Genomic DNA, 54,392 nt, shown 5'->3' on the forward strand with positions numbered 1-54,392 from the left:
TCGTGATTGATCAGATCGAACCGTTTGCCCGGCATCGGGGACGTCGCCAATGCCGCTGTCGACTACGGCCATTTCCTCGGGCAGTCGCGGACGTTCTGCACCGCATCAGGTTCCGGGCTCCCGACTCCAGCGCGACCGGCTCCAACCCGCATACCGGTCCTTCGGACAAGCCACATCCCGGACCCACCCATCAGGCTAGCCCCGCCGCGGCAACGATGTCTCGACCTCCGGGGGAGCCAGGAGCGGATGGTTACACCTCTGACTGTCTGTCATCTGCTGATCGCTCCAGTGTCGCCGATATACGTCAAATGACGGATGCCTCAGCTGTCGCGCGCTTTATATTCGGTTGTGCCGTATGGCAATTCACTCGCAAAGGGAGAGTTCGAATGACTGCGCAGACAAGACCGTCGTGCTGGCTCACGGTGGCTTCGTCGATGGTGCCGGATGGCGGGGTGTCTATGACGAGCTGACCCGGGATGGGTTCGAGGTGCGGGTGGTGCAGAACCCGACCAAGTCGCTGGAGGACGACGCCGCGACCACCCGTCAGGTGCTCGACGAAATCGACGGCCCGGTCGTGCTGGTCGGGCATTCCTATGGTGGGGCGGTCATCACCGAGGCCGGGACGCACGAGAAGGTGGCCGCGCTGGTGTACATCACCGCGTTCGCACCGGACAAGGGCGAATCGGTGAACACGCTGCTCGCCACCTTCCCGCAGGACGGCCCGCAGCCGCCGATCCTGCCGCCGGTGCAGGGGTATCTGTTCCTGGACCGGGCCAAGTTCCCGGATTCCTTCGCCGGTGACCTTGCCGCGCAGGATGCCAAGTTCCTGGCCGACTCCCAGGTGCCGTGGGGTGTGGAAGCGCTCGGCGGGGCCATCAGCGAGGCCGCTTGGCGGTCCAAGCCCAGCTGGTACCTGCACGTCACCGAGGACAAGATGATTCCGCCCGCGGCACAGGCATCCATGGCCGAACGTATCGGCGCGACCGTGGCCGAAACGCCTGGCAGCCATGCCATTTACGTGTCCCGCCCCGAAGTGGTCGCCGCCATCATCCGAAACGCGGCCGAAGCCGTCTGACCCAGCGGTCAGCGATGACAGGCTGTCGGCTGCACGGTCGAGTGGGGCCGACAGCGCACGCGTGATCCTAGCGCCGGCAATCCCGACCGAATCCGGTCCCAGTGGGCGGTATCAGCGGCACGACGACGACCGTTTCACCGCAACGTATCTGAAGAAGCTCCCTCACCACCCACCCCAGGTTCAGCGCTGCGCCGTGGTCGCCACGCCCGACCCGTTCTACACGCAGGTCCCCGTAGCCTTCATCGTCCGAACCTGGACGTTTCAGGCCAACTGCGGTGACGGGAGATGGACGCGGATGCGGTCGAGCAGTTCACGGGTTCTGAGCGGTTTGGGCAGGTAGTCACACGCACCGGCCGTGTAGGCGTCATCGATGGCATCGGGATTGCCATCGAGTGAGATCGCGATGACCGGAATCGGTGAACGATTCCGCAGCTGTCGGCACAGGTGCGCGCCCGGCAGGTCCGGCAGGACCAGCTCGAGCAGCACCAGGTCTGGATGCCATCGTCGAGCGACGGTCAGCGCGCGCTGCGCGTTGCCGGCAGAAATCACCTCATGGCCGGCGTTGGCCAGCACAAGTGTCGCAATCTCTGCAGTCGCAGAGTTGCTCTCGACGACAAGGACCTTGCTGGACTGCGCCGCAGGGATCGGCGGCAGCGTGAGTTCTGTTGCAGAGTGCGGGAATTGGCTAATGATGCCTCCTTCGCAGGCGGGTCCCCGACTGTCGAATCCGCAGCGCGACGGAGCTGAATGGAGGCGATCCTGGGCTCACAGTGTCGGTGCCGCGATCGAACGACTACGACACTATGTCAATCCGCAATCTTTCAGCAACGAATCTGCGAACAGTTTTCATGACGTTCACATGACCGCGGGCATCGGCTATAGCGCCTCCACCGAGCAGGTGAAGCGTCATCACCGGATTCCGGTGATGACTCACCGGCCTGGCTGCGAGTCCTGATTCCGACCACGTCGGCCAGCAGTGAGACAGCGCAGGAGGGATCCATGCCGGACCTTGTAGCCGGGATCGAAGAGGCGGGGACGTTCACACTCGGCCGCCGGGAAGTCCACCGAATCGGATACGGCGCCATGCAATTGGCGGGCGACGGGGTCTTCGGGCCGCCGCGCGACCGGGATGAGGCGCTGGCAGTGCTGCGCACGGCGATCACGAGCGGTGTCGACCACATCGACACCGCGTACTGCTACGGACCCGGCACCGTCAACGAGCTCATTCGGGAAGCACTGCACCCGTACCCCGCGAATCTGGTGATCGTCAGCAAAGTCGCGGCGCGACGCGGCGACGACGGGGCCGTCTTGCCATACGACGACCCCGATCAGCTGCTCATGGGCATCGAGGAGAATCTCGAGACCCTGAACGCCGAGCGTCTGAGCGCGGTGAATCTCCGCGTCATGGACCGGGCAGCGCCCGATTCCCGATTCGATGCGCAACTCACCGCATTGATACGGGCCCGAGAGGCCGGGCTGATCGACGGGATCGGACTGAGCAACATCTCACGCGAGCACCTCCTGCGTGCGCTGGCCCGCACACCGATCGTCTGCGTACAGAATCTGTTCAATATCGTCGAGCGGGGCTCGGCCGACGTGCTGGCCGAAACCGCAAGCCGCGGTATCGCTTTCGTCCCCTTCCGTCCGCTGGGCATGTCCCGCACCGCCCGCCGCCAGATCCTGACGAGCCCACGCCTCACCGAGATCGGGCAACGTCTCGGGGGAACGCCGATCCAGATCGCGCTCGCCTGGTTGCTCGACCTCTCCCCCCAATATCCTGCTCATTCCCGGAACCCGGACCCGCACGCACTTGGCCGAGAACATCCGATCCGGTCGCATCACGCTCGATGAGCAAACGCGCCTCGAACTCACCAGTCACGGCGTATGACGCGCCACGAACTCGCGGCCATCGCGGGACGGGTACACACGCCGCCTCACCCGGACGGACCCGACGGGCCCGAATGAAGTCAACTGTGCCCGGCGGGATCTCGCTCAGCGACCAGGTTGCTTCTCCCAGCGAGCTGAGCCATTCGACGATCAGGGCCGACGACAAGTTCGGTGGTGACTCGAGTCCGGCAGCGGCCAGGCCGCGGGCCCCGGCCGGCTGCAGCCAGGGAATCCGCGCCAACGCAGCGATGCCATTGGGTGGAGTTCCCAGGGCATCGCGAAAGCGGTTGTCGCTGTTGCTATTTCCTGCAGGGACCGCCGCTGATTGGTGCCGGCTGCGGACCGAAAGCCTGCTGGCACGGGGCAGACCGTTGTGTAGGATCAGGGAGATTGCGGTTCGGTTGCCAAATGTTTTCCGATTAACGGGCATATGGGATCCGAGAGGAGCTTTCGCAATGGCAAAGGTCTCTTTATCGTCAGTGGTGCCAGTTACTGGGTGATGAAGGACGGCTCACGATATGCGACCGCGCCGACGGCATCGTCACGGCCGACCGCGTGCAGACGGTCAGCAGCCAGGAGCCGGGCCCGCAGCCCCAATCGCTGCAGGTCTGCAGTCGAGACCCAGCACACCGCGAGGTCCAGACTGCCGGCCGCGACGCGAGCCGCCTGAGCGTGCGAGGGCGCGACCCACGCGTCGACGTGGACCTGAGCGGCGCCCGAAGTCCGCGCCGTCAGGTCGGCGGGTAGCCAATTGACGTATCCGAGGCGGACCGTTTCCGACCCGGCCAAGCGGCGGGCATGGCCTCCCAGTTCGTCGGCTTGGGACAGCAGGGTACGGGTAGCGGGGAGCAGTGCCGCACCTGCTGTGGTGAGGGACACCGATCGCCGGTCGCGCTCGAACAGCACGACACCGAGGTCGCGCTCCAATGCCTTGATCTGCTGGGACAGCGAGGGCCCGGCGATCAGCAGCCGGGCGGCTGCCCGCGCGAAGTTCAGCTCTTCGGCTACCGCTACGAAGTATCTGAGTTGACGCAGTTCCACGCCGATCATGCTAGGTCGGGTAAGAGGCTACGCCTATCACAGAGGAGGAGCTCGGTCGTGGCGTCACCACGATCATCCCGGCAACGATGAGATCCGAAAGAACTTATCGGCGTTGCGGTTTCGGCCGCGCACCCTGTCGAGGATGGAGCGAGACCATGCGAGAGTTCCTGGTCGAGATCACCACCACTATCCCCGGAGGCACCGGTCAGGACGAGGCGGACCGCCGGCGGGCGGCCGAGGCCCGACGAGCGCGAGAACGGCGGCGAGCGGCAACTTGGCGCGACTGTGGCGACCGGTCGGCGAGTTGCGCAGCATCAACCGTCCTGCGAATGGCGCTGTTCGGGCTTGTGGTGAACGATTCACCAGCCCGCCACCGGCGCCCCAGCTCATCCTGACGAGCAGCAGACATCCCATAATCCCGCACCCAAACCTCCACGCCGACAGGATCATCCACGCGGTGACGCAGTGACCCATGGAGCCCAAGCATGCTGGAATAGACGATCACCGCCGTCGAGGATCCGCGGTCCGGCGAGGCGCCCGTGAAGCGATGCGCCTACGGCGGCCTGATCAGGTGATTGGCGAGACCTGCTGACTGAACGTCGCGCGGCTCCCGAGTGTCGAGCCGCCCGCTGAAATGTCTATTGGACCGCCGTCCCGGTGGCGACCGCCTCGAGTTCGGCCAGCGTTTCACGAATGAACTCGGCCAAGCCGCGGTCCGGCGGGGATTCGGCCCAGCTGGTGTAGGCGATCTTGAAGACCGCGATGCCGGCCTCGGCGGTGAGGCCGGCGGTGGGCTCGGGGACGCCGCGCAGGCGTAGCGCCTGGGCGCTGCTTGCCGCGAGCGCGGCGAGCTTGGTCAGTTCCCGTTCCTGGAGTGCGGGGTTCGCCGCGATCACGGATTGGCGCTGTTGGGCGAAGTCCCGGCGTTGCCCGATCAGTTCGGCCACCGCCTCCAGGCCCGCCCCCATCGCCGCGATCGGCGGCGCTGAATCATCCGCCTCGGCAATGGCGTTGGTGATGATGTCGTGCAGGATCTGCTGGTTGCCGAACAGCACCTCACGCTTGTCGGCGAAGTGCCGGAAGAATGTGCGCTCGGTGAGCCCGGCTCGCTCGGCGATGTCGGCGACGGTGGTCTGATCGAAGCCGCGCTCCAGATACAACTCCATCGCCGCCCGGCCGAGACGGCCCGGCGCGTTCGGTTCCCAACGACCCATTCCGCGATTGTAAGACAGTGACGTCAGCAACTGACGTAGAAGTGATGACAGATGCTGACATGAGGACTATTCTGATGACAGATGCTGACATCACAAGTCGAGAGGTCTTCTCATGCGTCTATTCGTCACCGGAGCTTCCGGTTTCATCGGTTCCCGCGTCGTTCCCGAACTCATCGACGCAGGTCACGAGGTTGTCGGCCTGGCCAGGTCGGACGCCTCGGCCGCGGCCCTGACCGCAGCGGGCGCGCAGGTGCGCCGCGGCGATCTCCTCGATCCGGACACCCTGCGTGCGGCCGCCGATGAGGCCGATGGGGTGGTTCACCTGGCTTTCCTCCACGACTTCTCCCAGTTCGAGGAGAATCAGCGCATCGATCGCCGGGTAGTCGACCTGTTCGGCGACGTTCTCGCGGGTTCCGATCGGCCGCTGGTGATCGCCTCCGGGCTGGTCTCGTTCGACACCGGTCAGCCCGGTGTGGCCGATGAACCGATGATCCGCCGCGCCACTGCCGCCGCGACGGTCCGGCACGCCGAACGCGGCATTCGGTCGGTGGTGCTGGGTCTGCCACCGACGGTGCACGGTGCAGGCGACCGCGGATTCATCCGCCGAATCGTCGAGATCGCGAGGGAGAAGGGCGTGTCCGGCTATGTCGGGGACGGCGCGCACGCCTGGTCGGCCGTGCACCGGGATGACGCCGCGCGGCTGTTTCGACTGGCGGTGGACAAGGCGGAAGCCGGAACGGTGTTGCACGCGGTCGCCGATCCTGGCGTGGCGACCCGCGATATCGCCGAGGCCGTCGGCCGCCAGCTCGGTGTGCCGACCACCTCGATCGACCCCGCCGACGCGGTCAGCCACTTCGGTTGGCTGGGCATGATGTGGAGCATGCCGATGACCGGCGACGGCGGACCCGCCGCAGACACGCTGGGCTGGATTCCAAACGGCCCTACGCTGCTCGCGGACCTGGCCGAGCGCCACTACTTCCAGGACTGAGCCGGGCCGCACTGGCGCGGTGCGGTCACCCGCTATTCCGGTGATCGGATAGCGGGTGGCGGTACCGGCTTGCGAGTCGGGCGTGGTTGCCCTGTCATCGAGGAACTCCGTCGAAACAGATTGGGGCGCGCTGGATGTGCACGCGGGCGAACAATCCAGCCGTCCTTCGAGATTCATTCAGAATTTGTGAAGGATTCGGCGGCACGGCAGCCGAATTCACGACCGCGAATCGTCCTCGCCGCGAGCGGTCGACGAACCGGTGGCAACGGGAAGCGCCGGATTGGCACTCCATTGGGACCACGAGCCCGGAAACAGGGCGGCGCCGATCCCGAGAACGGCCAGTGCCGCGATATCGACCGCCGCGGTCACCCCGGACCCGCAGTACACCCCGACCACCGATGCGTCAGCCGCTCCGACCGCACCAAAGCGTTGCTCGAGTTCCGCTGCGGGACGGAAGAATCCGGCGTCATCGAGCAATGATCCGCTGGGCAGGGTGCGTGCGCCGGGGATGTGTCCGGCTACGGGATCGACCGGTTCGGCGGCACCGGGCCGATCATGCGCTCGGGCAAATCCGTCGGGACGATCGAGCTGCCAGCGCACGTCGAGAATGGTGATCGACTCGCCGGCCTCGACCCGTTCCGCCAGCTGTTCGGCGGTGATCAGGATGTCGGCACGAAGCACATCGGTGCGAATGGTCATGGCATGACTCCTCTCGCGTTCCAGCGAAGCAGACACGGCCACAGCGGTGAATCCTTGCGCTCAGCGGAATCGGAATCGCATCGTCCCGTGCCGCGCGGTTGAGCAGTGCGCCACCGTCAGGTCAGGACCGCGGAGGTCTCGCCGGACGCCGCGCCCGCCATCGAGAATTGATGTAGCGCTTCGACTCGTGCGAGTCCGGGGTACCGGTAGCAGGGGCCGGTGGAATCAGGCTCGCGACGCCGCTGGCGTCGTCGGTCTGGATCATTCCGGCCCGCAAGGCCAGTTCGAGCATCAGCCTGTCGTCGGTCTCGAGCCGAAGGCCCCATCGCAGCGCCGTAGCGAGGATCAGCAAGTCGTTGAAGGAGTTTCGGCGATGCTGCTTGAGGTTGATCCTGGCGCGCAGGACCTGCTGCAGCAGATCGACCGCAATGGTGATCTCACCCATCGTCAACGGCAGTGGCGCCACCTCGACGTCGCTGAGGAACCGAGCCCGAACCCCTACGATCCGCCCGACGTTGCGGTCGATCGCGACCGAAGCCATGCCTTCGATCAGTCCGAACGCCCGCGCATTCTGCACATTCGCCACCGCCTGATGCGACTTTCCCAGGTAGGCGGCGAAACCATGACCTGCGAGACTGGCCGGAAAGTTGATCAGCAACTTGTCGGTGCGGGCCATCCCCGCCTGACCCTTGAGTATTCGGCCCCGGTACAGCTCGACGAGGTGATTGATATCGGGCAGACCCCACAGATGGTCCCTCGCGAGGCTCGGCAGCAGATATCGATACCCCCAGCCCTGCGGCGCCTGCATGCTGTAGAGCTCCTGAAGGGTCGTGGTGCTCGCATAGTAAGCACCCGGCTCGGGCGCCTCACACGATCCGTTGTGCCACAGGGACAAGAAGTTCGTATCCAGCAGCACTCCGTCAACCACGTGAGGTCTTCTCTCGCCGAAACCAGGCTCGAACACGGTGGTACCGCGACCCGCCTCGATAGAACCTGGACTACTTGATACGTCCGAACCATTCGTACCGCAAGGCTATTCGGTCTGACCGATCCTAAATCTGGACGTGGACGCGGGTACCTGGTATCGCACGCTTCGAGGCGAGTCCGCTGTCAACTGCCGCCACCGGCAACGCTTCTCGCTCGGTCACGACGCTCACCACCGTCCGCGTGCCATCGGGGTGGTCTTGCCCGCTGACGGCAAGCCTGTCAGCTCCAGTACGTAGGAAATGCTTTGGGCACAACCACACTCGGACCCGCGGCAGCGAGCACACGAGGCTGCCAGCGCTCCACTATGGCAACGGAAAACTGTTGGGGTGCTCTCGATATGACTACCTCACGAACCCCATAAGCGAGCAATTACCTCGGGCTGCAGCACTTCAGGTCAGCGCGCGGCCGCGCCTCCGAACCGAGCCCGGAGGCTCGTCCAAGTCGATCCGGATGACGAGCAGGTCGGCGCCCAGCGCGCGGACCATGATCGCGTTGAGAATCCGCAGTGGCCGCCAACGAGCCAGTCGCCGTTGCCTTTCCAGCGGATCTTCGTCCGGAAGGACGCTCGCCTGGCCGGTGCGCCAGACGAAGCGCCAGCCCTGCCGGAGTTTCACCCGGACGGTGGGTTCGGCCATGAGATTGCGGACGTATCCGGCCCGGTACCCGTGTTCGGCGATGATCCAGAAGACGTCGCCGGCCGATCCGTTGCCCACCGGTGTTCGGTATCGCCGTCCGGCTCGCCGCCCCACCGTCTCCACGAGCGCATAGCCGAAGGGCACGAAGCCGATCCGGAACAACAGGCGCACAACGGGATTGAGCAGATAGCGCTGGAAGGCCGCCGCCACGGCACGCTTCCCGCTCGGCCACGCGATGGTGAGCGGAATGTTGGCGAACAGAAGCGCCGACTCCACGGAGGGAACCAGCGGGGACGAGGAGGCCGTGGGGTCGACCTTCCACGTGATCCATACCAGGGCGGTCAGGGCCGCCGAACCGGTGATCACGGTGCGCGAGCGGGCTTTTCGAAGTATTTCCATACACTCGTATTGTTCCATACGAGTGTATGGTTGTCGATGTGCGCAAATACGGATCGACCAGCTCCGAGCAGCTCGCCGACGCGGTGTTCGCCATCGCGGGATCGAGGGGACTCGACGCCGCGAGCATCCGTGAGATCGCCGCCGCGGCCGAGGTTTCCATCGGCGCCGTTCAGCACCACTTCACCACCAAGGACGAGCTCTACGCCTTCGCCTTCGAACAGCTCACCGCCCGGGTGCGCGCCCGCATGAGCGCCATCGACCCACAGGCCCCCCTCACCGACCGATTGATCACCGCACTGTCCCAACTGCTTCCACTCGACGACGAACGCGAGCACGAGGCCCGGGTGATGGTCTCCTTCGCGGCGCGCGCGGCCACCAACGAAACCCTCGCCGACATCCAACACCGCACACTGGCCGAGATTCGCCGGGAACTCGAGACCCAACTGGCCGCCTCTGACATCCCCGCCCCCTCGACGCGATCCGCGATACTGCTCGCCACGGTCGACGGACTCGCACTCGATGCGGTCAGCAGCCGCGGGCTCTACCCGCGCAGCGAACTAGCCGCCGCGCTGTCGCTACACGTACGGTCGCTCATCTCATAGACGGACGCCCAGATCGAACGCCACTCGTAGCGACATTGCAAAAGGCTGGGGACATTGGACGATTCGGTGCGCTGATTGAACCGCCGATGTGAGGGTATGCGCGTCATGACCGATATCAGCACCGGAGGGCTTCTCGGGCCCTTCGAGCACAGCAGCGAAACCAGGTGGTGGCCATGATCATTCTCGGAATCATCCTTCTCCTCGTTGGGTTCATATTCGGCATCCCGATCCTCTGGACCATTGGGATCGTGGTGCTCGTCATCGGGCTCGTGTTACTGCTGTTCGGGTCGATGGGCCGCGCTGCCGGCGGCCGTCGCCATTACTATTGACCCCTGTATCGCTCGCTTTTGCCCTGTTTGACGTGTGGTTTGCAGGGAATGCGCTATCGCATGAAGGACGTACTCGAACGTGAGAGCAAATGGGCGGTCGACCGGGACTTCACTCTTCCAAGGCTCGACGACCTTGTCGCGAATAGCCGCATCGAGGAGATCCTGGTCCAGCTGACCAGTACCTATTTCGACACCGCCGAGCGAGACCTGCTCGCCCACGACCTGACGTTGCGTCGCCGTGAAGGAGACGACGAATCCGGCTGGCAGCTGAAGATCCCCCAATCTTCCGGTCGCGTCGAAGTAACCACCCAACTGTCGGACGAGCTGCCGCACGAACTCGCCGAGGTCGTCAACGGCGCAGCACTGGGTAGGCCTTTGAACGAGGTCGCCAGGGTTCATACCTTGCGCCGCCGTCACCGCATCCTCGGTTCGGACGGCGAACTGATCGTCGAAATCGATGACGACACTGTGGACTCGACCGCAGCCGACCGGCCTGCCGAACTGGTTGCCTGGCGTGAGATCGAGGTCGAACTCGGCCCTCACACCGACCAAGTCCCGGCGGTATTGCGCGACCGGCTCGCCGAGGCAGGCGCCCGCGAGTCGAGCTACCGCTCCAAGCTGTCTCATGTACTCCCGGAGCGATCCGGACCCACCGTCACCGGTTCGCGGGCGGAAAAAGCCATACACGAATATATGACCACACAGATCGACCTGATCTTCGTCGGTGACGTCGGGCTACGCCGAGGCGAGGACCCAATTCACGACACCCGTGTCGCGACGCGGCGACTGCGCAGCACGCTACGCGTGTTCGGCAAGCTGCTGGACCGCCGTGCCATCGGCGAGATCGACAACGAGTTGAAATGGTACGCAGCGCTGCTCGGCGACATACGCGATTGCCACGTCCGACGCCGACGCCTCGCCGATGAACTCAACGCCCTACCGCCCGAACTCATCTCGGGTCCTGTCGCTGCGCGGATCGACGCGACGCTGCAGGCTCGGCAGTTGCCGAGCCGCAATGCTCTCGCCGAGGCAATGAACTCGCCCCGCTACCTGCGACTGCTCGCGACCCTGCAGACATGGAAATCACAGCCGCCGTTCGGGCGACGGATCCGGCGGCGCCAACTCGTGAAGCGGGCCCGCCGGGCCGCGGGCAAAGCCGACCGCCGGTTAGTGACCGCATTGCACAACCATCGACACGAATCGCTGCACCGCGCGCATAAAGCCGCCAAACGCGCACGCTATGCCGCCGAATTGCACAAACCCGTTCGAAAGCCCACGCGGGCAAAGTCGAATATCAAGCACTACAAGAAGATTCAGCGCCTACTCGGCGACTACAACGACAGCGTCGTCTCGACCGAATTCCTGTGGCGAACCGCCACAGCAGCGGGCACGGCAGGCGGCGAGAACGGCTTCACCTACGGCCTGCTCTACGCGAACGAGATGCAAGCCGCTGAGCACGCGGTCCAGAGTGTCGCGGCAGTTACCACAGGCGAATAGATACAGGTCCCGGGGAAAGCGAGCTCTGATCGCTTATTTTCCCAGCTCGGGGGTAGTCGAGTGGCATAAGGATTACCGGGGGAGAGTGCGAGGAGTCGAAAGATGAGCACCACCATTGTGATCGTGATCATCGTCGTCGCGGTTGTGGTCATTGTGCTTGTGGCCTGGGTGTTGATGCGCCAACGGCGCGAACACCAGCGGGTCGAAGCCAAGGGCATCCGAGACCGCGCGGCGAAACAGGAACTCGAGGTCGGTCAGCGGGAGGCGCGGGCGGAGGAGATCGCTGCCCGCAGTCGCGCGGCGCAGGCCGAAGCTGAGGCCAAGGCGGCACAGGCCGAGCAGCTTGCCCAGCAGGCCGACGTGCATCGCAGCGAGGCAGCGGATTCGCGAACCGAACTGGACAAGGAGTGGGAGCGCGCGGATAAGGTCGATCCGGACTCGAAGTCGGGTGATAAGCAGCGGAACGCTGATCCAGAACAGCCGTCCCACAGCCCCTGACATTGATTCTGCGTTTTCCGGTCGCGCGCCGCTGCCCCAGATCGCTGCTCAGTCACGCGCGCAAACTCGGCAGTCCGGTGGCCAGCTCGATCACCCGGTCGACCTTCGTCGTGGGCGGAATCGCCAGCGCCAGAATATGATCCACTGTGTGGTGACCGGTCACCGGCTTGTTCGCGGACATGGTTCAGGACAAGCCGCGACCGCGTCGTCGGCGCGAGACGCCGGGACCGCAGATATTGCTGCGCCGCAACGCCCGCGCAGTCCACGGAGGACGAGGAGTTCGGGAGGGAGCGCGGCCCATGGTGTTTCGGCCGCGACGTTTCTACGTTCTGTTACCCACGACCGGGCCGAGTTCGGCCACTGCGAAGGTTGAACTCTCGAAGACGCGACAGTCGACCTCTTCGAAGATTCGAACTCCGGTGGGCGGGTAGTGCTGAAACGTGAGTTGCACTGCAAATCGCAGCGGCAGTGCGAACGAGGAGGTACGTCATGGCGGCCCAGCCGGAATCATCGACGTTCATCGGGCCGACACAATTGCCTCGATCCGGGCACAGGAAAGCGCCCCACCCCAGAGGTGGCGTCATCAGCACCGGCACCGTCGACAGACTCGGCGAACAGGCTGCGGCGGTGAATGAGCAATCTGGCGAAAAGGCCGCCAGCAGATGGGAATTCAGCGAACCGGCTGCAGTGTGGCCGGACCCGAGTCCGCTCGACGAGTGGTGGAAGACCGTGATGTTGGGCTGCGATCGTGCGAGGGCTGCGGTGCCACAATCTGCCAGCGGAACCAGTGCGGCGAAATCACCGCATCGAGGAGGCCGTGGTCGGTGATCTTGCACAACCCATGAGCACCATGAACTCTCGCCTCCGCGCTTGCGGCTGACGTTTCACCACCGGCTGGTGCGGATCGCGGAGGCGGGATGCGTTCGTGGACGGTGAGCAGGATCCGGTCGAACGCGGCGACGGTCGCCGGCGGCGCGGGCGGAATCTGGTTCAGCTCGGTGAGCAGGCGCGCGGCGATGCCGCGGAGTCTGCGGTTGGTCTCCTGGGAACGCCAGACCAGCACTTGGAACTGGCATCGACGCGCTCGTCGGTGAGGTGGATGGTGCCGGCCGAGGGAGGCGATCCCGTTTCGCGTAGCCCTGTGTGTGGCTGTGCCCGAGCCCGGAGCGGGGGTCGAGCCCGGAGCGGGGGTCGAGCCCGGAGCGGGGGTCGGGCACAGCCACTTACCGTCTTGGGCGATCCGATCAGGGCAGCGTGCGCGCACGTGTCAAGGCTCGTGGCCCCGGTGTGCAGGCGGCGGCGATCGTGTGGGTGATTGCCAGGTCGGTGGCCTGGCCGCAGACCTCGAACAGCCGGTCCACGCAGCGCGGTCCGGTGACCACTCGCAGGCGTATGTGGTGGCGGTGAGCAGCGTCGTCGGCATCGAGGACGGCCAGCAGCCCGGAGATGCTGAGGAAGGTGATCCGTGACAGGTCCACCACCACGAGGCGGCCGCTGGTATCGATGGCCTCGGTGAGATGTTCGCGGAATGTTCCGACGGTGCAGTAGTCGATCTCGCCGGTGGCGGTCAGGACCGTCGTCGACAGCGACGGCCTGCTGTGGGTGATGCCCAGCTGTGTGGGCGGGCCGCAACGCTGGGCTGGTGTGGATCCGGCTGCGACCATGAAGGAACTCGACATCAGGATCAGATCCCTTGTCCAGATATGTGTGACAACCCGGGAGAATGGGGTTCTGCCACACTGTTTGTCGCCTATACCGCGACCGTGGCACAGACTGGGCTGGTGGGTGTCAACCGTGTACACAGAATACCCGCTACGCCAGCGAGACAAACCCGTTACCTTCCACACGGGCACGTATCTCATTGCGATCCGCGGTGATCTTCCGTCTGGCTCAGGGGCGGGATCGGCGGGTCCGTCGGGTAGGCAGCCCGGGCGCCGGTGGACGACACCGTCGCAAGCACTCACTGCCGGATTGTTGTTCAGGTAGTCACCGCCGGCCGTGACTGTGGTGTCCGCCTTTCGCTTTCGCTTCGGGCGGCTGAGCCCGGGCGCCCTTGCGGCCGGCTGTGTGCGGGTCGGCCGCGTTGGGCTCACCGAAGCTGCCGCTGCTGGCCTTGCCGCCCTTGCGCGCCTGCTCCCGGGTGTCGGGCCGGTTGCCGAATTGACCCGGATTGTTCGAATCGGGCATGAGGAAACTCCCCTTCGGGGTCGGCGTGCAGGATGCAGGCGATCCTGCGCCGCCCACAAGGTCGGCGTACCCCCGCCGTCGGTCGGTAATCACCGGCGCGTTGCCACACGGATGGATATCCGTGGCGTGCTGAGCATGTTCACGCGGCGCGCTGATGCAGGCCGGCGTGGACGTGCTCGGCGATCAGGGCGGCGATGCGGTCGGGCGCCTCCAGCATGGGTACGTGTCCGGCACCGTGCACCAGGATGCGGTCGGCCGAGTCGGGCAGCTCGCGCAGGAAACGCTGAGTGTAGGCGAGGTTGGGTGTCACCCGGTCGTGTTCGCAGATCAGCAGGCGTACCGGGGTTTTCAGCGTCGACAGGTGGTCGGGTCCGGGCATGCGCAGGCCGCCGATCAGCAGCGGCAGCATGGCCGGGCAGTGCAGTGCCGCCGTGATCGCCGTGGTCACCGCGCGGGCCGGCACTGCCGAGGGGTCGCCGCTGAGCGCCGCCAGTGCGAACCGGCGGGCGGGATAGCTGAATCGCAGCGCCGGACCGAGTCGTTTGCCCAGCTGCACGATCGGCACCAGCGCCAGGAACTTCAGCCCGATCCGCAGTTGCAGCAGCGAGGGGCAGCCCCAACCGCCGGCCGGCGCGATCGCGGTGAGGGTGCGAGCACGGCCCCGGCGGGCCAGTTCGAAACCGACCCAGGCGCCGAGTGAATTGCCGGCGATATGGCAGGTGCGCCAACCTAATTCGTCGAGCTGGTTTTCGACCTCGTCGGCCAGCGCTGCGACATTCAGGTATCGGCCCCGCAGCTCGGGTCCACCCCAATGGCCGATCAAAGCCGGGGCGAACACCTCACACGTGTGCGACAGTCGCGCCGCGACCGGCTCCCAGCAGCGCGGGGACATCATGAACCCGTGCAGCAGTAGAAGGGGCTCACCGGACCCGGTGTGCAGGGCTTTCAGCGACGGTAGGGTCGCGAGCCGACTGGTGGCCGACATCATTGTCATCGCCTCTTTCTGGACTTCGTTGTCCGCGAAGAGACCCCACCGCCCTGCCCGCGACGCATCGATCAGAGCGATGCCGGTGACCGCCCAGTTTCAACCGGCCGGTATCCAGATTGGCCTCGCCGCAGGGGACGACTGCCTCATCCGCGTGAGTGTGAGGTGCGAGCCGAACCTGGTGACAGTCCGGCTCGCACTATGGAAAGCGGTTCGCGCTCAACGGGTCTGGCGCATGCCGAGCGCCATCGAGCCGAGCCCGAGCACCAGGGCGACCACACCGGCCACCACGTTGCTCCAGATCGTCGAAGTACGGGCGACATCGCCGCTGACGACCCAGGGCGTGATGATCATCCATAGGCCGATCAGCGGAGCGGTCCAGCCGATGCCGTGGATCCGCCCGTACATCGAGGCGAACCCAAGCGCCAGCACCGCCAAGCCGATCCCGACAACCAGGTTGTTCACGGTCAAGGTCGGGAACCGGGTAAATCCGACAACCCACGCGGAGATCGCGATGTAGAGCCCGGTCAGGAACATCAGGCCGGTGACCGCTTGGGCGGCCGGTTCCATCGCGGCGAGTTCGTACTTCTCATGCTTGGCCCGCAACTCCACGATGTCGGGATGCAGGCTCATGCTGCCCATGGCCTCAGTAGCCATGTCTTCCACCACCCTTCGGACACCTAATGAAGACACTTCGAACCGGACAGCTGAGATCGGCCACGACGGGACGCGAAACCGATCCGCATCACCGCCGGTCTATATGTCACTCTGTGATATTATCACGTCATGACATATGAGTCGATGTCGCCGCCCGAACCTCTCACCGACCAGGAGTACTCGAGACTGCTGGCTTTCCGTGCCGGACTGCGCCGGTTCCTGCACTGGAGTGAGCGGCGGGCCGCCGACGTCGGACTCACCGGCGCTCAACACCAACTGCTGCTGGCGATCCGGGGTCATCTCGACCCGAGCGGGCCCAGCGTCGGCGAAATCGCAGAATATTTGAGCGCCCGCCACCACAGCGTGGTGCAACTGATCGATCGCACCGAGCAACTCGGGCTCGTCGCCCGCAACCGGGAGGAAGGCAAGGACCGCCGAGTCGTCCGCCTCACCCTGACCGAGGCCGGCCGGCAAACCCTCGCCCTGCTCAGCGCCACACACCTGGAAGAACTTCGGCGACTGACCCCCCTCGTCGACACACTGACCGACCTGGCTCACGGGATCCCTTCGGCCGAAGGGTCACAGTAGGCGAAGGCCTCGAGCGTGCTGGTCCGACACCGGCGCCACCGAATACCAGATCGCGGACTGGATGCGCGAGAACCGACGCCCGGACCTGGGCCACATCGACCACCGCCGCATCATTGCCGCCCTGTCCATACCCGACGACCAGACCATCGCCGACGCCCTGGTGGACGCGCTCAGAGCCCGGCGGACAAAGGTGAACAACCCTGTCCCCCACCATATTCGGCTGCCCTCGCCAGGCGGCCTTCAACTCGAGTCGCCCGGTCTAAATCGACGATGCCGCAGGAGCGGGCGTCGGTCTGCGATATCCCGAGCCACACCACGAGCGCGACCTGCTGGAGCACGGGCGCTGGCCGGTGCAGGTGCGGGTAGGTGTGGATTCCGAAATTCCTTGGCCCACAGGGCTTTCCGCTCACCTGGCGCCGGTGGGACGAACCCCCGGAGTCGACCCGGTCGAGAGGGTCGAAGCAGTCACCCACGCCGGTGGGCGCGGCTGGACCGAGATACCATCGAACCGGTCGTCCCGTTTTGTGCTCCACACTCCACGATTGCAGTTCCCAGAACGAATCGAACGGTGGTTCACCTCATGCGTATCGGGAAACTCGCCGCGCTGGTCGGACGCTCGCAGCCACTGTTCGGCACCGTTGGCCGCTCGTTCATAGGGCCGCGAGAAGCCACCGCCGAGCAGATCAGCTCTGTCCACCCGATACCGGCCAACCTCGGATTCCAGCCGCGCCCGGCCACGGTGCGGGGACTCGACGACTTCGTAGGGGACGCAGCGCCACCAACGTCATCGATCCTCGATGGATCGACGCGGCATGGACGAAATTTCTCGCCGGAATCAGGAATATGCGATGTGGCCGCAGCGGGTCGGCCTGATGAGGTCGACTTCGAGGCACGACCGTGACCCTCGGCGATCTGGTGCGAGGCAATCTCACCGCGGGCGTCCGCGGCACGGTCGATTTCGCGCGTCGCCGCCTCACCGGGGACTACCGGCTCGACGAGTTCGGCCTCGACGAGCACCTGCTGGAGTCGCTGATCCTGCCGGCCCTGCGGCCGCTGTCGCAGCTGTGGTTCCGGGTGCAGGTCAGCGGCATCGAGAATCTCCCCGAGTTCGACGGCGCGCTGATCGTGGCCAACCACGCCGGGGTGCTGCCGCTGGACGCGCTGATGCTGCAGGTGGCCGTGCACGATCGCCATCCCAAGCAGCGGGCGCTTCGCCTGCTGGCCGCCGACCTCGTCTTCGAGCTGCCGATCCTGGGCGAGCTGGCCCGCAAGGCCGGGCACACGCTGGCCTGCCCCACCGACGCCGAGCGGTTGTTGCGCACCGGCGAGCTGGCGGGCGTGTTCCCCGAGGGCTTCAAGGGCGTCGGCAAGCCCTACAGCGAGCGGTACAAGCTGCAGCGGTTCGGGCGCGGCGGCTTCGCCTCGGTGGCCCTCAAGACCGGTGTGCCGCTCATCCCGTGCTCGATCGTCGGCTCGGAGGAGATCTATCCGAAACTGGCCGACCTCACGCCGCTGGCCCGGCTGTTCGGGCTGCCGTACTTCCCGGTCACGCCACTGTTCCCACACCTGGGTGTGCTGGGCGCTATCCCGCTGCCGTCGAAGTGGCACATCGAGTTCGGTGAGCCCATCTCCACCGGCGCGTACGGCCCCGAGGCCGCTGACGATCCGATGACCATGTTCGAGGTCACCGATCAGGTCCGCGAAACGATCCAGCAGACGCTGTACAAGCGGCTGATCGAGCGTCGCAACCCGTTCACGGGCTAGCGGTAGTCCCCGGTGACGTGGTCAGTGGCGGCGTCTGCGATGGCTCGTGTCGCACAGCGGGTAGATCGCCGAGCGGCGGCACAGGCACAGTGCCACCACGCATCGGTGGCAGACGATCGTTCGGCCCTGCTCGGTCACCAGTTGCACCGGTCCCTCGATCAGCATGGGCCCGTCGGCGGTGTAAGTGATTGTGCGTCGGCTATTTTCGGGTTCGATCGGCACGGATGACCACCAGTTCCTCGTGACTCTGGCCGGGGCCCAACAGTCCGCGATCGACCAGCCATCGGGCGCGCCGGCGAAGCACGGGGCCGAACGGGACACTCGCCCTGGCCACTGTCGCGGCCTTCAACCCCACCTCACGCAGGCCGATGAGGGTGTCGTCGACGCCGCACAATGCAGAATGAACCATCAGCAATGTTCCAGTCGTGGAAAGCAATTCGGGTGCGAGCCGGCACAGGGAGTCGACGGCCGCCCGGCCGTCTGCCCCGGCGTCCCAGCATCGCGCCGCACCCCGCGGCGGACCGCTGTCCGCGCATGGCACATACGGCGGATTGGATATCACCACCTCAAAGCGCCGGCCGCGCAACACCGAACGGAAGTCGCCGTGGATCAACTCGACCTCGAGCCCCCGCAGCCGGCTGTTCATCCACGCACAGGCCAACGCGGCCCGCGAGATGTCCACGGCAGTGACCGACCCGGCCTGGAGCCGCGCCGCTTCGATCGCCAGTACCCCGGTTCCGGTACCGACATCGAGAACACGACCGTGCGGTGGAATGCCCGCATCGGTCATCGCGGCGATGAGCAGGTGTGTGTCGGCCTGTGGCCGATACACACCAGCGGTGCGAATCACCAGCACCTACCGCGAATAGCCACGAATTCGCTTCTTACTCGCAAGGCGAGCCATCGAATCGTCCTCCTTCGCGCCGAGAGTTTCCGGGCCGAGCAATGACCCACGGTCGTCACGCCAGCAGCTCAGCACGTGATCGGCGAAACGGTCCTCGAGCAGATTCGTGGCGCGGATTCCGAACACTATCGACGCCCGCGTGCCCGGTTCGCGTGCGAGCAGATCTCCGATCACCTCGCGCCGCATGAGCTGTTCGTGGACCGCATCCGCCTCGACATGTTCGCGATAGAACGCGATACACGCCGGATCTGCCCCGAGCCTGTCCAAGGCTTCGACCATGCGGCGCGACGCCGGCGAGGACGTGATCTCCACGGCCGCGAAATGACCGACACCCGCACCCCGCAGGCCGCGATGCAGACAGAACAGCGACATCATGTTCACGATCGTGAGCATCGGCGCCGGCACGACATCCAGGTAGTACAGATACGACGGATCCAGGCCCGCCCCCTTCAGCAGATTCGCATACAGCTGCTGATGAATCCTGTCAGCGCGGCCACCGCCGAATTCGTCGAACTCCACCGCCACGAGCGCCGCCTTGGCCCGACCGCGCAACCGCGGAATCAACCACGCGTACGGATCGGCCTCCTGATGGTGCAGGATCGAGCGGTGCACGAAAAACTCGCGCACCTGCCAGGGCTCGCCCTGGTCCCGCAGAAAGGCTGCGACGCCGGACTCCTCATCGGGAACGATCAACAGTTCCTCGAGTTCGGTCTCCACATCATCGCCGGCAACGGTCTCCGCGCGCAGCGCCTCGAGAAAACGGCGTTCCAGCTCCGCCCGTGCACTCAACAGGCCCGGATCCCATTCCCAACCCGCATCCACACCGTCGAAACCCTGATAGTGCAGGCCATAGCACGTATGCAGCGCCACCTGCAGGTCGCGGCCGAAAGGATCAGCGGGCGCCGATGCTGCCGGAATCAGCGAGCCGGCGGGCTTTCCGAGCGCGTCGATCACCGCAGCCGACAGCTCGCCGCACGGTGGCGGGAGCATTCTTCTTGTAGTGGTCTCGGTCGGCATGATCAACTCCTCCGAACGAAAACGGGGTCGCCACGAACATCGGCGGAGATACCCCGCGAGGTGTGGACCTGCGTATTCGGGAGATCGTTCGGCCTGCCGGGATGTTGCTCGCCAATGCGCGAGAATCGACGGCACCGGGCAGAGATGGGTCGCCTGATGCCCGACAAACCGTGAGCAGCTACCAGCGGTACCAGCGGCCACGGCCGCCTGAGGAATCAGCGGTGCGGAAAACGAACCCCAATCCCCAGCCCACCAGCACGGCGATGGCTATCCACCACAGGACCTTCACCAGGAATCCCAGTCCAGCGAACACGAGGGCGAGCAGCAGAACGAGAAATAATAATAACCACGTTCATCCACCTCCTGCCTGCCGTTTACCCGCATGCATGATTCCCTAACGGGCACGCGCTCGACATCCGGGCCAACCCTGCCGACAGCGGGCGTGTCGCGACTCGACCGCTGCCCTCACCATCGAGGTGCCATCGTCGTTGACGGTGCCCTCACCCGTTTCACCCCTACTGCCCCCCGGCCAGGCACTGGTCGCGGATCCACACGTATCGGTAGTCGTAATTGGCTCCCTGCTCCGCCCGTTCGGGCAACCCTGTCGTGGCCGCGGCGACCATGCCACCGCCGGCACACCCCGACCCGGAACACCGCGCACCTGATCCGTCTGCTCGCCGAACGGAACTACCCCGCACCGTAACCCGGCTCCGGAGGGTTCGGCGTCCACGTGCTCGCAGACACTAATTCCTCGCCAGCACAGGCGGACTGCTGCGTCACGACGTCCGGACGCTGAACTCCGCAGCGATGGCATCGACGAAATCGGGTAGATCGTCGGGATTGCGTGAGGTGATGAGCGTCCAGCCGTCGCCATCGCTGCGGACGACCGGCTCGTCGACCCAGGCCGCGCCGGCATTGATCAGATCGGTGCGCAACGACGGATACGAGGTCACCGTCCTCTCCGCCACCACCGCCGCCTCGACGAGCAGCCACGGACCATGGCATATCGCGGCTATCGGACGGCCGGCCGCGACTACGGATCGGACCAGTTCCCTTGCCCCGAAGTCGGTTCGGAGTTTGTCGGCATTGACCGTGCCACCCGGAATGACCAATACGTCGAACCCGCCGGGATCCACATCGGCGAGGGCGGCGTCCGGCCGCAGCGTTTCGGACGGAATGAGATCGTGACGGTAGGTGTACACATCGATCGCTTCCACCGCGGCATGGGTCACGTGCGCGCCGCGGGCACGCAGTTGATCCCTGGGTACCGCTATCTCGTCGCGCTCCACCCCCGTATTGGCGGTAATGATCAGGACGCGAACGCCTTCGAGTTCTGCTGACACCGGAGTTCTCCTCTCGTCTCATCGTCTCGCCCGACTCCTTCGAGCCGGGCGATTGCCACCTCATGCAATCTGTCGAGCATTCATGTGCCCAGCGCCGGAGGCGACGACGAGGCCGGCGTCCCAGGCACGATCGAGCAGGTCGATCACGTTGATGTCTGCCAACTCGGCCAGAATCGGCCCGGAGAACAGCGAATTCGCGAATGCACGGACAACACTCCGCGGGGACCGCAGGCCATCGAGCCGAAACCGATCCGGCCCCCGAGCAGACGGGTGACGACCATGTGGGTTCGTTCCGGGCCGACAGCGGCGCGAAGGATGGCGTCCGCAAACTCGAGCCGTGACAACGATTGCCGTGCAACGGCATCGGTGACTGCGATGCGCCGATGCGTCATGACAGTTCCCTTCGTCAGCGATGGGCCGACTCTCCGCCTCAGCTGTCGCGATTCGCTCGCCTCCCTCGCGGATCCACCGATCCCGGCCAAGGGCCGCGCGGTGGCGAACCGCGCGACCCGAATGCCACGGCCCGGTCAACGCGGGACCGGGGATACCGGACCGTGGCGGTCCGTGATCAGGCCGGGACGGCGTGGGTGGCGCGCCGCCAGATCCGGTGCCGGGCAAGCAGTTCCGCGACCGCGACCGCAGCTGCCGGACGACGATGTCGGCACGGCGCTCCGGCATCGTCGGTGCGGCGGCGTCCGCGCATCAGTTCTCGAAGGCGTCCTTGACCTTCTCGCCCGCGTCCTTCAGGTTGGACTTGACCTGCTCGGCCTTGCCCTGATTCTCGCGCTGCTTGTCGCCGGTCGCCTGGCCGACCTTCTCTTTGGCCTTGCCGGCGAGCTCGTCGGCCTTGTTCTTCGCCTTGTCGGTTGCGCTCATGATCGTCTCCTTCCCATGGGTGCCGTATTCGAGGGCCACCGACGTGACCCGTTCCTCGCCTACCCGCGTTCCCGCACCCGAAACGTCGCCTCAGTCCATTTCGCAGTACTGCGATATCTTTCGCCGCACGGGCGCGCTCGGGCGATCGGGCGCTACGCTGCGGCGCGTGCGGGCGCGCGAGTCGGCTCGACAGGTCAGTGCATAGACCCGTCGAGACGGGGTAGGCGAGAAACGAACAACGACAAGGAGTTTGTTTCTCCGGGCAGGCGACGAGAAGCCGCCCGAGGAGCCGGTCATGACCGCAGACGACACGCCATCGGAACACACACGGACGCAATCGGATCCGTAGCCGCCGCGCCGATGACTGTGTCCTTGTTCCTGGGCTACTCCCGGCCCGTGTCTCCGCGACACCGGACGAGCTCGACGACGACCGGGTATCCGCACCGCACCGTGTCGAAGTCCGCACGGCTCACCGCGATCGAGTCGGTCAGTTCCTCCACGAAGCGCCGGCCGAAGCTGTGCTCGATCAGCCCGCCATCGCTGCTGGTCACCGCCGCCGCACGGACCCGCATCCGGTGCTCGTCGAAGAGGAAGTCGCACTCGATCCAGGCGCCGGGCACGGCTGCCGCGATCAACGCGGTGGCCACCTCGTCCAGCGCCACCCGCACATCGGTCACCACATCGATCGTGAAATCGGCTGTGAGCATGATGGTTTCGGTGAGCGCGCGTAGCATGGCCAGCTCTCGGGCGTCGGCCGGGAGCCGCACCGCCACCGCGCCGGACAGCGACACCGGGACCGCACCGTCTGTGTACACACGCGCCCTCCCGTCGTTCGACAGATCGACAAGCACGGTCGCCGGCCAGTACTTGCCGCCGATCCCAGCATCCTGAGGGGTTCCACTCATCGGTCACCACCCCATCGATCAATCCCGATCTGCCATCGTTCGCTCGTGGTCGTTGAGCGCGTACCCCGTGCGGTGGCCGGGAAACAGCCGGGACTCATCGTCCCGGGACCAGCTCGTGGTCGGTCGGCATCACCAGACCGCCGGGGCGGCCACTCCCGACCGTTTCACCGTCCGCTTCGCGGGTATCACGACATCTTCGCCTCCACGAGGCCGCACCTCCCCTGACCGAAAAACGCAGTCATGCCGAAGGAATGGACGAACAATGAGCAGGCCAAGGGTGTACTGATGCGCGTGTACCGCATCAACGACGAGCAGGCATTCAAGCTGCTGGTGTGGCGGTCACAGGAAACCAACACCAAGCTCCGCGCCCTGGCCGAGCAGCTGCTACCCGAGCTGCCCACCGTGCCACCGGCCGAGCCCGGCACGGTGTCGGCGTTCGATCACAGCCTGCTCACCCTGCACGAGCGCATCCCCCGCTGATCACATCGGTTGGACAAGGGTCCCGCCCCAGCGTCCTGGTAATGCACGTGGGGCGCGACCCTCGTATCGGCTCAACCGTCGGGGTTGTGTGTTGCGCCGACATCTAAGCGCATACCAACAGCTCGGCCTTCTCAACCGGTCGCTGCCCGATCGTGGCCGACCGATGATGAGGTCGTTACCAGCTCCCCCATCCCGTCCGCCCGCGTCGCTGAAGTGTTCGAAAAACGATCAGAGTGGATCGGCGGTCCCCGGAATCACCAGGGTGCCCGCCGCATCCAGCCCTTCCAGCCCCCACGGCGTGAACAGTCCCGCGGCGATCTGCGGGCGTTCCACGCACAGCCGAACCCGATACCCGGCATGGGTGTCCGGCAACCGGATTCGGCTGAACACCTCGACCGGCGTGGACAGGTCGAACGGGTTCACGCGGTCCACGGGGAGGACTGCGTCGGTGTGCATGACCGCCCTCAGCCGGCCGACCGCACCGGACGGGTCAGTTCGACTGCCGCACTGCACGCAGAATCAGCTCGGCGACCGCGCCGGGCTGGGACACGGTCACCGCGTGCGACGCGGCGATCTCGATCGATTCGGCCTGCGCGCGCTCGGCCATGAACCGCTGGGCTTCCAGCGGAATGTTCTTGTCGTCGGTGGTCAGCAGCGCGAATGCCGGAATGCTCGTCCACGCGGCCGCCGCAGCCGGTTCCTGGAGCGCAGCCAGCGCCACCGGCCGTTGGGTCACCGCCATGGCCGCGGCGGTGGCAACGGGCACGTCGGCGGCGAACTGCTGCGGGAATTCGTCCTGTCGGATGTACAACTCGGTGCCATCGGCGCCATCGGACAGCGGGTAGGACGCTGGGCGGGTGGTCGGGCCGAGGGTCGAGCCCGGAAACTTGTCGGTCAGCGCCAGCGCGCTCTCACCGGCCTCCGGAATGAAGGCCGCCAGATAGACGAGCCCGGTGACCTGGGGCTTCCCTTGCGCCGCAACGCTGATGACGCTGCCGCCGTAGGAATGCCCGGCCAGCACCACCGGTCCGTCGATGCTGTCGACGACCGAGGCGACGTAGGCGGCATCGGAGGTGAGGCCGCGCAGCGGGTTGGCCGCGGCGAGCACGGAAACGCCCTCGGCGGCAAGGATTTCGATGACGCCGTTCCAGCTGGAGGAATCGGCGAAAGCGCCGTGGACCAGGATGACTGTGGGGGTGGTGGTCATGGGGATGGCTCCGGGGTCGTGATCGGACAGGACGGTTGCGCCGGGCGCGGATCGCCTCGCCCGGCGGTGCGGTCAGGGATGCAGCGCCGCACGCAGTGTCGCGACCGCCTGCGCCACAGCGGCTTTCGCGGCATGCGTGTCGTGCAACGCGTTCACCATCACGAAGTCGTGAATGATCCCGCCGTAGCGCACCTGGGTGACCGGCACGCCCGCATCGCGCAGCTTGCCGGCGAACGCCTCGCCCTCGTCCCGCAGCACGTCGGCTTCGGCGGTGATGACCAGCGCGGGCGGCAATCCGGCGAGCTGTTCGGTGGTGGCGCGCAACGGCGAAACGGTAATGCGCGCACGGTCTTCGGCGCTGGTGGTGTACTGGTCCCAGAACCACCGCATGCCCTCGCGGGTGAGGAAGTAGCCCTCGGCGAATCGCTCGTAGGATCCGGTGTCGAAGTTGGCGTCGGTGACCGGGTAGAACAGCACCTGCTGGGCGAAGGAGACATCGCCGCGCTCCTTCGCCATGAGCGTCAGCGCGATCGCCATATTGCCGCCGACCGAATCACCCGCGACCGCCAGCCGGGAAGCGTCCAGGCCCTTGCTCGCCCCATCGGTGGTGACCCACTGCGCGATTCGATACGACTGCTCGTTGGCGACGGGGTACCGCACATCCGGCGAGCGATCGTATTCGGGGAACACGACGGCGGCGTGCACTCCGACGGCGAGATCACGAACGAGCCGGTCGTGAGTGTGCGCGTCCCCGAACACCCAGCCCGCGCCGTGCGTGTAGACGATCACCGGCAACGGCTCGGCCGCGCCCTGCGGCTTCACGATGCGCGCCCGCACCGACCCGGTCGGGCCACCCTCGACGATGATCCACTCCTCGTCGATCTCCGGCTTGAAGATCGGCGAATCCTGCACCGAGTCAACGGCTTTACGGCCCTCCTCCGGCGGCAGCTGGTACAGGAACGGCGGCTGCGAAGTGGCGTCCACGAACTCTTGTGCGGCCGGTTCGAGCGAAATGCCGTGCGGGTTTCCAGACATGGTTGTGTGCCTTTCTACTGTGATGGAAGGGACAATGAACGACGGTGCCGTTCAGGAGATTTCGGTGGCCGCTGCGGCGGTGACGAGATATTTTCATCTGGGACCTGTGCGTGCCGCCCCTCACTGCGGGCCGTGAAAACCCCGATTCAGGACACGGCCGCGATGGCGGGCTCCGGCAGCGCAGGCCACTTCGCCGAGCCCGTGGTGCGGAAACGCTGCTGATACTGGCGCGGCGAAACGCCGAGGCGGGCAACGAAAGCCCGGCGCAGCGCCTCACTGCTGCCGAATCCCGCCGCCATGGCCGCCTCGGTCACCGAGCACCCGGCGTGCAGCATGTCCCGGGCGACGCCGAAGCGGATGAACGCCACGTATTCGGCCGGTGAGCGTTCCAGCTCGGACCGGAACAGCCGGGTCAGATGCCGCACGCTCACCCGGGCGTGGGCCGCGAGGGTCTGCACCGTATGCGGGTAGGCCGGATCGGCGCAGATCAGATCGACGACCGTGCGCACCAGCGGACTGCGCGGCACCGGGCCGGTCAGGGAAGCCGAGAACTGCGACTGCCCACCCGCCCGCTGCATGTACACCACCAGCAGCTGGGCCGCCCGCCGCGCCACGTCCGCACCGTGATCCTCCTCGACCAGGGCGAGGGCCAGATCCACGCCCGCCGCCACCCCGGCCGAACTGTAGAGATTGCCGTCCCGCACGAAAATCGCATCCGGCTCCACTTTCACGGCCGGGAACTTCCGGGCCAGATCCGGTGCGTACTTCCAATGCGTGGTCACCCGCCGCCCGTCGAGCAGCCCGAGTTCTGCCAGCACCGCCGTCCCACTACAGATCGACACCAGCCGCCGGGTGTGCGCGGACAGATGCCGAGCCGCCGCCAGCACCTCGGGCGTCACGAACACCGAGGCCGGCAGTTCACTCCCCGGAATCACCACGGTGTCGAACCTCCCGGCCTCGGCCGCCGCACCGCTCACCGCGACCCGGGCACCGATCGAGGTCTGCACATCCCGCCCGTCGGCCGAGAGCAAGACCACCTCGTACCCGTTCACCGATTGATTGGCTTCCATGAAAACCTCGGCGGGACCGACGAAGTCGAGCATCTTCACACCATCGAACACGAGGATCCCCACCCGGCGACGGGCGGTATCGGAAGATATTGAGGACATGTCAACCAGTATTCTGGAGGCGCGCCTCCAGAACAAGTAGAGTGCTCGAGATCGCAGATTGATACGGTGAGTCCCATGGGTAGACCGCGACAGTTCGACGAGCAGGCGCTGCTCGATGCCGCGATCGAACTCTTCTGGCCGCAAGGCTTCGACACCACCTCGGTCGAGGACGTCTCCCGCGCCACCGGCATCGGCAACGGCAGCATCTACGGCGCCTACGGCAACAAACGCGGCCTGTTCCTGGCCGCCTTCGAACGCTACTGCGACCAGCGCGCCCGATTCGTCCGCGCGGCAATCGAATCCGCCCCCGGATCGGCGCGCGCCGCCGTCCGCGCCCTCTGCCATGCCGTCATCGACGACTGCGCCGCCCACCCCGACCGCCGCGGCTGCCTCATGATCAATAGCATCGCCCACCTGGGCACCCGCATCCCGGAAGTCGCGACCATCGGCGCTCGCACCACCGCCACCATGGAAAGCGCTGTCGCCGAACGCCTCCGCCGCGCCATGATCGCCACCGGCCCGGCCGACGAAGAACTCCTCTCAGCCCTGAGCGCCAATGTCATCATGACCACCCAGGGTCTCATCCAACTGAGCCGCATGGGCGTCACCCCGGCCCGCCTTCGCGAAATCGCCGACGTTTCAACCGAGATCCTCCCACCGGCCTGGGCAGGCGGGCCGGATCAGCACCAGTAGGACCTTGTCAGGTCGGAAGAGGCATATCCGGGGCGTACCTGCCGACGAGGACCGAAAACCGGCGGTCGGCTCAGCGGCCGCGATCACCACGCTGCTGTCGGCTCGACGACCGGCCCAGCTGACCGACCCGACTTCGTCGAGGTTGCTCTTGGGCCCTTGCCTTCACCCGTGGACAGGTGAACCCTCGAAATCATGGCCAAACCGTATCGAGCGGGGTGGGGTGTCAGGGCATCCAACGCGTGGATGCGGACCGTGATACGCGCCGGGTTGCCGATGTGGACCTTCCGTGTCCTCACCGTGCCCGGACGGCGCACCGGCCACGCCGTCCAGACGCCGCTGGCGGTGTTCGAACAACACGACCGACGATATCTAGTCGCGTCCTATGGAACGGTGAACTGGGTGCGCAACCTGCGTGCGGCGCAAGGGATGGCGACGCTGCGCCAGGGCAGGCACCTCGAGTCCGTGACAGCCGTCGAGTTGCCCACCGATCAAGCGGCCGAGGTACTCCGCGCATCGCTGGTGACGGGACCGCCACACGTTCCCAAACCCATTGTGGCGCTGTATCGACGGTTCTTCGTGCTGCCCTACCTGGATGTGGATGTCGACTCATCACCACAGCAATTCCTCGACAACGCCCGCACCCACCCGGTTTTCGAAATCGTGTCGGCGTGACGAAAGCATCGGACCTCCGCACAGCCCGACCGAACAAACACTCGGGGCGCTGCCGCAAAAGCCCTGTCGACACCGCCCGAAGCGTCAATCACATCGTCGACAACCGTTGTGCCTCAACCGATCACCCCGACAGCGCGTTCGGACTCGATCCGATCACGTCAACCACACTCTCCAGGTGTTGAGAATCGTTTTCCGAACATCGATATAGCGATGGGCGCACAGGGGGTTCGTCGGAGGTGTCGGATGCCGAGTGGCGCACTGTCAACTCGGCGATGGTGGTTCCTCGCCTGGGAAAAGGATCGGGCTGATCAAGTACGGTCTGCGGCCCGGTCCGGGCTTGTTCGCGGCGAGGGGTGCGACGATGTCGCGGAAGCCGATGAGCATGGTGTCGAGCTCCTCCGGGCTGAGCCAGAGGGTGCCTTGGCGGTAACCGACCGAGTCGGCCACGGGGTCGGCGTCCGCTCGATCGAGGTAGGCGTTGAACTCGGCGATCAGGACGGCCATGGCGGCCGCGAACCCTCGGCGGTGGTCTTCCGACGTCATCACGCTGCTCACGTCGGGCGAGACGGTCGGGCGGTCGGGTCGCAACCGATAGGAGCGTTCCACCGCGCCGCGCACGCGCCGCTCATCGCCGATCTCGAGCATTCCGCCCTCGGTGAGCAGGGCGAGGTGCCGGTAGACGCTGGTCCGGGGCACGTCGGGCATGCGGTCGCACAACTCGCCGGCGGTACGTAACCGGCCGCCGGACAGCGCGTGGATGATGCGCAACCGGACCGGGTGGAGCAGCAACTCGGTGGGGTCCATACCGCTACTATCCCATATTTGGTATCGTTACCAAAGTTGGGATTGATTGAAGGGTGACCGCGATGCGGAATGTTCCTGGGCGCCGACTGATGTTGTGCGGCACCGAGATCTACTTCGAAGTCTCTGGCGTCGGGGATACCTGGGTGGTGTTCGAATCCGGGGCGGGTGCCGGGCGGACACTCTGGGATCGAGTCACACCGCTACTGGCGGATGTCGCGCATACCGTCGCCTACGACCGGGCCGGTCGCGGCCGCAGCGGCAGTGCCGACGCGCCACAGAGCATCGACGACATGGCGGCCACTCTGGTGGCATTGGTCGAGGAGCTCGCGCCGGAGCGGCTGATCCTGGTGGGCCACAGTATGGGCGGGCTGATCGTGCGCCGCGCCGCGGAAACGTTGTCGCCGATCGGGCTCGTCCTCATCGACCCGACACCGGAAGCCGCTCCGAACTACGACAATTGGACGCCGACCGTCAAGAAGACCGACCGCATCCTCGCTGTACAGCAGGCGCTGAGCCACTACCCACCGTTGATGCGAATACTGACCCGCTCCTACGGGCGCAAGTTCCCCGCCGATAGCTACGCCGTCAGCCTGGCCGAAGACTTCACCCCCGCCGGCCTCGCCCAAACCCGCCATGAGATAGCGGCCGTCGCGGCGGCGATCGACGAATTCCGCCGCCGCCCACCACAACCGCCGAAATCCGGCATCGTCGTCATCTCGGCGATCCACGCCGCCAGCTACCAGGCCCGCAATCTCGACCTCATGCGCGAATACCAGCGCCGGTACGCCGACCAGGTCGGCGCGCAATTCGAGGACGCGGTCTCCGAACACATCATCCCTGCCGAACAACCCGGACAAGTCGCCGCCGCCGTGCGGCGATTGATGAGCGCATAGCCGGTCAAGGGGTTCCGGCAGTAACCGCGGCTCGGGCGCCTCGGGCTGGTGGGCGATCTGAGCCATCACCTGCGCACGCGACCGCTGCGGACGCCTGACAGTGAATTGCCAGCGAGACCCACTAGCGTGGCGCCGGCGGACGTGACACGAAATCCGGTGTGCCCGATGGCAACACGTCCGCAATCCGAGCACGATCATCACTGAAGGAGAGCCATGGCATCACCGGTTCGCATCAGCACCGCCCTCGCCGGAGCCGCCCTGGCGGTAGCCGCCGCATCGATCTCCGGATCGGCGGTCGCGAACGCCGAGACCGTGGTCGCCGACCCGGCCGACTACCTGGTGGGCGACACGGTCTACTTCACTTACAGCAACCTGGCCAGCTGCGCCATCCGCCCCAACGGCGACGTCGGATGCGACATCACCAACTACGACATGCGCTGGTACGGCCTGTCGATCTCGAACATCTCCATCGACGTCCCCTTCCTCCCGGCGCACCCCGCCCTGGGTCCCCTCGGCCTCCACGGCCGCCCCGGCAGCCCCCAGCTCACCGGCGGCGGCCCGGTCCCCGGCTCCAACTCCCCCTACGGCCCCGACGCCACCCTCACCTACGGCGGAGCGACCTGCACCGGCAGCGGCTTCCGAGGCGTGATCTCCTGCACCTCCAAGGGCCACCACTTCAACTTCGGCTTCGTCTCCGACTACAACTGACCGACGCCGCCCCTCGGCGAAACCCGTTCGCCGAGGGGCGCGGTCGGACCGGGAATGGCGACGGAATTCGTTCCACGGAATCCGTTCCGAAAGGCCCGTACGGCAGCGAATTGCGGGACGGTCAGGAACTCGTCGACTGTTGGTCAGCCGAGTCACGGTGTTGCCGCGAACCCGCTCGGGCGGCTTCGATCTCGTTGATGTTGGCCTCGATCCATTCACGCAGCGCGGTGATCGGGGCACGCAGGCTGTAACCCAGTGGGGTGAGGGTGTATTCGACCTTCGGCGGGACGGTGGGATGGACGGTGCGGATGACGAAACCATCGGTCTCCAGTTCGCGCAGGGTCTGGGTCAGCATCTTCTGGGAGATGCCCTCGATGCGGCGCTGCAGATCGGTGTAGCGCATGGTCCCGCCGGCGAGCGCGTCGATGACCAGGACCGTCCATTTGCCGGCGATCCGGTCCAGCACCTGACGAGTGGGGCAGCGAGCGGAGAAGACATCGGCCGGCAGGCCCGAGGATTCGACATGTGTGCGCACCCCGACCATCGTAACGAACCGAAAGGTGCCTTCTTTCAAAAAGTTTGCCACTCTCCGATAGTTAGTTTCATGAAAGCCGATACCTTGTCTGTCCCGGAAGCGATCCACCGGCGCCGCACCGTCCGCCACTACCTCCCCGATCCGATCGACCCGGACGTGCTGACCGAACTGCTGGAGCTCACCATGCAGGCCCCCAGCGCCTGGAACATGCAGGACCGATCGATCGTGGTAGTGACCAGCGAGGCCGGGCGAGTCAGGCTCTCGGAGGCGGCCTTCGGGCAGCCACAGCCCCAGGAGGCGCCGGTGGCGCTGGTCTTCGTGGCCGACAGTGCGGCATGGAAGGCGCCGAACACCGACATCGCCGACTCGGCCGGGCGCAGCGGCGCCTGGAACGCTGAGTTCACCGCCATGTTCGACAGCCGGGCGGAATTCCGCGACCTGCACAGCCGCGGACTGTTGCGGGAGAACGCGGTGAAGAACGCCATGATCGCCGCCACCTACGCCATGCTCGCGGCCACGGCGCTGGGGCTGGCGTCGGCTCCGATGAACGGCTGGGATCCCGATCTGGTGAAGAAGGCGATCGGCATCGAGGACCGAGATGATCTGGCCATCGCCGTCATCGTGACGATCGGACACTCCGCCACCATCCCACCGCACCCAGGCCGGCGCCCGCTGGAACAGGTCGTCTTCGCCGAGCGCTACGCCACCTAGCCTCGTCACCCCCCAGCGTCGACGAATCAGATCCTCGGTCGACCAGGGGGTAGTAGTGCATTCGCCCCCCAGATCCGACGCTAGCGTCGAGATACGTTGCCGGACAAGGTAGTTCAAGTTTGCCTGAACAGTGGCCCGAGACCCGGCGCTAAGGACCTACCACAGATAAGTGCGCAAAATGGCGTACTGATGCAGGATTCGCGCGGCAGAGCGGTCCCGGCACCGTGACCGATACCGGCCCTCGAGGCCAAGTACCTGACCCGCGAGAACGTCCGGCCGAGCTCGTCGCCAAGGAGCGCGAGATCGCGAGGAGGCCGGTGTCACCGTGACCGGCTTCGCCCGCTTCGAGGCCGGCTGGGCCTGATCGCCTGAAGCATCGAAAAGGCCCTTCGCCCACCGGATCCCGATGAGCGAAGGGCATTTCTCGTCTTGCGGTGGCGGAGGTGTTATCCGATCCCGTTGCAGGTGGCAGACAGGGTGCAGGGGCGCGCACCGCCGAGCAGGACGTTGAGGAGGTCGGCGGGCGCAGCGAGCAGCGGACCCGCGAGGTTCGGCAGTCCGGCCTGGGAGCTGCCTTGGCTGGCGGCGACGGCACTACCGGTCGGAATGGGACCGGTGGTCGCGCCCCAGATCGGATCCGCAGTGGCGGGTGTGAGCGGTATTTCGGCTGCGGCCGGCCCCGCGACAGCGACGAGGCCCGCCGCGAGGGCAAGAGCGGCGAATCCTGCTCGGACCGTGCGGTTCTTGGTGTTCACGCGCCGAAGATACGTGAAATAAATTCCTTTGAAACGGGATTGAGCGCCCCCTGTTCCTTGGGCAGAGCTTCCCAGTCGGTGAGCGTCATCGGCGTACGGAATCCGGGTTCGGTGCTGCCGAGGAACACCGAGGACTCATCCGGTCCTGTCGCGGTCTCGCTCGAGCTAAGAGTTGAGGTCGGATCCGAACTGCTGCTGGAACTGGCCCACGAGCGCGCCTCCGGCCGCGGCAACCAGTTGCGCCACGATCGGGTTTACGATCAGCTTCGTGACAGCGCCGGTGAATTGCGGAAGCTTTCGGCTGAACCAGTTGCGAATGGAATACATCGCCGACACGTCCGGCTGGTTGATGCATCGCGTGAGCCGTAGCTACCCAGGCGGGCGAGTCACCAGCGGGTTCGTCGGCAAGTGTCAGCGCGCGGGGGAGGCCCAGGGACATGCCGGGGCCTCCCTCGACCGATGCCCCGAGGGGGAAAGGGATCTCGGCCTCGGTGAGCGTCGAATCCGTATGTGACGGCACCGACTTCGTTCTTCCGTACACCCGCGCAGGCATCGAAGAAGTCGCAACAGCACTCGCCACAATGACGGACGAACCACACCCCCTCGCCGTGGAGCCCGGACTCCACTGGCACCGGACCGAGCACATCCCGTTCAATCCGATGCGGAACGGACAGTAACAGTGGGGTCGTTACAGGGTTCTGCCCGATCCGGCGCACAGTCAGCGAGAGCACTGGGGCATTTCACCACGCCTTGTACGGCGACGGTTGATCAAAGGTGGTGTACTGAATGCGTAATCCGGGGCAGCGGTGATCGAGCAGCGGGCAGCCCACGCAGAATCCCTGCCACCGCGGCCGACACCTCTCCACGAGGCAATGGCAGCGCCATACCTGCCTGCTCGACAGTCCCCGGCGTGCTGATCGCGTCGGTCATCAGTGATCACTCTCTTTCTGCTCCAGCTCGTACCCGTTTCGGTGATAACCAAGCGGTGCCGAGAACCACTGCGCCGGCGGGGCCGTTGTTTGGCCGCCCGAATGTGGGCTACCCGCCAGAGGACCGGCTGGAAATAGCAGGCCGGCACCTTCCAACAAAAGGGCCACAATCATGGGCACTGCAGACAAGGCAAAGAACAAAGCCGAGGAACTCGCCGGTAAGGCCAAGGAGAAGTACGGCAAGGCCACCGACGACAAGAGTAAGCAGAACGAGGGCAAGGCCGATCAGGCCAAGTCCAACCTCAAGGATGCGGGCGAGAAGGTCAAGGACGCCTTCCGCCACTGACCAGGCGCTGGGCAGCGTCGATTGCGAGCGGATGACCCGGCGTGGTCATCCACTCGACGTGCGCCGGTTCCCGTTGTCCGCCGGCCAATTGAGCCGAACACCGATAGCTAGCGCTCGTCCAGAGACGGCAATACCGTTTCACTGATGATCAGCAGCACCGCTGCGGCGACCGGGATGGCGAGCAGGGCACCGACTATTCCGAGCAACGCGCCACCGAGCAGAACCGACACCACCGTCACGATCGTCGGCACCCGGACCGTTCTGCCGATGATTCTGGGCACGAGTACGTAGTCCTCGAACAACCGCAGGACGATGAAGAAGATGACGGTGGCCACTGTGACAGGCAGGGATACGGTGAGCGCGACCAGGGCCACGATGATCCCGGCGATGGTGGAACCCACCACCGGGATCAAGTCGAGGACGGCGACCAGGATGGCCAGCAACAGCGGGTAGGGCACGTCGAAGATCAGCAGCCAGATGAAGGTCAACACCGCGGTTATCACCGAAATGACCAGATTCCCGAGGATGTAGCCGCCGACCTTCACGAAGATCTCGTCGCCGATCAGGATCGCTCGCGGTCGGCGCGAGCGCGGAAACAGCCGGTAGATCGAGGCGCGAACCTCTGCGAAATTCGCCATGAAGTAGCCGGTCAGCACAGAGACGATCACCGTGCCGCTGACGATGCTGAACACGAGGCGGCCCGCGCCGAGGACACCACCGGCCAGCCTCGAGGGATCGGACCCGACCCACTGCTGGACTCGGTCCTGGAGATGGAAACGAGTGTTGAGCGCGTCGATGAGTGGATATCGTTGCGCAAGATGGTTGACGTAGTCCGGAGCGTTGTGGACCAGCGCGCTGCCTTGGGTGACCAGCGGAGGGATCGCGGCCGCGAGGAACCCGGCCAGCAAGCCGATCGCGACCACGAACACCACGGTCACGGCCGCCCATCGCGGAAACCAAGGCCGAACCAGCCACGACACGACAGGTTCCAGACCTATTGCCAGGAACAGCGCGATGGTGATCAAGACCAGCACTTGACTGGCGGCGATCACCAGTTGGATCGCGCCGTAGGTCACCGCGACCCCGGCAGCGCCTGCCATGCCGACCATGAACGGCGATCGCGGATCGAATCGCCGCCCGGGCTTGCCCAGCGGGTTCTGCGTCGTGCTGGCCCGCGCCGCCGCCGCTTCCGCGGCAATGATCGGTCCGCCTTCGTCGGTGGTGTGGGGTTGCGCGACCAGATCACCGTGGCCCTGCTCCGGCCCGTCAGTGGTATGGCGCTCCTCGGTTCGGCCTTGATCGTTGTCTTCGTTCATGGCGTGGATCCGCGGGGTTGCGCGAATGCGGCTGAGCAATCATGCCCGTCGGCGGAAAGGGGCATACCCTCGCTCGTCAGTCGAAAAGCATCGACAAGGTCGCCGATGCCCAAGCGTGCGGCGATCCGCCGTCGGGTGGCACCGGTGCCGTGACGGGGTTCGAATCGGGCCGAATCGTCGGCCCCGAGATTGGCCCGCAGCCAGCTCAGCACCTCATCGGCCCGAGGAAGCGGCGCGCCGTCGACATCATCGACCAGCAGAAACGCTTCTTCGAAACCCACCGTGAGTGCCTGCCGCATGGCAATCGCCCTCTTCCTCGACCTATGCCAACTCGACATACCCAGACGCCGGTCTCGGAAACAGCTGCTCACCGTCCGATCGGCGACCTACGGGCTGGGTTTTGGAACGTTGCAGTTGGTGACCTTGGGGTTGACTCCCGCATAGTTCTAGGGCCCAGCGACCACCGTGACCGGGATGGTTCCCACACTTGCGCGAGCAATAAGGTCGGCGCGCTCGAGCCATTGTCGCTGCGGCTGGTATCCGACTACATCTTGGTGTACCGGGCCATAGCGAAGCTATAGAGGCCGTAGGTGATGATGCCCAGGCCCGACACGATGAGGAGGGCCGTTCCGTAGGGTTGAGCTCCCACGGTTCTGAAGGCGCCGTCGAGTCCGGCGGCTTTGTCCGGCTCGGATCGACTCACGGCGAGGATCACCAGCAACCCGACCGCGGCGATGGCCAGCCCTTTGGCGATGTATCCGACCGTGCCCAACCTTCGTACGAGGTCGCTGGTGGCGCCCTCGAGGTCCGCGAGGAAGTTCTGGCTCACTCCTTTGTAGACGTGGTAGCCGCCGATCGCGATGATGATCAGCCCGCCCGCGATGAGGGCGATCGTGCCGGCGGTGGTTTGCATCATGCGGGCGGTGATCCCCGTGCTCTGGCGGCTGCTGGACTTGCCACTGCCGCGGGCGAATCCGAACGCGGAGAGGGCGAAGGCGAAATAGACCACCGCCAGCCCAGCCGCCTTGACGCGATCGATCGCTTCGGATTTCTTACTGTCGGCGGCGGGTTCGGACGAGCTGCCGAGTGCCGTTTCGGCGAGCCGCCACAGCGCCATCAGCCCGAATGCGACGACGCACACCCACAGGGCGATGACGCCGCCCGGCTTGGCGGCCAGTTCCGCCATGGCTCCGGATTGGTCGGCGGTGCCGGCTGGGCCGCCGAGGGCGATCCGGATGGCGATATAGCCGATGATCAGGTGCACGATGCCGCTTACGACGAAGCCCGCGCGGGCTGATCGTTCGAAGACACTGTTCTGGGCCACCCGGCCCGCGACCGAGGACGAGTTGTCGAACGACGCCGACGACGATCCGCCGGTCGACGGAGAGGATGGGTTGTTGTCGGGCAATGGTCTCGCCTCGTATCAGTGGTGGTGCGAGCTCCGCTGGAGGTGCGACGAGCGGCGGGTGTGGGAGCGCGGTCCCGAGGCCGACTGTGCGGCCGGCGGCGTCTCCGGGAACCCACCCGATATCGGTAATCACAGGCGGTCCGTTGTGTGGTTTCGCCGCGCTGTCAGCGTAGCTCCGCCTTCCGCGCTGGTGACAGATGCGGGGCAGGATCGGCCTGGGCGTCCGATTGCTCATTTTCCCAGTTCAGGGGTGGTCGAGCGGCGTTAGGGTAGAGGGGGTCAGGGGCGCCGACGCGAACCCGCCCGAGTAGATTCGCACCTCGGTCAGCCCAGGCTCCCACACCTTGCGGACACGCTGACCGGTGGCGTCGTACACGTAGTGTGCGGTACTCCCGCCGCCGAGTTCGACCCGATAGAGGCTGTTCCCGTAGTCCCAGTGCAGATCCGGCTCGATCGGCGCACCGGTCACCCGGCGCAGGTGGGTCGTATTGCCGTGTGCGTCATAGTGATACGACTCCGGCACAGCTTCCGATCCAGCCAACGTCGTCATGCTGAGTCGGTTGCTGAAGGTGAAAGGATCTGCGGTGCTATCGGTTTCGATCGAGCTGCGTTCGGCGTAGTGATCACCCGGCCGTCGGAAATCGCGGTTCCACGACGATGCCGTCGCCATGCTGGCTGGCCTGGCCGTTCAGGGGTCCCGGTAGTAATCGCGCAAAAGAACAACAACAATGGCTTGACCAGCAGCAATGGCGGGCTTTCCGTTCGGGCAGCGGGTTGGCACTGTTGGTGCTTGGCCGGGTGGGCCGATCGATACCGCTCGGGAAGTGCAGCACACGACTCAGGCGCTGGCCGACCGGTTCGCCAACGGTATCGCCGCGCACCCGGCCGACTGGCACATGCTGCAACCGCTATGGACCGCCGACCGGGCTCGCCCGCGGCACGCTCGCAGCAATCCATCACGCTGACCCGGCGGCCGAACCCCGCTCGCTGTCCCGCCGGGTGCGGACCGGTCCGGGCGGGCGGGCTCGTCCGCCGCTGCCTGCGCCGCCTCGCGCGGTGCGCACCGGCGTGTAGGCTCGAACCATTCGGCGGCATCACGTGTGCTGACCAGCAGAGGTCGCGCCGTCCCCGAATTCGACATCCGGTCTTCCCAGAGGCCGCGGCAGGAGCGTCTGATGACGCCACAATCGATGAACGTGCCTTCGGCACTGCTTGGTCGCACACCCACTGGCACCCCACGATTACGTCTGCGCCCGGACTCCGAGGTAAGCGGCTACATCGATGCGACCTGGTGGCCACGATCGAGCAACCTCGCTGTCGAGCTCCCCGACCTGATCACCGCACTCCGTCCGCGAGCAGGGCCGATAGAGCGCATCGTCTACGACCCGCACGCCTGGTCACCGACCGGCCGGCACCACCTCGTGGCCGACCGCACCATACGACTGGACCCGTATCCGTTCGAACTGTTCGGCACCATGTACATGTGCGGGACCGACGGCACCGTGATCGTGCTGCAAGCCATCCCCTCGGACACCGACCCGGCCCTGGCCCACTCCGTGCTCGCGGCGGCTGGGCGACCTACCCGGCCCGAACCGGCCCAGGAGCGACGGTCATGAACCACGAACCCCGATCACACCCCCTCACCAACGACGCCGCGACAGGCGCCGCGACACTGTCTCCTCTCAACCGGCAGCCCTTCCCCACCCCGACCCGCACTCCCCGCCTGCTCCTGCGCCGCCGCGACTCCGGCCCGGCGCCGATCGATGGGGCTTGGTGGCCACGGACACCGAACCTCACCAGCGAACTGCACGACCTGATCAGCGCGCTCACGCCACGACTGGGCACCCTCACCCGGATCGGATTCGCATGGAACGCGATCAGCCTCACACAACGCCGCATCGATCACGACGACGACGTGCACACCCACGGCCCACAACCCGATCAACCACCCGATGTCATGCGACTGTTCGGCACCAACGGCAGCAGCCTGACCCTGCTGGTCGTCCCCTCCGACACCGACCTGCGCCTCGCCGGCGAGCGAATGAGGCAAACAATCGCATGACCTCCCACTGCTACCGCGGAAAAAGGCTGGTGCTTCTCCTGGTAGGGGCGGAGATTGGTCGGTGCACGCCAGGAGATGACCTACCGGCAAACCGCAGATCAGGTTGAACGAACCGCTACCGCGTGTGGCGCGCTGGGACTACGGCCGGGTGACGGGATCGCACTGCTCGAGGGCCCCAGACCAGAGGCATTCACCGTCATGGCGGCGGCCTGTCTGGCCGGACTGCGCTACGCGGCACTGCACCCGCTCGGGACCGCCGGTATGGACACCACAGTCCTGTCCGACAGCAGCACCGACCTACTGGTGGTCGATGACCGTTCATCCCCTGAACGCGCCGCTCGGACAGACGTACGGACCATCACGCTCAGTGAGCTCGGCGGCTATGTCGCCGCAGCGCAACCACATTCCAGCGATCCACGCCGCCCGGCGACGTATCTGTTCTATACCGGCGGCACGACCGGCGCCCCGAAGGGTGTGATTCTGGGTGACCGCTCCCTGGTCGCCAATGCCTGGGCCAACGCCAGCTGGGCGTGGCCTCACGACACCAACTTCCTCGTCACCACTCCGATGTCACACGCGGCCGGGCTCCTCGTAGCGCCAGGATTCCCACGCGGTGCGAGCTTCACCCTGCACAAGTCCTTCGATCCGGATCGCGTCATCGACGCGATCGAACATCACGGCATCTCAACGACATTCGTCGTACCCACCATGCTCTATGCCTTGCTGGACAATCCCCGCATCGCTAGTGCGAACACGTCGGGGCTGCGTTGGATCTTCTATGGCGCGGCCCCGACGGACCCCGAACGAATCCGGAAGGCACGCAGCATCTTCGGACCGGTACTTCTCGGTTTTGCGGTGGCGGGCCTCGGCTATGAGTTCGACGACTGCCGCCACTGGCATACAGGCTGCTGGAAGGGCCGTAACACCCGCACCATCACCCGCCGCTGGTCTTGATGACCGCTGTGCCTGTGGTGTTTACAGGTCGGCGTTGACAGGCGAGACCCGGGAAATGGGGGGATTCCCGGCGGAGAGGTTGTCGTTACACTCCATAGAACTGAAATGATATAGTTTCACAAGGGTTCGAATGAAGTTCAAGCGAATCAGCCTGATGCTGAGCACATTTGCCGCCGGCGCGGTCAGCGTCCTGGGCAGCCCACTCGCTTCGGCGGATATCTCGAAAGTGGATGTCGATCTCGGCCAGAGCGGGCCGTTCCACTCGTGGCAGGTGCTCGCGGAGATCAGTCCGTGCACCACCGCCACGATCACCTTCACCGACAATGGGCAGCCGCTGCACGGCAGTCCGGTGCCGGCGAGCTGCACCGACGGCCCGGCCTTCGGGGTCGCCTATGCCGGCTTCACTCCGACGACCCTCGGGATCCATCACATCGTTGTGTCGCAACTGAATTCGGATGGATCGGTCGAGAGCTCCAAGGCGCAGGACGTGAACGTCACCTACCTGCCCTGCCCCAGCACCGGCAGCGCCGCAACCCTGATCTGCAACCTCCCGCCCTACAGCATCCCCGGTACCGGTTCCGGGTCCGGCTCAGGGACCGCCGGCACCCCCTCCTGACGACCCGAGAACAGACTAGGGGTGCGAGACCGGTAAGGGCTCGTATTCAAGTGGTCTGAAGTCGTCTGCTGGGTGAGCGCGAAAACCGCTAAGAGCAACGGTCGCCGCAACGTGCCGCGACCGTCCATCCTGTCGAGGGTGTCCGTTCAGAAGAAGTAGCTGCCGGGATTGCCTCGCAGCTGCATTTGGGCGTCGAACGGAGTCGACGCCAGCCGTGTGTCCACGGGCGCCAGCGGTGGCGGGTCCGGCACCACTGCACCGAGCTTGGAGACACGGAAACTCGCTGAACAGGTCCGCATAGCGGGTGCGACCGAGGACGATTTCCTCCTTACCGTTGCAGCCAGACGCCGTGTCAACGGGCACCGACGCGACCATCTAGGGGTGCGGCGGGCTGTACGCGCTGCAGTGAGGTCACGCCGAGCCGCCCGCCCCTCTAGCACAGCATGGGAGAGACGTCCAGGACGGCATCGCGTTCTGAGCGTGTCCCGCCCTCGCGTTGCGCGATACCCCGCTCGGGAACGCCGGATCGCCGTCATGCCAGCGGGTTCCCGAGCGTGTCGTTCAGCTCGAGGTCGCGCCGTGCCCGGATCGGAGGTCCGCCACGAGATCTCCTCCGCCGCAGGCCGATACGCAGCACCGTAGAAAAAGCAATCGAATTTGATCATTGAATCTGCGGGCGGAATGAAGATCAAATAGCGTCACCTCGGCAAAATGTTCCGTTAGCTCATTATTAACTGTGATCATTCACACAATAATAGGAGTGGATCTTCAGATTTCTTCTTATAACATTTTGTTATGCGCCGTGATGGCGTCGTTATCTGTCTGGGAAAGGAAGCTCCATACGTGTTCTCTCGCAAGATTGTTGCCGCCGCCACCCTCTCTGCCGCCGCCCTGTTCCTCGGCCCGGTCGCGGTAGCCTCCGCTGCCGGCTCCCCCGCCACCACCGGCCTGGGCGCGGGTTCGGCTGACGCCGGCTCGTCCTCGGGTTCGGCCGGCTCGTCCTCGGGTTCGGCCGGCTCGTCCTCCGGTTCCGCCATGCTCGACTCCGGCAGCTCGGCACTCGACGGCGGCACCCACGCCATCGTCAACATCCTCGATGCGATCAACGGTGTCAGCAACCTGGGCAAGTCCAAGCCCGCCTCCTGATTCGGGATGCGAGACTGAAGGGGAAGAAGTAGCTGCCGGGATTGCCCGGCAGCTGCATTAGGGCGTCGAACGGAGTCGACGCCAGCCGTGTGTCCACGGGCGCCAGCGGTGGCGGGTCCGGCACCACCGCACCGAGCTCGGCCCACGGAAACCCGCTGAACAGTTCCGCATAGTGGGTGTGATCGGGGGCGATTTCCTCGCCCTCGTCGAACCATTTCAGGACGACGCGCTTTTCGCGGCGTGCGTCGCTGACCTGGGCTTTGTGGTGGATGATGTCGTTCCGGAGTAGCCGAAGGTCGCCGAAGTAGCCGATCTTGACATCCTGCGAATCGTCCTTGCCGAGTAGCGGTGCCAGCGCGCGGTTGAACCATCGGTAGTATTCGCCGTCAGGCCCGAATTGCTTTGTCTGGTTCTCGATCTGGACCGTTGCCAGTGTCGGCCTTGTGACCAGCTCCATGCCCTGAACGGGGTCGGCGAGCTCGAAATACAGCGGCCGGTTGCGGCTCACTGAATACGACTGCCGGATCTTCGTCAACGCGAACAGCGCGCCTCCAGCCGGAGACTACCGCGCCATCATCACATGCCGCCGAAGCGACTCGAAGAGTTCCTCGGCGATAGCTTGAGATTCACTCAAACCCCTCATCATCCGTGCCCACACCGACATTGAGGCCGCTATCAGGCCGCAGTTGATCAATCAGCGCGGCGTTTTTGAGAGGCGTGGGTCTTCCAGGTGCTTCCGGCGGCGGCCCAGATTGGGGTGACCTGTCTGCGGTACACGGACCCGGGCCTGTCGTATGGGCCACCCACGCCGACCCTCGAAGCGCGCTGTCGGTACGTCAGTCCACGCACAATGGCGTGAAATGGTCCAGTCCGCCCGTAGTCGGGGTTGTCAGATACCAGCAGGTGTTCTCCCCCGCCGCCGTGATCGCGGCGCTGACATCGTGCCACTGGGCGGGGTCCAGCATTGTGGTGCGTGACAGGACGAATCCCGACACACGGTTCGGATCGGTCACCAGCGCCCACGAGTAGTCGTCGCCGAGGGCGGTGATGATGTAGTTGGTCGGGCCGTACAGTGCGTCCTGGGTCGGCACGCCGGGGAAACTGACGTGCAGCTGCGCGTCCGTCACAGGATCGGTGACCGTGGCCGTGCCGCGGATCTCGTTCACGCTGCCGGACCAGGTCGTGCACGAGTTGTGCACCGACACATCGCCATATGCGTCCAGTGCATAGTCCGCACGCGTGTCCCTGGCACAGATGAGGTTGAAATACTGTGGTATCGCGGCCAATTGGTACCAGGTGCCGAGATACCGGCCCAAATCAAGTCCGGCGACCGGTGCCGGTGGATCGGCGTGCGCAGACGCCGAGGGACCGATTCCGGCGACCGGGATCGAGAAGGCCACGGCCACACCGATAGCCGACGAAAGCCGGCGCAGTCGGTTCGAATTCATCATGCCTGTCCTTCCTGGCGGTGTACTCGTCCGTCGATCTCGAATGATTCGATCAATGCACGGTCGCCGAGAACGGCGAACACACCGGGGACCACGAGCGTGCGCACAACGAAGGTGTAGAGCAGGATACCGATGCCGGCCACGATACCCAGCTGAGTGAGCGTGATCAGCCGCAACACCCCAGGTACGCAGAACACCGCCGCCAGCACCACCCCAGCACTGGTGATCACCGGGCCGGCCGACGCGACGGTCCGTCTGAAGAACAAAGGGCCAGAACATCTTTCGGCCACATGATGTCAGCGCAGGCGGTAGAGCCAAGTGCACGAACATCAACGCCACCACCAGCCCGGCGGCAGCGAACGCGCCGGGGCTGTGAGTGCGAGACGAGCCGTCCTGCGAGGCAAACCACAGGTCCCCTCCCCTCGAACAAGCCTTGACCGCCATAACCGGCGAACCCCACGCTCTTACCCCGAGACGGCCGCCGCCCAGCGGTGCCGAAAGCCGATTCCCCCTCTCGGGACAACACCCGCACAGTGTGACGGCATGAACCCCGATCTGCGGCAGATCCGTCAGGAACACAGGACTGAAGTAACGGCGGCCCCAAACCCCGGACGGTTCAACCTCCTGACTCACCCCCAATCACCTGGGATTTGTTGCGACCCCTCGCGGGGCGTTGGTGACTCGGCAGCGGCTGAAGTGCTGAAGTGTGTCAGTGAAGTTGCGACCCCTCACAGGGGGCGATGGTGACTCTTCGCGGGATTCGAGATCAACCGCCTGGCAAAGCTGTTGCGACCGCTCTCGGCCGTGATCGCGACCACGAGCACGGCCTGTAGGGAGCGCAACGCACTCTGCTCTGTCCAGTTCTCGGGGGTAGTGGCGCAACCGACCGGGATCCGGCGCGTCTCGAGGCACGTCGGGGCAACGGTCCAATATTCTTGCGTTCGACCCTGGAACTGGCTCGAGAAGAACCGTCAAGCGAGAGGCAGCGCGGCATGACCATTCCAGCCGATGGCGCGATCGAACTTTCCGACATGATCCGCTATCTCAAGTCCGAGCTGACCGCGGCCCAAGCAGACTCGGGTGACGGATTCAAGCTGACGCTCGACGAATGCGCCATCGAACTGAACATCGCAGTGAAAGACGAAGGCAAGGCGGGCATCAAGGCGTACGTCGTCACCATCGGCGGCGGGATCTCCTCAGCGCAGACGCATAAGGTCCGCGCGAAGTTCAAGCCCGCCGTCGCGGGCGATCTGGAGGCTCATCTTTGAGGCCACGACAACCGGTAGCACCCATCCCGGCGGCGGTGGTAACAACGCGACCGGGCACGCGCGTATCGAGCCATACCCGGGCTATCGCGCGGCCCCGAGCCTTCCCGCGCGCTCAGCGCAGCCCCACAGGCTCACCACCCAGTGCTCGGAATGCGAAAACGACTGCGCCCCAACCGAGCACTGCAGCTATGAGGAGTGTCGGATTAACGGCTCTGGCTCACTTCCGTTGGTGGCCTCGAGTTTTAGGCCAGGAGTAGGCGGTGTCGGAGTAGGCGAAATCCGGCTCGGCCACACATTTACCTCTTGATCAGCTTGGTCTTGGTGTTGACACCCTCAATCGGACCATTGCTATAGGGCAGGGTGAAGCCGGCGATCACGGCGCCGTGGTCTTGGTCCAACCCGCACAGGAACGGGTCGAGTTCGGGTACTCCTGCCTCGCGGACCTTTTTCATCCAGGCATCGAGATCGCTGCCGCGGCGCTCGGTCATGAGCTGAGCGGACTCGTGGACCAGGCGGGCCAGGCGGGTCATCTCCGGGCATGCAGCTGTAGCACAACGGCGACGGCGAGCATCGAGCCGCAACTGCATAGAACCAGTGGCGGCCGGGCGGCACGCCCCCATCGAGGATTAGGTCTGGTATATACGCGGCCGTAGAACACGCGGAGCCATCCATATTCGAGTGCCGTCAGCCTAGCGGCGGCGCGTTTCCAGCGAGCCCCTCGTTCCGACTACTCGCCGGTAGCCCAACGATGGCCGCACTCCGTGTACGACCTTGCGGACCAGAGTTCTTGGACGTGCGATCAGTGTTTAGTGTTCGCACACAATTAACGAGACGTAACGGTCGATCAAGACCGTAACGTGCCGGCTGACACTACACTCGCGTTCACCCCTCCAGATCGAGGGTTTCACCGTTCGAGCCTGTGAGCGCCAGCACGGTGTCGCGCTCCGTGCCGTGATGCACGGAATCATCAGACGTCCGGGATCGACGCTGTGAGCTGTTGGCATGTCTCTACCCGCCAGTGGCCGCGTCGGGCACCGACACGACCCGGGAGGAATCCGTGGTCCACCAGCACACCCGCACCGCCAGCTCGACCGCACGCGCCATCGGCCATGTGAGACAGCTCGGTTCGCTCGATCTGCACCTGCTCGATACCGAAACGTCCACTACGCCACTGCATATTGGTGCGATCACGCTGCTCGACTCCGCGTCGGCGCCGAATGGACCGCTCGATTCCGAAGCACTGCGACGGCTTTTCGCAGAGCGGCTGCCCCTCGTCGCGCCGCTACGCCGCCGGGTGCGCACAGTCCCGTTCGGATTGGACCTGCCCTACTGGGAGGACTGTGCGGAGATCGACCTGAAATACCACGTCCGCGACATCCGGCTGCCCGACGGCGCCGATGATCGAGAACTCGCCGACTACGTCGCGCGCCGCCATGGTCAGCCGCTCGACAGGTCGCGTCCGTTGTGGGAATGCCACCTCGTGTCCGGACTCTCGGGCGGGCGGCAGGCCGTGTACACGAAGGTGCACCACGCGGTGATCGACGGCGTATCCGCCGCCGAGATCATGGCCGCAATATTTGATATCTGCGAAACACCCTCCGCCACACTGCCGTCGACTCGGGAGGTACGTCGCGGCCGGACACCGTCGACGGTCGAAATGCTCGCGCGCAGCCTCCCGAACGCGCTCACTCGACCGGCAACCCGATTCCGCGCCGCCGTGCGCGCCGTGCCGACGCTGCTGCGTTCCGCCGATGATCTACGCACCAAGCACCCCGACGTACCGTTCAACGGTCCCCTCACCAGCGCCCGCAGCGTCGCATACACATCGCTGCCCCTCGATGAGGTGAAAACTATCAAGAACAGCATTGATGGGACGGTCAACGATGTCGTGATGGCCTTGTGCACCACCGCGTTGCGCAGCTGGATGCGCGACCGCGGCTTCGCCACGGACCGACCGCTGCTGGCCGCCATTCCCGTATCAGTGCGCACGCCCGAGCAGTTCGGTACCGCGGGAAACCAGTTCTCACTCATGCTCACCACTTTGCCGATCTCCGAGACCGACCCTGGTCATCGAGTGAAACTCTTGCGGGACAATCTGCTTGTCGCCAAGCAGCGATTCCGCACCCAGTCATCGCACCTGCTCCACGAAGTCACCACACTGGCGACACCACTGCTGCACGGCATGCCCACCCGAGCCGTGATGCGGGCGGCTGCGTCCACTCTCCCTCTGGTCAACCTGCTCGTCTCGAACGTGCCCGGGCCACAGATACCGTTGTACCTCGCGGGAATTCGCGTGCTCTCGAGCCATCCCGTCTCGGTGCTCACCGAGCTGTCGGGCTGCCTGAACATCACTGTCATGTCCTACGACGGACACCTCGACTTCGGAATTCTCGCCTGCCCCGACACCGTTCCCGACGTCTGGGAAATCGCTCGCAATCTCGAGGACGCACTGGCCGAACTCCAAGCCTGACCGACCAAACGGAGCAGGAAATGACCGCCGAACCCATCGAATACGAACCGCCGATACCGTCGCGGCAGTCCGCCAAATTCGTCGTACGTGCCAGGCGTGCGCTGCGGCGACGGCGCGCCTTGACAGCAGCGACCGAGGTCTTCGTCGCACGCGGCTTTCACGCGGCCACGATGGATGAGATCGCGCATCGTGCGGGCTGGAGCAAACCGATTCTGTACAAGGAATTTTCGGGGAAGCTGGAGCTTTATCTGGCGGTGTTGCAGCACCATATCGACGCATTGACCGACGGGGTGCAGCGGGCACTACGCTCGACCACCGCGAATCGGGACCGGGTCCGCGCCGCGATCCAGGCCTACTTCGACTTCGTCGACCACGAGCCGCAAGGGTTTCGGCTGGTCTTCGATTCCAACGTACCGAGCGAGCCCTCGATACGATGGCGAATCGGACGCGCAACAGACGACTGCGTGACAGCCGTCTCCACTGCCGTCGCACACGATTCCGGATTGAGCCCGAACCGATCTCGCATGCTCGCCGCCGGGCTGGTCGGCGCCAGCCAATTCGCCGCACAGTACTGGCTCGACACCGGCCGTGCCGTCCCGAAGGCCGACGCCATCGCGGCGGTGATCACCCTGTGCTGGGGCGGATTGTCGTCTGTACCGTTGCAGTCGACCGCGTAGCTCCGCGCCGGCAAAGCGCTATGCCGCGGGCACGACGATCTCGCCGTGCGAGCGCGCACTCGCGCGCCGCAGAAACCGAAAAGCCTCACCCCATAACCACTCTGGACACGACCATGTCTGAATCACCCGACACCCCGGCACCGACGACACACGAACGTGCCGAGCAATCACAGACCGGCACCGAACCGAAGACCGACAGCGGCACCGATGACAGGGGGCCGGAGGGGCTACGCGTCGTGGCCGAGATGGTGCGCAGCGGACACATCCAGGACGCAACAACCGCACTCGGCGCCCTGACACGGGAGGCAACCGACGAACAAATCCAAACCCCGGACCTCATCGCGACCACCCTCTACCGCACCAGCTTCCCTATTGCCAAGGCCCGATTACGTTGGGCTGCCGAGAGATTTCCACAGCTCTGGCAGTCCCGTCCTCGGCGACCCGGGCCGCTTCGAAGACCGCGTGCAGGGCGGCGAAGCGCACTGCTACGCCGTGGTGTGCCCACCATTGGCGACACCAGGTGTACTGGCCCTCACGATGATTCGCGGCCACACGCACGGCGGTGACCGGCAGTAGCCACTGGTTCACGAAGTCCGAGTAGTGGATGAACCGTGGGGGTTTGGTTTTGTGGTCACCGGCGGAGCCGTTCGAATTCGGTGGTCGACACGCAGTCCCGAACCATCCCGGGGGCATCAGGTCAGCGGAAAATGATTGCAGCACAGCATGTTTGGATGGCGTGCAGCGATGCAGGGGCCCGTTGGCGGCATCGAGGATGACTCTCACGTGTGCGTCGACGTGGCTCAGCAGGAACGTGGAGATTGCGCCGCCGGACTGGCTGCGCCGCGATACTTCGAATGCGCTGTGCAAGTGAGCGATTCGTGCCGCGACCGGTCGGTGTCGCCACCATTGCGTGCACCAGCTGTACATTTGTTCCCACCCGACACCTCCACGACGAAACGGCGCCAGGCACCCGTGCGCGCGGCGCACGGCACAGCCGCGAACAAGCGGGCTGCATGGATCCGACTTCGAGCATGTGCTGGATAACGCATGAGCGCATTCCGCCGGAACATCGATCCGGTACTACCTGGACATCGCCGCCCCTACGGCTGAATCCCGGCAGGGCTCAGCAGCGACTCGGCCTTGTCTACTGGGCCCTCTTCCCTTCTTCCGCCGCCGATAGGCGGCCCGCCAATGCCGCCTACTGCAACAGCTCGGAGTCGGAGTTCCCGGTCAAGGCGGATGTTTCGAAGGTTCGCTGACATAGCCGGCTCGACTCGCGTGAGTCAAGCTAGGCGCGGCGGCGGGCGTCAGATCGACCACATTGTCGACTGTGGCGATGGTGTCGGTGCGGTCGGTGACGGCGATGATGGTGGTTTCGTCAGCCAGAAACGTGAGTAGCGTCGCTAGTGTGCAAGATAGCGAACTGGTCGGAGTGCAGAAGACCGTCAACCCCGTCCTCAGGGCCAAAGCACTCGACAACCGGCTGCGGGACCCGATCCTCGGCGACAAATACGCCGAGCAGGCGATGCGCCGCCTCGAGCCCGACTACGACAACCGCAGATTCGGCACCAGCCAGATGGGTCTCGCCGCCGTGGTGCGCGCCAAGGCGCATGACGACTGGGCCCGAAGCTACCTTGCCGATCACCCCGATGCGGTGGTGCTGCACCTGGGCTGCGGCCTCGACGCCCGCGTATACCGGATCGACCCGCCCGCCACCGTCGACTGGTACGACCTGGACTACCCCGCCGTAATCGAATTGCGGCAACAATTCCTGCCGCGGCGCGAGCACTACACCCTGATCGGCTCCAGCGTCACCGACATGACCTGGCTGGAACGTATCCCCCGCGGCCGGCCGGTGCTGATGATCGCCGAGGGACTGGTGCCCTACCTGACAGAGACCGACATCCGGCGACTACTGACCACCGTCGTCGATGCCTTCCCCACCGGCCAAATACAGTTCGACACGGTGGCAGCCTGGGCGTGGCGCACCTCGAAATGGCTCCCCACGCTGCGCAAATACGACACCCAGTTCCACAGCGGCTTCAACGATCCGGCCGCGCTGGCCGATTGGCACCCACGGCTCGAATTCGTCGACGAGGCGCCGATGAACGACTCACCGGTGCTGATGGCCAAGGCGCCCGCGAACGTACGCCGCATGTTCCGCCTGTTGAACCTGCTGCCGGGCATGAAACGATCCACCCGCATCGTGCGGTTCCGGTTCTGAAGAGCGGTCGCCTTCTTCGGTGTTGCCGGTGTCCGGGCCCTGATCGCGGCCCGGGATCTCGCCGACCGGTGGCGCTGCGTGCCCTCAACCCGGGCAGCCGTACGGCCACAACAGGGTTGACCAGCCGGGCCCGATCCGCGGGAGCAACCAACACCAACAGCGGCAGCGGATCCGGCCAGAAAGAACAACAGCCGCAATCCCTACCTATCCCCAATTCCAGATCGCGCCTTCCCAGATCGAACTCCCGCCGGCCCAGACTGATCCGGCCGCGGCACCGTAGCCAAGCGTGGCCGGGGCTCTGTCCCCGGCTGTGAGAACCGGATCCTCGACTGGATCGCCGACAATGTCGGCGGCCGATCCGGATCCGCCCACACCAGTCCGCCGGGGTGGCCACGCCGAAGGCGTCGGCCGTCTGCAGGCACTGCATCAAGCGCAGCTCATCGAAGTTGCGACCGGTGCTCAGCGGATAGTAGATGACGGCACGCATGAGATCCGGGTTCAAAGCGTTGGTCAGCGCATGTACCGAATTTGTTGGATTTTCGACGAGTCCGCGACCCCTATCAGGTGTCGCGGGCCAGGATAGCGGTGAGGGTCGCTGTCAGGGCCGAGGTGGGGTCGGCAGGAAGGGCGTCGGTACGCCAGGCGACGATGCCGTCGGGGCGGGCGAGCAGGACTCCGTCAGCGGGCAGACCCGTTGCCGCCCACCACTTTCCGTCCGGATCGCGCAGGTCTGCGTCAGGGCCGAGGCGGTAGGCGGCCACGCGCACGCCCGTGGCGGCCGCCGCTTCGGGTGCGGCGGTGATCCACGGCCTGCCCTCCGGGCCGGTCAGCAGCACGAATCGGCCGTCGAAGAGGTCCAGGGGCGAGATGGACTCGCCGTTGCGCGCCAATCGGCCGTGCGGGATGCGGGTGCCCGGGGTGCCGATGAGGTCCTCCGGTCCGTTCAGGAGTTCGAGGCCGTCCGGCGCGGGGTCTCCGGACAGGACGGCGCGGGAGCGATAGCGGTTGCCGATGGTCAACGAGAACATCGACACGCGCTCCTCGGCGGGGAGCAGGGCGTCGTCCTCGCCCCCGGTGATCAGGGTGGCGGCCGGGCCGACCAGCGACTGTCGGGAGATCAGATCGGCGATCGGACGACGCTCTACCTCGTAGGTATCCAGGAGCGCATCGCCCGCCTGCCCGTGCAGGACCGCGGCCAGTTTCCAGGCCAGGTTGTGCATGCCCGCGATGGCGGTGTTCACACCCATGCCCAGTTTCGGCGGCATGGTGTGTGCCGCATCCCCGGCCAGGAACACCCGCCCGACGCGGAACCGCTCGGCCACTTGCTGGGCCGGACGCCAGTGCGCGATCTCGACCACCTCGACCGGAAAGTCCGGCACGCCAATGCCGTCGAGGATCAATTCTCGGCAATGTTCGGGCGTGTACTCCTGCTCGAAATCCTGTTGGATCAGAAACATGCCGCGATCGGGGTCTGTGATCAGGAAGAACCCTCGAACGCCCGGTCGGTCGATGAGCACGGCGTCGGATTCGTAGCCGCGAACCAGGTCGGCCCAGGCGGCACGGAAGTAGACGAAGATGTAGTACTCCTCGAGCACACCCTCCCCCACCACGGGCACGCCAAGTTGCTCGCGCACGTGGCTGCGTGCGCCGTCCGCGGCCACCAGGTAGTCGGCCCTCAGCACCGTTTGCGCTCCGGTGGCGCGATTGCTCACCATGGCGGTGACGCCCGCCGAATCCTGCGTGAACGACACGAGTTCGAGCCCGTAGCGGATATCGCACCCGCGTTCGCGGCCCGCCGCACCCAGCAGCGGCTCGGTCACGCTTTGCGGGCAGTACCAGAGCATAGGCTCGGGACTGAGCGCCTCGGGATGGTCGGTGATCCGCAGGGCGTCCTCGACGGACGGGAAGTCCTGATGCCCGGACGCGGCCAAGCTGTCCTTGCGGAAAATGCGGGACACGTGCGTGCCTGCCGCCAGAACCTCTTTCTCCAGCCCGAGGCCCCGAAAGATCTCCAGCGTACGGAAATTGAGATTGCGCGCCCGGGGGAACCAGGACGCATCAACCCGCCGCTCGACCAGTACCGAGGACACGCCGTGCTGCTCGAGCAGCAGCGACAGCGACAGACCGGCCCCACCGGCACCGACGATCAGAACTGAAGTGTTCACCTCATCTGTCATGAAAATGCGGCTCTCGCAAGCAAATTGAACCCTTCACCTACGGTACATCCGCCCCTGCCCAGGGGTGCCGGACTGGCGGTCGCGCAAAAACAACGAAGTTCGATAGCCGGTGGCCAGTAGTGCCGGTCGGTTCCGATGACCACAGACCTCGCCGCCGACGTCTAGCACACAGTTGTGGGTTCTCAGCGGTCTGCCCGGATCGAAAGGGTCAGGCCCTTGGTCGTGACGTTCGGCAGTTGGCTCATCTCCGCGAAGGCCCGTTGATCGTGGGCCGGCACGACAATCAGGTCGGGGATGCGCTGCATGATCGAAACCATGCGGAGGATGTTCTGCCGGTTGCCCTCGGCATCGAAGTCGCCCAGCCGCCTGATCGGCAAAGGACGCTCCACGCGGCGGGTGAGTCCCTCGCGCTGCCACACCAGATCTCCCACCAGGGCATAACGCACCTGATTCGGCAGCAGAACTCGGAAATAACTTGACCAGCGGCTATCCGAACTTCGTTGTTTTGCACCCGGAACCTCGCAAGGACTCCCGAACATCGGGGTCCCGGACTCGCGCGAAAAACAACGACAGCGGCTTGACCAGCACCGATGCGGACGCGCAGGCTGAGTGCATGCGGGCCCGCGACGTCGTGGTCGGGCAAACCTATGCGGTGCTGATTCCACACCGGATTTCGCCGGGGCGCCGTCTCGACCGTGATCAACCCGGCACGCCGGCGTCGGCGTGGTGGTGGATGACCGGTACTCGTTTCCGGCTCACCGTCACCGAAGTGGACTCGACCAGCAGTCCGGCCATGGTGGAGGGGCGACCGATCACCGAAGGCAAGAGCATCGAGGTCGTGCTGACCGACGAGCAGGTCACTGCACTCACCGCGCTGGGCCTGCCCGGTGGCGAATATCCACCCAACTGCCATCAGAACAACCAGACCGCTCCGTAGATCGCTAAGAGCTACTTCTCGCACGGATGTCCCTTACAGGCCGCGGCGCCAGCGCTCTCAGTGACACAGCGTCTACGCCCTCCGTTGCGATCTGTTCGGCTGCCAATCGCAACGTTTCCGAGCGCAGTTCACCGTGGTGGTACGCGTCTTACTCACATCTCGACGATCACGCACAAGCCAGATATCGGCAAGATCTGGTCGACCACCCTGCAGCCGCCAGCGGCCCGACTCCTCGCCCCGGCCGCATGACCATCGAGTGCTGCTCAGGCGACCCCGACCAGCAGTGCGACTGCCAGTCCGGTGAACGCCGTGGTACAGGCCGCGTCCATCACCTTGGTGAACCGGACAGAGTTCATCATTCGGCCGAGCCGTCCGGCGCCGACCACGATGATTCCCTCCCAGATCACCGCGAGCGAGATGAAAATGACCGACAGCACCAACAGTTGGACGGAAACGCTACCGGCGTTCCCGAGGAACTGCGGGAAGAACGCGACGAAGAAGATCAGCACCTTCGGGTTCGTCACGTTGGCCAGCAGCCCCTGCAGGAATGGGGATGACAGCCGCTGGGCGCCCGCTTCTTGCTCGTCACTCGTCTCCGCTGGGCCATTCGACGGGCGGAGTACCGCACGAAGGCTCGACACCGCGAGATACAGCAGATAAGCGGCGCCGACCAGTTTGAGCGCTGTGAGCGCCCCAGGAACCCTGGAGATGATCAAACCGATCCCGGAAATCATCATCGCTGCCTGAATCACGTTTCCCAGATGAATGCCGGCGAGGGCTCGCAGACCTGCCGCGACCCCTTCGGATACCGAAACACGCAGCAGCAGAAAGACATCCGATCCCGGAACCAGGATGATGATCAACGAGGTGACCGCGAAGGATACGAGCGGGACCGGATCGATCACAGGGCACCGACTCGGACGAGGGCCGCGCGACGGCCTGGTGCGGCGCCGACACCAACCATGACACGATCCGCCAGGCGCCCCAGCGAGCTGAGATTGGGGAAGCCGGGCCCTTGCCGCAGCGCGGACAGATTGGGTACGAAAACCTTCGACGAGAATCCGGTGATCGCCAGGTCGTACCCGATGGAGGCTTCGACGGCGGACTCGCTGAAAGCCCCGCCGACACTGGCCGCCAGATCGGCAACCAGCGAATCGCTCAGAAGCGGGCCGAACCACAGCGGGTCACCACCGCGCGCGTCGATCACGTAGTCCGCCTCGAGGTAGCTGACCCCGGCATTCGTGGCATCGTGAACCTCGGCGACAACACCGGACCGCGTGGACTCGACTGATTGCACCCGGCCCTGGACGTGTCGATGAATCCCGTGCGATGAGATCATGTTCTGCACATCCTGCGAGAACACGGCGCGATCGGTCCGCCGGATGAACTCCCGCCGTTGATCGACGCTGAACTCAGCCCATCGGATCGGCTCGCTGTAGAGCTGGTTCTCGAGGTAGGACTCGCCACGGGAGTAGATCGTCTCGGTCGGCGAGATCACGACTATATCGGCGGGCCGAGACTTCTCCACCAGGCACTTGGTGATCGAGGCCGCGGTCTCGCCCGAACCGACGATGATGACTCGCTTTCCGAAGAACCGTTCGTCCTTGGACTTCGTCGCCCAGAAATCGTGCACGAGCAAGCAGGCAGGCGACAGCGGAGCCCGGCTGCGCCCGAA

62 protein-coding genes and 7 pseudogenes (1 of these 69 only partly in view) are annotated in these 54,392 nt (G+C 65.4%); 28 read left to right on the forward strand and 41 right to left on the reverse strand.

Annotated elements, in window-relative coordinates:
• Positions 1-409: 409 nt before the first annotated feature.
• Positions 410-1,075 (forward strand): alpha/beta fold hydrolase, encoded by a 666-nt coding sequence (locus ACFXN1_RS11765; protein WP_379436784.1) that lies wholly within the window; start codon positions 410-412, stop codon positions 1,073-1,075.
• Between the two features lie 261 nt (positions 1,076-1,336).
• Here ACFXN1_RS11765 and ACFXN1_RS11770 read toward each other — a convergent pair whose 3' ends face one another.
• A complete protein-coding gene (locus ACFXN1_RS11770) occupies positions 1,337-1,768 on the reverse strand; it encodes a response regulator transcription factor (RefSeq protein ID WP_379436835.1) in 432 nt (143 codons plus the stop codon).
• Between the two features lie 306 nt (positions 1,769-2,074).
• Between ACFXN1_RS11770 and ACFXN1_RS11775 the strand changes: the two are divergent.
• Positions 2,075-2,963 (forward strand): annotated as a pseudogene (locus ACFXN1_RS11775) (oxidoreductase).
• 509 nt (positions 2,964-3,472) lie between these two features.
• On the opposite strand, the pseudogene ACFXN1_RS11780 reads toward ACFXN1_RS11775, so the two are convergent.
• Both ACFXN1_RS11780 and ACFXN1_RS11785 read right to left on the reverse strand, forming a co-directional pair.
• Positions 3,473-4,003, reverse strand: a pseudogene (locus ACFXN1_RS11780) (LysR family transcriptional regulator); the annotation flags it as partial.
• Between the two features lie 638 nt (positions 4,004-4,641).
• Positions 4,642-5,217, reverse strand: a complete 576-nt coding sequence (locus ACFXN1_RS11785; RefSeq protein WP_379436786.1) for a TetR family transcriptional regulator — start codon at positions 5,215-5,217, stop codon at positions 4,642-4,644.
• 112 nt (positions 5,218-5,329) lie between these two features.
• On the opposite strand from ACFXN1_RS11785, the gene ACFXN1_RS11790 reads away from it, so the two are divergent.
• On the forward strand, positions 5,330-6,205 hold the full coding sequence (locus ACFXN1_RS11790) for an SDR family oxidoreductase (RefSeq protein WP_379436788.1): 876 nt from the start codon (positions 5,330-5,332) through the stop codon (positions 6,203-6,205).
• 216 nt (positions 6,206-6,421) lie between these two features.
• Here ACFXN1_RS11790 and ACFXN1_RS11795 read toward each other — a convergent pair whose 3' ends face one another.
• The 3 genes from ACFXN1_RS11795 to ACFXN1_RS11805 all read right to left on the reverse strand — a co-directional run bounded on the left by ACFXN1_RS11795 (position 6,422) and on the right by ACFXN1_RS11805 (position 8,925).
• On the reverse strand, positions 6,422-6,904 hold the full coding sequence (locus ACFXN1_RS11795) for a sulfurtransferase (RefSeq protein WP_379436790.1): 483 nt from the start codon (positions 6,902-6,904) through the stop codon (positions 6,422-6,424).
• A 121-nt stretch (positions 6,905-7,025) separates the two neighbouring features.
• Positions 7,026-7,820 (reverse strand): hypothetical protein, encoded by a 795-nt coding sequence (locus ACFXN1_RS11800; RefSeq protein ID WP_379436792.1) that lies wholly within the window; start codon positions 7,818-7,820, stop codon positions 7,026-7,028.
• A 460-nt stretch (positions 7,821-8,280) separates the two neighbouring features.
• The gene (locus ACFXN1_RS11805) at positions 8,281-8,925 is read right to left on the reverse strand and encodes a nitroreductase/quinone reductase family protein (protein WP_379436793.1); all 645 of its coding nucleotides are present in this window, start codon (positions 8,923-8,925) and stop codon (positions 8,281-8,283) included.
• A gap of 26 nt (positions 8,926-8,951) precedes the next feature.
• Between ACFXN1_RS11805 and ACFXN1_RS11810 the strand changes: the two genes are divergently transcribed.
• The 4 genes from ACFXN1_RS11810 to ACFXN1_RS11825 all read left to right on the forward strand — a co-directional run bounded on the left by ACFXN1_RS11810 (position 8,952) and on the right by ACFXN1_RS11825 (position 11,851).
• A complete protein-coding gene (locus ACFXN1_RS11810) occupies positions 8,952-9,527 on the forward strand; it encodes a TetR/AcrR family transcriptional regulator (protein WP_379436795.1) in 576 nt (191 codons plus the stop codon).
• Positions 9,528-9,700: 173 nt separating this feature from the next.
• Complete coding sequence (locus ACFXN1_RS11815; protein WP_379436796.1) at positions 9,701-9,856, forward strand: DUF6131 family protein; 156 nt, start codon at positions 9,701-9,703, stop codon at positions 9,854-9,856.
• A 60-nt stretch (positions 9,857-9,916) separates the two neighbouring features.
• A complete protein-coding gene (locus ACFXN1_RS11820; RefSeq protein ID WP_379463556.1) occupies positions 9,917-11,353 on the forward strand; it encodes a CHAD domain-containing protein in 1,437 nt (478 codons plus the stop codon).
• Positions 11,354-11,455: 102 nt separating this feature from the next.
• Positions 11,456-11,851 carry a hypothetical protein gene (locus ACFXN1_RS11825; RefSeq protein ID WP_379436799.1) on the forward strand — a complete coding sequence of 132 codons (396 nt, stop codon included), beginning with the start codon at positions 11,456-11,458 and terminating at the stop codon, positions 11,849-11,851.
• A 52-nt stretch (positions 11,852-11,903) separates the two neighbouring features.
• Here the strand turns inward: ACFXN1_RS11825 and ACFXN1_RS11830 are convergent, their stop codons facing one another.
• The 5 genes from ACFXN1_RS11830 to ACFXN1_RS11850 all read right to left on the reverse strand — a co-directional run bounded on the left by ACFXN1_RS11830 (position 11,904) and on the right by ACFXN1_RS11850 (position 15,680).
• Positions 11,904-12,032, reverse strand: coding sequence for a hypothetical protein (locus ACFXN1_RS11830; RefSeq protein ID WP_379436801.1), 129 nt, complete (start codon positions 12,030-12,032; stop codon positions 11,904-11,906).
• Positions 12,033-13,095: 1,063 nt separating this feature from the next.
• Positions 13,096-13,530: an STAS domain-containing protein gene (locus ACFXN1_RS11835; protein ID WP_379436802.1), complete on the reverse strand. Its 435-nt coding sequence runs from the start codon at positions 13,528-13,530 to the stop codon at positions 13,096-13,098.
• A gap of 307 nt (positions 13,531-13,837) precedes the next feature.
• Positions 13,838-14,038 (reverse strand): hypothetical protein, encoded by a 201-nt coding sequence (locus ACFXN1_RS11840; RefSeq protein WP_379436804.1) that lies wholly within the window; start codon positions 14,036-14,038, stop codon positions 13,838-13,840.
• A 139-nt stretch (positions 14,039-14,177) separates the two neighbouring features.
• Positions 14,178-15,032: an alpha/beta fold hydrolase gene (locus tag ACFXN1_RS11845; RefSeq protein WP_379436805.1), complete on the reverse strand. Its 855-nt coding sequence runs from the start codon at positions 15,030-15,032 to the stop codon at positions 14,178-14,180.
• 210 nt (positions 15,033-15,242) lie between these two features.
• Positions 15,243-15,680, reverse strand: a complete 438-nt coding sequence (locus ACFXN1_RS11850) for an SPW repeat protein (RefSeq protein WP_379396316.1) — start codon at positions 15,678-15,680, stop codon at positions 15,243-15,245.
• Between the two features lie 129 nt (positions 15,681-15,809).
• Here ACFXN1_RS11850 and ACFXN1_RS11855 point away from each other — a divergent pair, with 129 nt between their 5' ends.
• Together ACFXN1_RS11855 and ACFXN1_RS11860 are read left to right on the forward strand one after the other, a co-directional pair.
• Positions 15,810-16,268, forward strand: a complete 459-nt coding sequence (locus ACFXN1_RS11855; protein ID WP_379436807.1) for a MarR family winged helix-turn-helix transcriptional regulator — start codon at positions 15,810-15,812, stop codon at positions 16,266-16,268.
• An 897-nt stretch (positions 16,269-17,165) separates the two neighbouring features.
• Positions 17,166-18,032 (forward strand): lysophospholipid acyltransferase family protein, encoded by an 867-nt coding sequence (locus ACFXN1_RS11860; RefSeq protein WP_379396320.1) that lies wholly within the window; start codon positions 17,166-17,168, stop codon positions 18,030-18,032.
• A gap of 21 nt (positions 18,033-18,053) precedes the next feature.
• Here ACFXN1_RS11860 and ACFXN1_RS11865 read toward each other — a convergent pair whose 3' ends face one another.
• The 6 genes and pseudogenes from ACFXN1_RS11865 to ACFXN1_RS11890 form a co-directional block, all read right to left on the reverse strand.
• Positions 18,054-18,197, reverse strand: coding sequence for a CDGSH iron-sulfur domain-containing protein (locus ACFXN1_RS11865; RefSeq protein ID WP_379436808.1), 144 nt, complete (start codon positions 18,195-18,197; stop codon positions 18,054-18,056).
• A gap of 34 nt (positions 18,198-18,231) precedes the next feature.
• Positions 18,232-18,882, reverse strand: a complete 651-nt coding sequence (locus ACFXN1_RS11870; RefSeq protein ID WP_379396323.1) for a HemK2/MTQ2 family protein methyltransferase — start codon at positions 18,880-18,882, stop codon at positions 18,232-18,234.
• Positions 18,883-18,888: 6 nt separating this feature from the next.
• Positions 18,889-19,953, reverse strand: coding sequence for an iron-containing redox enzyme family protein (locus ACFXN1_RS11875; protein ID WP_379436810.1), 1,065 nt, complete (start codon positions 19,951-19,953; stop codon positions 18,889-18,891).
• 178 nt (positions 19,954-20,131) lie between these two features.
• Positions 20,132-20,266, reverse strand: a complete 135-nt coding sequence (locus ACFXN1_RS11880) for a hypothetical protein (RefSeq protein ID WP_379396327.1) — start codon at positions 20,264-20,266, stop codon at positions 20,132-20,134.
• A 211-nt stretch (positions 20,267-20,477) separates the two neighbouring features.
• Positions 20,478-20,600, reverse strand: a pseudogene (locus ACFXN1_RS11885) (glycoside hydrolase family 15 protein); the annotation flags it as partial.
• A gap of 129 nt (positions 20,601-20,729) precedes the next feature.
• On the reverse strand, positions 20,730-21,296 hold the full coding sequence (locus ACFXN1_RS11890) for a type 1 glutamine amidotransferase domain-containing protein (protein WP_379436811.1): 567 nt from the start codon (positions 21,294-21,296) through the stop codon (positions 20,730-20,732).
• 200 nt (positions 21,297-21,496) lie between these two features.
• Between ACFXN1_RS11890 and ACFXN1_RS11895 the strand changes: the two genes are divergently transcribed.
• Complete coding sequence (locus tag ACFXN1_RS11895) at positions 21,497-21,637, forward strand: hypothetical protein (RefSeq protein WP_379436813.1); 141 nt, start codon at positions 21,497-21,499, stop codon at positions 21,635-21,637.
• A gap of 361 nt (positions 21,638-21,998) precedes the next feature.
• Here the strand turns inward: ACFXN1_RS11895 and ACFXN1_RS11900 are convergent, their stop codons facing one another.
• A complete protein-coding gene (locus ACFXN1_RS11900; protein WP_379436814.1) occupies positions 21,999-22,172 on the reverse strand; it encodes a CsbD family protein in 174 nt (57 codons plus the stop codon).
• 383 nt (positions 22,173-22,555) lie between these two features.
• Positions 22,556-23,077 (reverse strand): anti-sigma factor, encoded by a 522-nt coding sequence (locus ACFXN1_RS11905; protein ID WP_379436816.1) that lies wholly within the window; start codon positions 23,075-23,077, stop codon positions 22,556-22,558.
• Positions 23,078-23,341: 264 nt separating this feature from the next.
• Here ACFXN1_RS11905 and ACFXN1_RS11910 point away from each other — a divergent pair.
• Positions 23,342-23,557, forward strand: a pseudogene (locus ACFXN1_RS11910) (ANTAR domain-containing protein); the annotation flags it as partial.
• A gap of 228 nt (positions 23,558-23,785) precedes the next feature.
• Here the strand turns inward: ACFXN1_RS11910 and ACFXN1_RS11915 are convergent.
• The 4 genes from ACFXN1_RS11915 to ACFXN1_RS11930 all read right to left on the reverse strand — a co-directional run bounded on the left by ACFXN1_RS11915 (position 23,786) and on the right by ACFXN1_RS11930 (position 26,968).
• Entirely contained in the window at positions 23,786-24,013 is a 228-nt protein-coding gene (locus tag ACFXN1_RS11915) for a hypothetical protein (RefSeq protein WP_379436818.1), read from the reverse strand.
• A 34-nt stretch (positions 24,014-24,047) separates the two neighbouring features.
• Positions 24,048-24,764, reverse strand: coding sequence for an alpha/beta fold hydrolase (locus ACFXN1_RS11920; protein ID WP_379436819.1), 717 nt, complete (start codon positions 24,762-24,764; stop codon positions 24,048-24,050).
• Positions 24,765-24,836: 72 nt separating this feature from the next.
• On the reverse strand, positions 24,837-25,799 hold the full coding sequence (locus ACFXN1_RS11925; RefSeq protein ID WP_379436821.1) for an alpha/beta hydrolase: 963 nt from the start codon (positions 25,797-25,799) through the stop codon (positions 24,837-24,839).
• A gap of 146 nt (positions 25,800-25,945) precedes the next feature.
• On the reverse strand, positions 25,946-26,968 hold the full coding sequence (locus ACFXN1_RS11930) for a GlxA family transcriptional regulator (protein WP_379436823.1): 1,023 nt from the start codon (positions 26,966-26,968) through the stop codon (positions 25,946-25,948).
• Positions 26,969-27,043: 75 nt separating this feature from the next.
• Here ACFXN1_RS11930 and ACFXN1_RS11935 point away from each other — a divergent pair, with 75 nt between their 5' ends.
• Both ACFXN1_RS11935 and ACFXN1_RS11940 read left to right on the forward strand, forming a co-directional pair.
• Positions 27,044-27,661: a TetR/AcrR family transcriptional regulator gene (locus tag ACFXN1_RS11935; RefSeq protein WP_379396344.1), complete on the forward strand. Its 618-nt coding sequence runs from the start codon at positions 27,044-27,046 to the stop codon at positions 27,659-27,661.
• A gap of 192 nt (positions 27,662-27,853) precedes the next feature.
• Complete coding sequence (locus tag ACFXN1_RS11940) at positions 27,854-28,333, forward strand: nitroreductase family deazaflavin-dependent oxidoreductase (protein WP_379436824.1); 480 nt, start codon at positions 27,854-27,856, stop codon at positions 28,331-28,333.
• Positions 28,334-28,594: 261 nt separating this feature from the next.
• Here ACFXN1_RS11940 and ACFXN1_RS11945 read toward each other — a convergent pair whose 3' ends face one another.
• Positions 28,595-29,137 carry a helix-turn-helix domain-containing protein gene (locus ACFXN1_RS11945; protein ID WP_379436826.1) on the reverse strand — a complete coding sequence of 181 codons (543 nt, stop codon included), beginning with the start codon at positions 29,135-29,137 and terminating at the stop codon, positions 28,595-28,597.
• A gap of 62 nt (positions 29,138-29,199) precedes the next feature.
• On the opposite strand from ACFXN1_RS11945, the gene ACFXN1_RS11950 reads away from it, so the two are divergent.
• Entirely contained in the window at positions 29,200-30,030 is an 831-nt protein-coding gene (locus ACFXN1_RS11950) for an alpha/beta fold hydrolase (protein WP_379436828.1), read from the forward strand.
• Positions 30,031-30,243: 213 nt separating this feature from the next.
• On the forward strand, positions 30,244-30,738 hold the full coding sequence (locus ACFXN1_RS11955) for a hypothetical protein (RefSeq protein ID WP_379396352.1): 495 nt from the start codon (positions 30,244-30,246) through the stop codon (positions 30,736-30,738).
• 121 nt (positions 30,739-30,859) lie between these two features.
• Here the strand turns inward: ACFXN1_RS11955 and ACFXN1_RS11960 are convergent, their stop codons facing one another.
• Positions 30,860-31,273 (reverse strand): winged helix-turn-helix transcriptional regulator, encoded by a 414-nt coding sequence (locus ACFXN1_RS11960; RefSeq protein ID WP_379436829.1) that lies wholly within the window; start codon positions 31,271-31,273, stop codon positions 30,860-30,862.
• 69 nt (positions 31,274-31,342) lie between these two features.
• Between ACFXN1_RS11960 and ACFXN1_RS11965 the strand changes: the two genes are divergently transcribed.
• A complete protein-coding gene (locus tag ACFXN1_RS11965; RefSeq protein WP_379436831.1) occupies positions 31,343-31,984 on the forward strand; it encodes a nitroreductase family protein in 642 nt (213 codons plus the stop codon).
• 446 nt (positions 31,985-32,430) lie between these two features.
• Here the strand turns inward: ACFXN1_RS11965 and ACFXN1_RS11970 are convergent, their stop codons facing one another.
• Genes ACFXN1_RS11970 through ACFXN1_RS11980 form a run of 3 tightly spaced genes read right to left on the reverse strand, consistent with a single transcriptional unit; the run spans position 32,431 to position 33,075 of the window.
• A complete protein-coding gene (locus ACFXN1_RS11970; RefSeq protein ID WP_379387938.1) occupies positions 32,431-32,739 on the reverse strand; it encodes a hypothetical protein in 309 nt (102 codons plus the stop codon).
• Positions 32,736-32,867, reverse strand: a complete 132-nt coding sequence (locus ACFXN1_RS11975) for a hypothetical protein (RefSeq protein WP_379436832.1) — start codon at positions 32,865-32,867, stop codon at positions 32,736-32,738. The genes ACFXN1_RS11970 and ACFXN1_RS11975 overlap by 4 nt, the downstream gene beginning before the upstream one ends.
• A 37-nt stretch (positions 32,868-32,904) precedes the next feature.
• Positions 32,905-33,075 (reverse strand): hypothetical protein, encoded by a 171-nt coding sequence (locus ACFXN1_RS11980; protein WP_379463557.1) that lies wholly within the window; start codon positions 33,073-33,075, stop codon positions 32,905-32,907.
• A 765-nt stretch (positions 33,076-33,840) separates the two neighbouring features.
• Here ACFXN1_RS11980 and ACFXN1_RS11985 point away from each other — a divergent pair.
• Positions 33,841-34,014, forward strand: coding sequence for a CsbD family protein (locus ACFXN1_RS11985; RefSeq protein WP_379445345.1), 174 nt, complete (start codon positions 33,841-33,843; stop codon positions 34,012-34,014).
• Positions 34,015-34,121: 107 nt separating this feature from the next.
• Here the strand turns inward: ACFXN1_RS11985 and ACFXN1_RS11990 are convergent, their stop codons facing one another.
• The 4 genes from ACFXN1_RS11990 to ACFXN1_RS12005 form a co-directional block, all read right to left on the reverse strand.
• Entirely contained in the window at positions 34,122-35,330 is a 1,209-nt protein-coding gene (locus ACFXN1_RS11990; RefSeq protein ID WP_379445346.1) for an AI-2E family transporter, read from the reverse strand.
• Positions 35,327-35,629: a hypothetical protein gene (locus ACFXN1_RS11995; protein ID WP_379445347.1), complete on the reverse strand. Its 303-nt coding sequence runs from the start codon at positions 35,627-35,629 to the stop codon at positions 35,327-35,329. The genes ACFXN1_RS11990 and ACFXN1_RS11995 overlap by 4 nt, the downstream gene beginning before the upstream one ends.
• Before the next feature lie 245 nt (positions 35,630-35,874).
• Complete coding sequence (locus ACFXN1_RS12000) at positions 35,875-36,654, reverse strand: DUF1206 domain-containing protein (RefSeq protein ID WP_379445368.1); 780 nt, start codon at positions 36,652-36,654, stop codon at positions 35,875-35,877.
• A 328-nt stretch (positions 36,655-36,982) separates the two neighbouring features.
• On the reverse strand, positions 36,983-37,288 hold the full coding sequence (locus tag ACFXN1_RS12005; protein WP_379445348.1) for a hypothetical protein: 306 nt from the start codon (positions 37,286-37,288) through the stop codon (positions 36,983-36,985).
• A 247-nt stretch (positions 37,289-37,535) separates the two neighbouring features.
• Between ACFXN1_RS12005 and ACFXN1_RS12010 the strand changes: the two are divergent.
• The 6 genes and pseudogenes from ACFXN1_RS12010 to ACFXN1_RS12035 form a co-directional block, all read left to right on the forward strand.
• A pseudogene (locus ACFXN1_RS12010) lies at positions 37,536-37,703 on the forward strand (phosphatidylinositol mannoside acyltransferase); the annotation flags it as partial.
• 210 nt (positions 37,704-37,913) lie between these two features.
• The gene (locus ACFXN1_RS12015) at positions 37,914-38,354 is read left to right on the forward strand and encodes a DUF5994 family protein (RefSeq protein WP_379445349.1); all 441 of its coding nucleotides are present in this window, start codon (positions 37,914-37,916) and stop codon (positions 38,352-38,354) included.
• Positions 38,351-38,800 (forward strand): DUF5994 family protein, encoded by a 450-nt coding sequence (locus ACFXN1_RS12020; protein ID WP_379445351.1) that lies wholly within the window; start codon positions 38,351-38,353, stop codon positions 38,798-38,800. Before ACFXN1_RS12015 ends, ACFXN1_RS12020 begins: the two co-directional genes overlap by 4 nt.
• A 54-nt stretch (positions 38,801-38,854) precedes the next feature.
• Positions 38,855-39,754, forward strand: a complete 900-nt coding sequence (locus ACFXN1_RS12025; protein WP_379445352.1) for an AMP-binding protein — start codon at positions 38,855-38,857, stop codon at positions 39,752-39,754.
• 130 nt (positions 39,755-39,884) lie between these two features.
• On the forward strand, positions 39,885-40,370 hold the full coding sequence (locus ACFXN1_RS12030) for a hypothetical protein (RefSeq protein ID WP_379445353.1): 486 nt from the start codon (positions 39,885-39,887) through the stop codon (positions 40,368-40,370).
• Positions 40,371-41,213: 843 nt separating this feature from the next.
• Complete coding sequence (locus ACFXN1_RS12035; protein WP_379445355.1) at positions 41,214-41,516, forward strand: hypothetical protein; 303 nt, start codon at positions 41,214-41,216, stop codon at positions 41,514-41,516.
• Here the strand turns inward: ACFXN1_RS12035 and ACFXN1_RS12040 are convergent.
• From ACFXN1_RS12040 to ACFXN1_RS12050, 3 genes and pseudogenes are all read right to left on the reverse strand, one after another.
• The gene (locus ACFXN1_RS12040; RefSeq protein WP_379445356.1) at positions 41,482-42,051 is read right to left on the reverse strand and encodes a hypothetical protein; all 570 of its coding nucleotides are present in this window, start codon (positions 42,049-42,051) and stop codon (positions 41,482-41,484) included. The genes ACFXN1_RS12035 and ACFXN1_RS12040 overlap by 35 nt on opposite strands.
• A 301-nt stretch (positions 42,052-42,352) precedes the next feature.
• The gene (locus ACFXN1_RS12045) at positions 42,353-42,964 is read right to left on the reverse strand and encodes a lipocalin family protein (protein ID WP_379445357.1); all 612 of its coding nucleotides are present in this window, start codon (positions 42,962-42,964) and stop codon (positions 42,353-42,355) included.
• A pseudogene (locus ACFXN1_RS12050) lies at positions 42,964-43,212 on the reverse strand (MMPL family transporter); the annotation flags it as partial. The pseudogene ACFXN1_RS12050 and the gene ACFXN1_RS12045, both read right to left, overlap by 1 nt.
• 744 nt (positions 43,213-43,956) lie before the next feature.
• Between ACFXN1_RS12050 and ACFXN1_RS12055 the strand changes: the two are divergent.
• Entirely contained in the window at positions 43,957-44,232 is a 276-nt protein-coding gene (locus ACFXN1_RS12055; RefSeq protein WP_379445359.1) for a trypco2 family protein, read from the forward strand.
• Positions 44,233-44,528: 296 nt separating this feature from the next.
• On the opposite strand, the pseudogene ACFXN1_RS12060 reads toward ACFXN1_RS12055, so the two are convergent.
• A pseudogene (locus tag ACFXN1_RS12060) lies at positions 44,529-44,780 on the reverse strand (transposase); the annotation flags it as partial.
• 509 nt (positions 44,781-45,289) lie between these two features.
• Here ACFXN1_RS12060 and ACFXN1_RS12065 point away from each other — a divergent pair.
• Both ACFXN1_RS12065 and ACFXN1_RS12070 read left to right on the forward strand, forming a co-directional pair.
• The gene (locus ACFXN1_RS12065) at positions 45,290-46,702 is read left to right on the forward strand and encodes a wax ester/triacylglycerol synthase family O-acyltransferase (RefSeq protein ID WP_379445360.1); all 1,413 of its coding nucleotides are present in this window, start codon (positions 45,290-45,292) and stop codon (positions 46,700-46,702) included.
• A 20-nt stretch (positions 46,703-46,722) separates the two neighbouring features.
• The gene (locus ACFXN1_RS12070) at positions 46,723-47,379 is read left to right on the forward strand and encodes a TetR/AcrR family transcriptional regulator (RefSeq protein WP_379445361.1); all 657 of its coding nucleotides are present in this window, start codon (positions 46,723-46,725) and stop codon (positions 47,377-47,379) included.
• Between the two features lie 369 nt (positions 47,380-47,748).
• On the opposite strand, the gene ACFXN1_RS12075 is transcribed toward ACFXN1_RS12070, so the two are convergent.
• Positions 47,749-48,366, reverse strand: coding sequence for a DUF4913 domain-containing protein (locus tag ACFXN1_RS12075; protein ID WP_379445363.1), 618 nt, complete (start codon positions 48,364-48,366; stop codon positions 47,749-47,751).
• A 421-nt stretch (positions 48,367-48,787) separates the two neighbouring features.
• Between ACFXN1_RS12075 and ACFXN1_RS12080 the strand changes: the two genes are divergently transcribed.
• Positions 48,788-49,603 (forward strand): class I SAM-dependent methyltransferase, encoded by an 816-nt coding sequence (locus tag ACFXN1_RS12080; protein WP_379445364.1) that lies wholly within the window; start codon positions 48,788-48,790, stop codon positions 49,601-49,603.
• A 560-nt stretch (positions 49,604-50,163) separates the two neighbouring features.
• Here ACFXN1_RS12080 and ACFXN1_RS12085 read toward each other — a convergent pair.
• Positions 50,164-51,768, reverse strand: a complete 1,605-nt coding sequence (locus ACFXN1_RS12085; RefSeq protein WP_379445365.1) for an FAD-dependent monooxygenase — start codon at positions 51,766-51,768, stop codon at positions 50,164-50,166.
• Positions 51,769-51,962: 194 nt separating this feature from the next.
• On the reverse strand, positions 51,963-52,211 hold the full coding sequence (locus ACFXN1_RS12090) for a hypothetical protein (protein ID WP_379445367.1): 249 nt from the start codon (positions 52,209-52,211) through the stop codon (positions 51,963-51,965).
• Positions 52,212-52,255: 44 nt separating this feature from the next.
• On the opposite strand from ACFXN1_RS12090, the gene ACFXN1_RS12095 reads away from it, so the two are divergent.
• The gene (locus tag ACFXN1_RS12095) at positions 52,256-52,717 is read left to right on the forward strand and encodes a hypothetical protein (RefSeq protein WP_379463558.1); all 462 of its coding nucleotides are present in this window, start codon (positions 52,256-52,258) and stop codon (positions 52,715-52,717) included.
• 263 nt (positions 52,718-52,980) lie between these two features.
• On the opposite strand, the gene ACFXN1_RS12100 is transcribed toward ACFXN1_RS12095, so the two are convergent.
• Positions 52,981-53,622, reverse strand: coding sequence for a LysE family translocator (locus tag ACFXN1_RS12100; protein WP_379446532.1), 642 nt, complete (start codon positions 53,620-53,622; stop codon positions 52,981-52,983).
• On the reverse strand, positions 53,619-54,392 hold the 3' portion of the coding sequence (locus tag ACFXN1_RS12105; protein WP_379463559.1) for a SidA/IucD/PvdA family monooxygenase. Its footprint extends 507 nt past the window's final position; 774 of the gene's 1,281 nt are visible here — the last part of the coding sequence; its start codon lies beyond the right edge, outside the window; its stop codon occupies positions 53,619-53,621. The genes ACFXN1_RS12100 and ACFXN1_RS12105 overlap by 4 nt, the downstream gene beginning before the upstream one ends.

This window comes from Nocardia sp. NPDC059154, from assembly GCF_042755705.1.
Lineage (GTDB): Bacteria > Actinomycetota > Actinomycetes > Mycobacteriales > Mycobacteriaceae > Nocardia.

Bases quoted from the DNA above. Each gene is read 5' to 3' on its own strand.
- ACFXN1_RS11940 (WP_379436824.1), top strand. From the start codon at position 27,854: ATGGCCAAACCGTATCGAGCGGGGTGGGGTGTCAGGGCATCCAACGCG.
- ACFXN1_RS11950 (WP_379436828.1), top strand. From the start codon at position 29,200: ATGCGGAATGTTCCTGGGCGCCGACTGATGTTGTGCGGCACCGAGATC.
- ACFXN1_RS11920 (WP_379436819.1), bottom strand. From the start codon at position 24,764: ATGACCACCACCCCCACAGTCATCCTGGTCCACGGCGCTTTCGCCGAT.
- ACFXN1_RS11995 (WP_379445347.1), bottom strand. From the start codon at position 35,629: ATGCGGCAGGCACTCACGGTGGGTTTCGAAGAAGCGTTTCTGCTGGTC.
- ACFXN1_RS11915 (WP_379436818.1), bottom strand. From the start codon at position 24,013: ATGCACACCGACGCAGTCCTCCCCGTGGACCGCGTGAACCCGTTCGAC.
- ACFXN1_RS12020 (WP_379445351.1), top strand. From the start codon at position 38,351: ATGAACCACGAACCCCGATCACACCCCCTCACCAACGACGCCGCGACA.
- ACFXN1_RS11865 (WP_379436808.1), bottom strand. From the start codon at position 18,197: ATGCTGATCGAGGGACCGGTGCAACTGGTGACCGAGCAGGGCCGAACG.
- ACFXN1_RS11840 (WP_379436804.1), bottom strand. From the start codon at position 14,038: ATGCCCGATTCGAACAATCCGGGTCAATTCGGCAACCGGCCCGACACC.
- ACFXN1_RS11790 (WP_379436788.1), top strand. From the start codon at position 5,330: ATGCGTCTATTCGTCACCGGAGCTTCCGGTTTCATCGGTTCCCGCGTC.
- ACFXN1_RS11965 (WP_379436831.1), top strand. From the start codon at position 31,343: ATGAAAGCCGATACCTTGTCTGTCCCGGAAGCGATCCACCGGCGCCGC.
- ACFXN1_RS12070 (WP_379445361.1), top strand. From the start codon at position 46,723: ATGACCGCCGAACCCATCGAATACGAACCGCCGATACCGTCGCGGCAG.
- ACFXN1_RS12005 (WP_379445348.1), bottom strand. From the start codon at position 37,288: ATGACGACGTTGGCTGGATCGGAAGCTGTGCCGGAGTCGTATCACTAT.
- ACFXN1_RS11805 (WP_379436793.1), bottom strand. From the start codon at position 8,925: ATGGAAATACTTCGAAAAGCCCGCTCGCGCACCGTGATCACCGGTTCG.
- ACFXN1_RS11955 (WP_379396352.1), top strand. From the start codon at position 30,244: ATGGCATCACCGGTTCGCATCAGCACCGCCCTCGCCGGAGCCGCCCTG.
- ACFXN1_RS11875 (WP_379436810.1), bottom strand. From the start codon at position 19,953: ATGCCGACCGAGACCACTACAAGAAGAATGCTCCCGCCACCGTGCGGC.
- ACFXN1_RS11830 (WP_379436801.1), bottom strand. From the start codon at position 12,032: ATGTCCGCGAACAAGCCGGTGACCGGTCACCACACAGTGGATCATATT.
- ACFXN1_RS11905 (WP_379436816.1), bottom strand. From the start codon at position 23,077: ATGAGTGGAACCCCTCAGGATGCTGGGATCGGCGGCAAGTACTGGCCG.
- ACFXN1_RS11785 (WP_379436786.1), bottom strand. From the start codon at position 5,217: ATGGGTCGTTGGGAACCGAACGCGCCGGGCCGTCTCGGCCGGGCGGCG.
- ACFXN1_RS11850 (WP_379396316.1), bottom strand. From the start codon at position 15,680: ATGGCTACTGAGGCCATGGGCAGCATGAGCCTGCATCCCGACATCGTG.
- ACFXN1_RS12045 (WP_379445357.1), bottom strand. From the start codon at position 42,964: ATGAATTCGAACCGACTGCGCCGGCTTTCGTCGGCTATCGGTGTGGCC.
- ACFXN1_RS12055 (WP_379445359.1), top strand. From the start codon at position 43,957: ATGACCATTCCAGCCGATGGCGCGATCGAACTTTCCGACATGATCCGC.
- ACFXN1_RS11900 (WP_379436814.1), bottom strand. From the start codon at position 22,172: ATGAGCGCAACCGACAAGGCGAAGAACAAGGCCGACGAGCTCGCCGGC.
- ACFXN1_RS11945 (WP_379436826.1), bottom strand. From the start codon at position 29,137: ATGGACCCCACCGAGTTGCTGCTCCACCCGGTCCGGTTGCGCATCATC.
- ACFXN1_RS11985 (WP_379445345.1), top strand. From the start codon at position 33,841: ATGGGCACTGCAGACAAGGCAAAGAACAAAGCCGAGGAACTCGCCGGT.
- ACFXN1_RS11990 (WP_379445346.1), bottom strand. From the start codon at position 35,330: ATGAACGAAGACAACGATCAAGGCCGAACCGAGGAGCGCCATACCACT.
- ACFXN1_RS11925 (WP_379436821.1), bottom strand. From the start codon at position 25,799: ATGTCTGGAAACCCGCACGGCATTTCGCTCGAACCGGCCGCACAAGAG.
- ACFXN1_RS11930 (WP_379436823.1), bottom strand. From the start codon at position 26,968: ATGTCCTCAATATCTTCCGATACCGCCCGTCGCCGGGTGGGGATCCTC.
- ACFXN1_RS11855 (WP_379436807.1), top strand. From the start codon at position 15,810: ATGACATATGAGTCGATGTCGCCGCCCGAACCTCTCACCGACCAGGAG.
- ACFXN1_RS11845 (WP_379436805.1), bottom strand. From the start codon at position 15,032: ATGACAATGATGTCGGCCACCAGTCGGCTCGCGACCCTACCGTCGCTG.
- ACFXN1_RS11810 (WP_379436795.1), top strand. From the start codon at position 8,952: ATGGTTGTCGATGTGCGCAAATACGGATCGACCAGCTCCGAGCAGCTC.
- ACFXN1_RS11815 (WP_379436796.1), top strand. From the start codon at position 9,701: ATGATCATTCTCGGAATCATCCTTCTCCTCGTTGGGTTCATATTCGGC.
- ACFXN1_RS11825 (WP_379436799.1), top strand. From the start codon at position 11,456: ATGAGCACCACCATTGTGATCGTGATCATCGTCGTCGCGGTTGTGGTC.
- ACFXN1_RS11895 (WP_379436813.1), top strand. From the start codon at position 21,497: ATGCACGGACAACACTCCGCGGGGACCGCAGGCCATCGAGCCGAAACC.
- ACFXN1_RS11795 (WP_379436790.1), bottom strand. From the start codon at position 6,904: ATGACCATTCGCACCGATGTGCTTCGTGCCGACATCCTGATCACCGCC.
- ACFXN1_RS11820 (WP_379463556.1), top strand. From the start codon at position 9,917: ATGAAGGACGTACTCGAACGTGAGAGCAAATGGGCGGTCGACCGGGAC.
- ACFXN1_RS11935 (WP_379396344.1), top strand. From the start codon at position 27,044: ATGGGTAGACCGCGACAGTTCGACGAGCAGGCGCTGCTCGATGCCGCG.
- ACFXN1_RS12015 (WP_379445349.1), top strand. From the start codon at position 37,914: ATGACGCCACAATCGATGAACGTGCCTTCGGCACTGCTTGGTCGCACA.
- ACFXN1_RS11835 (WP_379436802.1), bottom strand. From the start codon at position 13,530: ATGTCGAGTTCCTTCATGGTCGCAGCCGGATCCACACCAGCCCAGCGT.
- ACFXN1_RS12030 (WP_379445353.1), top strand. From the start codon at position 39,885: ATGAAGTTCAAGCGAATCAGCCTGATGCTGAGCACATTTGCCGCCGGC.